A 57,671-nucleotide genomic window follows, 5' to 3' on the forward strand; every position below is an offset into this window, starting at 1 on the left:
CCGCTCCGATGACGGAGACTAGAACGAGGCCGGTGATGATCTTTGCTGTTTTGGGAAGTGCCATTGTCTTATCCTTTGTTATTTGTTGACGATGCGACTGGCCTGGCGGGGGCCGGTATGTAATCCATGCGTAATACGAAGGGAATCAGCACGAGCGCCAGGGCGGCCAGCATCAGGTAGCTATCCGCATTGGCCAGCACAAAAGCCTGCTGGCGGGTACTGTCGTTTAGCGCGGCAAGATTGCCAGGAAATAGCTGCATGCTGGCGAACCTGCGGCCCATGTGGTCCACGATCACCTCGGAATGGAAATGCTGTCGCAGGCGGAAAAAGTGACCGATGACCGCGCCGCCGAAGATTACGCCGAAGGCGCGCAGGGTATTGATGGTTCCTGCTACAAAAGGGCCTTCCATCGGTTGCACGACGCTCGTTGTAAGGAACAAGAGGCCGACAACCGCCATCGCCTGCCCGGTAGCCTGCAGCAACTGGGTCATGACGAGCTGTTCGACAATCCAGCTGGAGGTGATCTGCGTGCAGAGCAGGCAAGCCACCGCGATGAGCGCAATTCCGGATGCCATGACCAGGCGGGCATCCACCCACTTCCGGTAAAATAGCCACGCCACCGCCAGGGAAAGGACCGGCTGCGGTAATGCGATGAGCAGCCCAACGGGCCCACTTTGCAAGCTGCGGTAACCCCAAAGAGCTTCAAGATGCATGGCCGGCAGTTTTGAGCTCGACATCATGACCATGAGCAGGAGCACGAAGACCGAAAAACCCACCCCCAGATTGCGCTTTTGTAATAGCAGTTGCGGCCTGATAAAGGGGACCGGGTAAAACCACTGGCTCACCAGGAATACCAGAGTCATGGACAGGCCGCCGCCTATCAGCCAGCAGATAAGGTAGGAATTCCACCAATCGAGCCGCTCTCCCTGATCGAGGCCGACAGCAATCATGCCCAGGCCGGCCACGCCGCAGGCCATGCCGAACCAGTCGGTCTGCCTGAGCCGTTCGGGGCGTGTCGGGTCCTGGGGCACTCCCCAGTACACCATCGCTATCGAGAGCAGGCCTATCGGCAGGTTTTGCCAGAACACCAGCCGCCAATCGTGCACTACATCGAGCCAGTTGCCTGCCAGCCAGAACCCCAGGTTGGGTGAGAACGTCGCGGTCAGGGCGTACAGCGACATGCCGTACAGACGAATCGGCAAGGGGAAAAAACGCAGCGCGGACAGCATCAGGATCGGTATCAGCATTCCCCCTGCGAGCCCTTGCAGGCTGCGCAGCACTAGGAGGGTCGACCAGTCGTGCACCAGGGGGATGAGGTACGACAGCAAAACGAAGATCCCGGTCATCGCCATATGGAAGCGACGCAGAGAAATGATTGCGGCCAACCAGATCGAGAAAGGCATGGCGATCAATTCTGCGGCCACATACACGGTGTTGAGCCAGCTCCCCTCGTCGGCCCCAAGGCCAAGTACGCCGCGGATGTCGGCCAAGGCCAGCGAACCGATGCGGTTACTGAGACCGGCGATCATTGCGGAAATCAGGATGCCGAGAAAACCGGTGAAGATGCGCCCTGTGAACGGGGCCGCAACTGCCGCCGGCGCGGGAACGGGCGGGGTGCTGGCAGAATTTGCTGTTGCCGGAAGCGCGCTCATCGCTGCATGCCCCCCATCTCTTCGGTCTGGGCCGCCCACCCGCCCCCGAGCGCCTTGTACAGATTGACCATGGCCAGAGCGACACGGCTCGTAGTGTCAGCAAACTCCATCTGGCTTGCCAGTAGCGAGCGTTGCGCCGTTAGTACCGTCAGATAATCGGCCGCACCCTCCTCGTAGCGGCGCATGGCTACCTGGTAAGCCGTTCGGTGTTCGTCGACCGCCCGGGCCAGATGTTTGCCGCTTCTCTGTACTTCGGAATAGGCATTCAACGCGTCGTCGACTTCGTGCCAGGCATGCAACACCGTCTTCTGGTAGAAAATCGCGGCTTCCTGTGCCCGAGCCTCGGTTAAGGCAAGTGTCCCTTGCAATCTCCCCCCCTCGAAAAGCGGCAGATACAGGGTCGGCCCGACCGAGAAGTTGCGCGATCCCCAGTTCCCGAACGTGCTGCCGTCAAGGGATTGCAATCCAAAGCTGCCCACAAGATTGATGCGCGGATAAAAGTCTGCCTTGGCCGCACCGATGGCGGCAGTCGCCGCGTGCAGGCGAGCTTCGGCCTCCAGGATATCGGGACGGCGGCGTGCAAGCTCAGACGACAGCCCGATAGGCACCAGCGTTGGCACCGGAGGAATCTGGTGCTGCGGCATCAACAGAGCAGACAAGGCCCGCGGCTGCTCGCCAAGCAGCAGGGCCAGGGCATTCATCAGAGCGTCGCGCTGCTCCTCGAGACGCGGGATGAGTGCCCTGGTTGACTCGAGCTGCGCGCCGGATGCGGCCGTTTCGAAGCGGGTGGCTACGCCATTTTTCACACGACTGTCCGCAAGCTTTAACGCATGCTCGGCACTGGAGAGGTTTTGCCGGGCTATGGAGAGTTGGGTCTGGACGCGGCGCAGCTGAATATAGATACGCGCCACCTCGGCCGTGACTGATACCCGCACCCCTTCCCTTTGAAATGCGCTTGCCTCAAGCGATGCCGCAGCGGACTCGCCAACCCTGCGGGCGCGGCCCCAGAGGTCGATTTCCCACGAGGCATTAAATCCAGCCTGCATGATGTCGTAGGGAGTGTGGGGAGCGCCCAGGAGGGCAAACGTCCCGTTGGCACTCAGCGCTTCCCGTGCGTATGCCGCACTGAATCCTGCATGCGGGAGCCCTGCGGCGTTGGCGACAGTCAGTTGCGCACCGCTTTGAGCCAGCCGTGCCGCGGCCAACTGCAAGTCCATGTTGCCCCGCTGGGCCCGTTCCTGTAATTCGCTCAAGATTTCGTCATTGAACAACGTCCACCAGGAACTCTCAACTTCTGAGGTGATAACCTGGCTTGGCTGGCTGCTGTTGCCGGCAGCGGTTTCCATGAGACCGGCGGGAGCCAAGGGCACTGGGCGCTTGAAGTCCGGACCTACCGTGCAGGCGTTCAATAGGACACAACTCAAAAGTACGGGGAGTATGCGGATCAGGATGCTTTGCGATGCCGCTTCCCCCGTTACTGGCATATTTCCGGACCCGGTCCGGAGCGTTGCGAAATTGCGGGTGCTTCTTGAATGCATGATCTACCTCTGAATCAGTATTAAAGGTGTCACCCGTTTTAGTGACTGAAAAGCCATTAGGTCCACCACTTCGGCGATCCGACTCAACAGTCGCGGGTTGTGCCGAACTCGATGCGCGATTTGATGTAAAAAACATCAATTCCTTCCTGCTTCAAGTGGTGGAGAAAGAGTACTGCCGTGTCCTCGCTGACGGCCATGGAGATTTCTACCGGCTGATCTGACATGTCGAAAAAACCGGCGAAATGTAGCTTGTGCTCCCGGCCGAAACCTTCGGCAGCCGTAAGCAGCGTCGCCCCTTTGATGCCCATGCTCAGTGCTTCCTCGATGAGCCAGTCGCACAGGCACCGGTTCTTGTGCGTGCGGTCCTGCTGGGTAAAAAAGGTCAACTGATACCCATACATGGTCTTATCCTCCCTGAGGTGCTCGCTTTAACACAATTCTCGAGCGCGTTATGGTCACTATCCCGGCCCCAGAACCGATTGTGGTTAAGGCGGCATTCTGAGTTCACCTGCTGATGGCTATAGCCACATCCATGCCAAGGCAAAGAGGCCTAAAAACAGATAGATAACCTTCCGTGTCAAAGAGAGTTACCAAATGCGGGAAAACCTCTTGCCTCGCTTGGCTGAATCCCGTAATTTGCCAAATGCGGCAAGTGCGGGTTCCCGGCCGTTGTGGACGCGGGGGGCGCGCCGTAGGAGGCGCGGGCCTTGTGCGCTCGATCGGCTCGAACGGCAGGGGGACGGAAGCACGAATCGGCTGCTGCCCGGGGCCAAAGCCCGGCAGCTTGCGTTTTTTCGGAGGGTGATAACCATGGCTATTCAGAGGGATGAATTATTCAGAGAGGTGACGCTCAGGGCGTGCAGTAGCCTGGACATAGCAGTAGCCGTGAAGCGCATTTTTGAATATCTACGGGAGCACATACCCCTGGACGCGATACATCTGGACATCTTCGATACCCAGCTCAGCGCGCTCAGGCGCATAGCCTATGTAGCTCATGGTGAGGACACCACCACGGAACAGATCATTCCGTTAACAGAAACGGTGTGGGAGTGGGGTCGAGCTCTAACCAAACCGATGATCGTGGATGCTCGGAAGGCAAGTGGCCCGGGCAAGACCATTGCCGATCTTGTTAAGCTGGCAGGTAATTCAGACCTGGTCATTCCATTGCGGGTAGAGAACGAACTTATCGGTGTGGTGGCTTTGCGCGCCTACGGTGAAGAAAAATACGGGCCGGAGCATGTAGAACTGCTGTCGGGTGTGGCGGACCCGTTTGCTCTGGCACTGGCGAACGCCCTTTCCTACAGGGAAGTGCTGCGCTACCGGGACATCCTCCTCGATGACAACCGCTTTCTTAATAGGGAGCTTCTTTCCAGGGCGGGAGATGACATCATCGGTGGGAACACCGGCTTGCGAAACGTCATGGAGATGGTGCGTCAGGTGGCGCCGCTGAACAACACGGTGCTCCTGATCGGGGAAACGGGAACAGGGAAGGAAGTAATCGCCAGTGCCATTCATTTCGCCTCGCATCGCAAGGATGCTCCCTTTATCAAGGTGAATTGCGGTGCCATCCCAGAGTCCCTTATCGACAGCGAACTGTTCGGCCACGAAAAGGGTGCCTTCACCGGTGCGTTGACGGCAAAGCGCGGGCGCTTCGAGCGGGCGGCAGGTGGTACCATCTTCCTTGACGAGATCGGAGAATTGCCGCTGCAGGCCCAGGTGCGACTGCTCAGGGTGCTGCAGAACCGTGAAATTGAGCGAGTAGGAGGGGAGCGGACGCTTCCTCTGGACATCAGGGTGATCGCGGCCACGCACCGTAACTTGGAGAGTATGATCGCCGAAAACAGGTTCCGGGAGGACCTCTGGTTTCGGCTCAACGTCTTTCCCATTGTCGTTCCGCCCCTAAGGCAGCGAAAGGAAGACGTCCCGGCTCTCACGCGCCACTTCGTGGCACAAAAGAGCCTGGAGTTGGGGATCGCCACTCCGCCTGCCATCGCGCCTGGAGCGTTGGAGCGCTTGTCGAACTACCATTGGCCGGGAAACGTGCGCGAATTGGAGAACCTGGTTGAGAGAGAGCTGATCCGGCATGGGGGCGGGCCGTTAAAGTTCGAAGCCACCCTGCCGCACAAGGAGAACACACAGTCCTTTCCTCCTGTGGAAGAGGTCAGAGCAGGATCGCTTAATCTCGACGAGGTGGTGTACCGGCACATCGTGAGGGTGTTAAAGATTGCCAAAGGTAAAATTCACGGCCCGGGAGGTGCCGGGGAGCTGCTGGGGGTCAACCCAAATACTTTGAGGGGGAGAATGGACAAACTTGGTGTGAAATATGGACGAGTCAAAAGGGAGTTTTAAGTCACTGAGGGGTGTGGCAACGACGGGTATCCTAGCTGATACCGCGGTGTTGCCCCGCAGGACGGTGCCTGCGGGGTGAAAAACGCGCGTACCCGTGAATACCCGGTCAAGCGGGCGATTTGCCAAGGTGCACCAGCACCTCCTCGAACAAAATCTGGATCAGTTTGGCACCTCCCTCGGTAGTCCACGATCCCGCCAGCTCGGCAATAAGCTGATTGGTCGAGGTGAGAGTCACTCCAGCCCGTTCCATGCGCCTCAAGGCGGTTTCGTCGGCAATCTGGGTGGGGGAACCACCGGCGTCGACGACCACCTGCACGTTGAAGCCCTCTTCTACAGCGCTCATAGCCGGGTAAACGATGCACACATCGTTGGTAAGCCCCGCAATAATGAGGTTCCGTCTTCCGGTAGCCAGTACGGCTGCCTTGTAGTTGGGGTCATCCCAGGCGTTAACCACGCCGAAACGCTTCACCCGGCGGGCATGATCCTCCGGCGCGATTTCTTCCAGGTCCTGGAGCAGCGGCCCCTGCGTGTACTCCTCCATGCTGCTGGTGAGGATCAAGGGCATATCCAGCGCCTTAGCCGCACGTGCCAACGCCCTGGTGTTGTTCTTGATCACTTCCTTAGGGATGTTGCAGCACCAGCTCAGGGTTCCCACCTGATGATCGATAAGCAGCATGGCCGCGTTTGTCGCAGTGAACCTTTCCGTTTTCATTGTTGCCTCCTTTTGTGTCTGGTTTTAGTTCGTCAGATGTTGCAGCGCCTCCCCTTTCCGAGGGGCCTTCATGCGTTGAGTCTTTATCTAATCAGTTGTGCACATGCCGGTTGCTGAATCGCATGCGGCCGAGTCGACTTTTGGTGAGACAAAGAAGCCATTTCCCGCCTCACGACGCACAATCAAACGCTTGGCCAGGAGGGCGTCCAGCGTCGACTCCAATTCACGTTCAGTCAGATCAAAGGTCGTCTTTATTTCAATCGGTGCCACAGAAAGGTACCTTTTAATAAAGCTCATGATTGCTTCTTCTGTGGCCGGAAGCGGTCGTTCGACAATTTTGCCTCCCGACAGAAGAATGATCACCGCCTTGAACTCCTCATAGCTCTTGTACCCTCGCAGCAGCGTCTCCTTGCCGGCACATCGAACCAGAAATGTAGGAAATCCCCGGGCGTTATAGCGCGCCGTGATAGCCTGATCTTGCTCAAAAGCCAATTGAGCGGCTCCGTAAGATAAGTCCTCCACAAAACGGGCCAGGTCCAGGCCGACTTCGGCTGCCAACTCTACCAGTACCTCCGTCGTGTTGGTCAGTCTCGCCTCGGCAGCCGAGGCTTCGCGCAGGCGCCTGAGAAATCGGGTCGCGAGCGCTTCGTCCTGCATTTGTGCGGCTTTATACGCGACATTCAGTGGATACGAAGAAACGCGGACCTGAGAAAACAGGTTGAAACCGGTGATCTTGACCGGCATGCCGTGACGTTGTGAGGCTTCAAGCCAATGTTTGGCAATTTGGGCGTTGGAGCGTGCCGGATCGCCTCCGATGTCGTTGTAGTTGTCGTAAAATGCCGTGATGTCCTTGACCAAGCCGGACATGATGAAACTCACGTCAACTTGCTCGCCAAATCTGGATTCCAGTTTTCGCAGCACGGGTTCGCTACCCCAACACCATGTACACACCGGATCGGTGAACTCTACTATTTCTACGACACTGTCCGTTGTTGCCGTCATGAATCCTCTGCCTCCAGTTCATTCCTTAATAGCGTTGCCTTTGGTTGTCCAACCACGCGCTGCGGCCCTTCTCGTAGCATTGATCCTAAACCCAACCGGTCTACAGCAAAATCGAGTCCAATAAGCGATTCGGCAGAAAACTGTGGGTTACGCCGCTATTCGTTGACCACTTTCCTGAATACAGTAAAAGGCACAGTCGCGAGTTACCATATTTGGTTAATTGCTGAATATGGTTAGGGAACTCATAACCCAAGGGGGGCGTGCTTGAGTTTGCTCCGGGTGGCGAGAGGGTTCGCGAAGGGAGCCCGCCTCAGCCCATTCGGTCATCATCAAGGTCTTGACTGAAGTGGAGGCCTGCGTGTCGACCCGGCAGGCAGGCGAGTGGAAAGACTACGTCACGACGCTGACTGGAAAAAAGATTTGTTGGATGGACATCACGTATATGTTTTTAGGGTTGAAAATCCTCGTGTCGGCGGTTAGATTCCGTCTCTGGGCACCACTAGAAAATAAAAAAGGACCAGTCAGCGATGACCGGTCCTTTTTTATTTGTGTAAAATCCCCCTCTTTTTTTTGCTCGCCAGGCTGACCCCGTCAAAGTTTTCCGAGCCTTGAGCCGTTCAAGACAACTTTCTGAAAAACAATTACTTTTTGGTCAACTAGGGCGAGGCCTTATGCTTGGGTGAAAATTTTTCTAAAGTTATCCTCTTACGTGACGACAAGGGAATTGCTGACGCGCTGGACAAACCAAATGCTTATTGATTGACGTATACTAATTTGACAAAAGCTAACAATGCCTATAATAGTGTAAACGCTTGAATAGTGCAGGTGCCCTTTGAACGTATGACACAATTTTTCGAACCGTGATTTTTCCAGCCACGGCTCGGTGAGGTTCGTGTGTTTCATTGGTTGCAAATTAAAATGCGCACGTTCAGATTCCTGCTGCCCCTGCCTTTTCTGGTGCTGCTCGTGCTGTATGGTTACTCTTTCAACCATCAGCACAAAGCTGGCGCTGTCTATGACGAAAAGGACCCCCGCCACGTCTTCTCCAGCTGTGAACTCCTCAAGATCAAGAAATGTGACAGCGCGTCGTGCATCGTCTCTGCTGAGGCACCCGTGCCGGCTGTGCTCACTCCGCTTCTGGCTGTCCCGGAGCGCAATGACCTCGCAATCGTGTGGCATTGCGAGGGATGGGTTCCCCGTGTATCGCTTCCCTGCTTTGCCGCCCTCTCGTGCCCAAACCGGGCTTCACCTGCCTTTCCCGCTTAATCACACCCATACCAAGATCAACTGACCCGTCTGCAGCACCCGCACGCAGGTGCGTTCCCGCGCCCAGCGCTCGTCACCTCGCGTGCGCTTAACGCCGGACCCGACACTGCGCGAGGCCGGGGTTCGCCTGTTCATTACCGGGTTGCTGCTCAAAATCGTGTGCGATAACGGCTTCATAGCCATTCCGGCTGATGTAGCACCCTGACAGAAAGGAGGGGAGGACCGCAAAAGCACTTCCGAAGGCCCGACAAAGCTAGAGAACCAAACGCCATCTAAAGGAGAAAGAGATGAGAAGTAATCAAACAGCAGGTCTGATTAAGTATCTAGCTCTTTGTTCCATCTTGCTGCTCGCAGCGCTCATGTTCGGCTGCTCCGGCGACAACGGCAAGGATGCCAGTGCCGCCGGCACGGTAAGCGGTAAGGTCGTCGACACCTACGGCAACAACGTCGCGGGTGCGACGGTTGCCACGTCGATAAACAGCGACCCCTTCAACGCGACCACCGACGCCAGCGGCTCCTACGCGCTGACCCTGGCCCCCGGCCCCCGCACCTTCACGGTCTCCGCCCCCGGCTACATAAGCTACAGCCAGAGCCTCGAGGCGGTAGCCGGCAAGACCACCACGCTCAACGTCACCCTCAATCCAAGCGGCCCGGCCGCGGTCACCGCCGCGCGCGCCGATGCGGTGAACCCGGTCCTCCCGGGGAGCCAGCTCGCCCTGACCGCCAAGCTGTTCAAGTTCGACCCGGCGCTGGCCAACCAGACCCCGACCTATGCCTGGAGCGTGGTCTCCGGGCCGGCGGTCACCTTCAGCGACCCGAACGCGGCCAACCCCACGGTTACCCTCGCCTCGGCAGCCGCCTTCAAGAAGTACCTGGTCGAGATGGCCGCACCGCTTTACAAGGTGAGCCCGGACGAGCCGCCGGTCCCCATCAACCGTTACCAGGTGGTCCCCTTCTCCTACGAGCAGGCGATGTCCCAGGGTAACACCACCAAGCTGAAGGTGACGGCGACCATCGGTGGGAAGTCGTACACCTCCACTATTTCGGTGGCTGCCCGGATTCCGGCAGTCCCCTCGACCGGCCTGCAGAACGTGCCGGTCAAGCAGCCGGTGGTGCTCGAGGGGCAGGTCCCCTTCAAGGATGCCAACGGCAACCTGGTCTTCACCCCCAGGACCACCTGGAACTGGTCCGTCGTGGGACCGGGCGGTCCCGTGACCGTGAACGACCCGACGACCGCCTATCCGGACTTCACCCCGGCCACCGCGGGGACCTATGTGGTCTCCGAAGGGGGGGCCGTGGTGCTGCAGGTCTTCGCCGGCACCTACGCCGGCATGATGGCTGCCGCAGCGACCCCCGACGCGGGGTGCAACGGCTGCCACAACGACAAGGTGACCAGCTGGCTGCAGACCGGCCACAAGGACGTCCTCTACGCCGGGATCCGCGAGCCGCTTCCGGACGGCCACTACGCCATGACCTGCACCCCGTGCCACACGGTCGGCAACGGCGCCACCGGTTCCAACGGCTTCGCCGACGCGGCGGCAGCCGAAGGGCTCACCAACTTCACCAAGCTGCAGGGGGACCTCAACGCCGAGGCGGATTTCTGGAAGAGCAACCCGAACTCCGCGAAGCTCGCCGGTATCCAGTGCGAAAACTGCCACGGCCCGCAGGCCAACTCGGGTCAGCACCAGGTAAGCCCCAACGACGGCAGCCCCATCGCGGTCAACTCCCGGGTGAGCTACTCGGCGAACGTCTGCGCCACCTGCCACGCCCGCGCCCCCAAGCACGGACGCTTCTCGCAGTGGAAGAACAGCGGTCACGCCTCGTACGCCACGGTCACCTTCAACTCGAACCCCGACGGGACCCTGAGCGCCTCCTGCGCCTGCTGCCACACCGCGCAGGGCTTCAAGGCCTACACGAAGATCCTGCCGACCGCAAACGGCAACCGTGCCCTCACCGCGCTGCCGGCGAGCCTCACCGTCAACAACGCCGAACCGATCACCTGCTCGGCCTGCCACCTCGTGCACAGCGAAGGTAAATCGGTGGCCGCCGAGGTCGGGAACGCCTACCAGGACGTGAACGCAGCGAACCTCACCCCGGTCGGTTCCATCGCCGGCAGCACCTACATGCTCCCCAGCGGTTTCGCGGCTAACGGCGTCGGCAAGGGTGCCCTGTGCATCGCCTGCCACAACAGCCGCCAGGGGATCAGCGGTGGCGCCCCGTTCCTGCACGAGGACGGCGACACCAAGTTCGGGACGCTCGCCAGCTACGGTGCTCCCCACGAAGCCTGCCAGGGCGACGTGCTCATGGGGCGCAACGCCTACTGGATGGGGACCAGCCGCTACAACAGCCCGCAGACCCGCTCCAAGCACTCCTACATCGCGGATACCTGCGTCACCTGCCACATGGAGCTGACCACCCTGGATCTCACCCTCGCGGAGCCGGGCCAGACCCGTCACGACTTCAAGGCAACCACCGACGTCTGCAACAAGTGCCACACCTCCTACTCGGCCGAGTCGGTGCAGAGCACCTTCGACGCCAAGCTCCAGGCGATCAAGGCTGCCGTGGGGTACGCCATCCTGCAGATCAAGTTCGACAACGTGATCCCGGCGAATACCAGCGCCGTTTTGGTCGCCAACCGCTCCGGCATGGTCGACGTGACCACGGCAAGCGGCACCAAAAGGTGGTTCATCAACGACAAGACCGGTCAGGACGCCTTCCTGGCCGACCCCAACAACGGTGGTGCCCTGGTGCAGGGTTGCACCGACAACGGCAACGGTACCGCTAACTGCACCGGCTACCTCGCCAACGCCACGGTGACCTTCAACGCGAACGCTACCGTTACCGCCGCCGGCGTGAACGGCATCATCGCCAAGGCGCTCTGGAACACGGTGCTGGTGCAGGACGACGCCAGCCGCGGGGTGCACAACCCGGCGTTCACCTTCGAGGTGCTGGACAACACCTATGCCCACGTCGGCACCTGGACTCCGTAACTAAGCAAGAACCGGCGGGACTTCGGTCCCGCCGGACCCATCGACATCTCGACTGAGAGGAAGGAAGTAACCATGCCCATGTACCGCCGCGCCGCCCTCCTTACGTTGACGTTTTTGCTGGCCGGTCTCCTGGGGTGCCAGAAACAGCAGGGATCCCAGACGGCCCAGGCGAGCCAGGAGAAACAGCCCAAGCTGCTCGCCAAGGTAAACGGCGTACCGATTACCGAACTCGATGTCGCCTTCAAGATGAGCAAGAGCCACGGCACCCCCAACTCCCAGCAACCCGAGCGCACCCTGGATGACGTGATCAAGGAAGAACTGCTCTACCAGCAGGGGCTCAAGCTCGGGCTGGACAAGGACCCCGGCTACCGGGCGCAGATCGAGAAGCTGGAGCGCCAGGTGGCGAATCTGAAGCGGATCGAAATGACCCGGCGCGTCTTCAACCAGGAGGTCGCCGCCAAGATCGACATCACAACCGACGAGGTGAAACGCTACTACGACAACAACAAGGCCCGCATCGCGACGGAGCTGCGCCTGGGAATGCTGAGCTTCGGCACCAAGGAGGCGGCCGAGGAGGCCTTGCAGAAGATCCGCGGCGGCACAAGCTTCGAAGCACTGGCCGGTGCCGCCGTTTCCGCTGCCCCGGGGGGGGCTCCCGGCGGACAGCGTGCCTGGGACCTGGGATTCACGGCGTGGGACCAGATACCGGCGGATTTCCTCGATGCGGTGTACCGGCTCAAGCCGGGCGAGGTGAGCCCGGTGGTCTCCATGAAGGGGACCGGTTTCTACCTGTTCAAGCTTCTGGAACAGCGCCCCAACCCCAAGGCCGATTACACCAGCATGGCCGGCGTCATCTCGAACCGCCTCCGGGAACAGCGGGTCAGCGAAGGATACCGCACCCTGGAGGAGCAACTGAAACGCTCCGCAAAAATCGAACGGTTTTAAAAGGAGGGGATCTTGAAAAGCCATGACTCGTGGAGTCCGCCTCCCGCGGGCTTCCCCGCGGTGCTCCGGCTGGCAGGCGGGGTGGCCGCAGCCTGTGCCTTACTGGCAGCGGCACCTGCGCTGGCCGAAACCACCCTGGTATCCGCCGCGTCCACCACCTTGTTCCGGATCGGACACGGCGATTTCCAGGACAGCAAAAACATCGACACCGCCTACGAATATCTGCGCCTGTCGGTCTCCCGCACCTTTAACGGCGGCGACAGCCTCTCCTTTTTGGCGGGGGGGTGGCTGCGCGGCGACCTGGGCGACAAGTCCGCCAACGACCGCTACACCGACGCCGACCTGCAGTACGGCTATCTGAGCTACCAAAGGGGGCGCAACAACCAGGTGGTCAACGCGGGGCGCCAACTGGTGACCGAAGGGGTGGCGACCGAGCGGCTGGACGGCCTCTACCTGCGCAGCGACCTCCCCGCCGGGTTCGCCGCGGCGATCTTCGTCGGCTCGCCCGTGGTGACCGAGCCGAACTTCAAGGCGGACAACCTGGTGTTCGGCGGGCGCTTCACCCACTCGCTTTCGAACTACTACACCCTCGGGGTGAGCGCGCTTAAGTCCTACCAGGACAGCACCCGCTACCGGGAGGAGGAGGGGGTCGACCTCTGGCTGCACCCGGTACGCGGCGTGGATATCACCGGGCGCTCCTCGTACAACTCGCTCACCGACGGCTGGATGGAGCACAGCTACCGGGCAAGCTACGCGCCGCTCTCCCCGCTGCGGCTCTTCGCCAACCTGGAGAGCATCAACTACCGGGACTACTTCTACCGCGTCACCACCAGCGCGCTCAGCTTCACCAACCGGCTCATCGATCCCAACGAGAAGATGCTCGCCCTGGGGGGAGGTGCCTCCTTCACCCCGCTCGACTCCTTGACGCTCAGTGCCGAGTACCGGCACTACGACTACGACATCGCCGGCGCGGCCAACTACTACGGCGGCAGGATCGGTTACGCCAACCCGAAGTACCTCTCCTGCGGCGTCGCGGTGTACCGGATGGACGGCGCGGCCGACCGCCTGAAGTACCTGGAGTACCGCGCCTATGCCGCGAAGAGCATCGGCAAGGCGGACCTGGCGCTCGACCTCATCGACGTGCGCTACGATTCCACCCTTGCCACCAACCAGGTGAAGGACGCCTTCACCGCCTCGGCGGCGCTCACCTACCGGTGGGACGACCGGTTAAGCTTCGGGGGGGACATCGACTACTCCCACAACCCCGATTTCGACAACGAGGTGCGGGGGCTCCTGAAGCTGAGCTACGCATTCGAGGCCAAGCGTGCCGCGGAAGGAGGGGCCAAGTGAAAGCGAGCAACTTGATACTGATGGTGGTCCTGGGGCTTACGGTGCAGCTCCTCTATGCCTGCGCCGGCACCACCAGCATAGCGAGGGTCCACCCCGAGCCGGTGGTCGGGCTGGTGGACTGCGCCCAGTGCCACACCGACCGCTGGGCAAACCTGAACCACCGGGCGTACGACTTCATGGCCAAGCACGGCGTCCTGGCGGGTTCCCGGGCGGCCTGCGCCTCCTGCCACCAGGAGTCCTTCTGCGCCGACTGCCACGCCCACAAGGAGGACCTGAAACCGAGTGACAAGTACAAGGATGCCGTGGAGCGCGCACTGCCGCACCGCGGCGACTACTTGAGCCGGCACAAGATCGACGGCAGGATCGATCCCGCCTCGTGTCTTAAGTGCCACGGCCGGCAAAACAACGAGGGGTGCAAAAGATGCCACAGATAACGACCAGATACCTCATGCTGGTGCTGGTGTCGCTGCTGGTCCTTCCGCTCTTTGGCTGCGGCGACCGCAACCCGCAGGCCGACCTCAACCCGGCGACCGGGAAACATTCCGATCCCGCCTGGCTGCCGGCCGGCCACACCGCGGCGGTCCAGGACCACGGCTACAGCTGCACCGAGTGTCACGGTGCCGACCTTTCTGGCGGCATCTCGCAGGTCGCCTGCACCAGCTGTCACCTGGGGAACGCGCGCCAGGTGCACCCGGCAGGGTGGGGGCAGTTCGCCTACGCCCTGCACAGCCAGTTCGTGAAGCAAAACGGGACGGCGAGTTGTGCGGTCGCCTCCTGCCACGGCGGCGACCTGGGCGGGGTGAGCGGCAGCGGGCCTTCCTGCTCGAGCTGTCACCTCGGGGGGCCGCTTTCGGCGCATCCCCAGAGCTGGAATGCCGACATCATCTCCTTCCATGCCGGCTACGGCAGCAGCTACCCCACCAGCGCCTGCGCCACCGCGGTGTGCCACGGCAGCGACCTCAAGGGGGTTTTTTTAAGCGGCCCCGGCTGCAACGCCTGCCATACCAACCTGTAAGAGACGGCTGCACCGAAAGGTGGGCACGCGAAAAAAAAAGGGACCAGCCGGCAAGGCTGCTCCCTTTTTCTCTGTGCGCTCCGCACTCAGCCGTTTAAGACCAAAAGGCTGCGCTCGGACTCCACCAGGATGCGCCAGAGCACTCCCCCCTCGCCCAGCTTGAGCTTCACGAGGTACGCGGCGATGCTCAGGTTGGCGCGGGCGCGGAAGAGCTCCAGCTGGGCTGGAAACTCCTCATCCACCAGGTCCCCCACCTCGCGTCGGTAGGTCGCCAGGAACTCCGCCTCGGGGTAGCGCAGGCGCACCTCGGGATGCTCGTTGAACTGGCTGCGGAACTGCGCCAGGAACCAGCCGACGTCGAAGGCCGGCGGCATGAGCTGGGAGCGCTCGAAGTCGATCGCCGCCAGGTAGCAGGTGGCGGGGTCCTCGGGGTCGTCCCGGCCGATGATGATGTTCTGCGGCTGGTAGTCGCCGTGCCCCTGCACGAGCTCTCCCGGGTAGTGCTGCACCAGTTCCTTTTCGGCGCCCCGCACCGCAGCCGCGATCTCGGCGACCTTGTTCCTGTAGGGGTGTTCGATCTCCTCGAAGCGGCGCACCTCGCCTGCCAGGCGCCGCTCTTCCTCGTGCAGGAACTCCTCGGCGCCCGTCACCTTGAGGTGCAGGGTGTGCAGGCGGGCGAGCCAGCGCGCGGCCAGCTCGAGGTAGCGCCTCCCTTCTTCGGCCCCGCAGCCAACAAGCATCTCGAAGAGCGACCTTCCCGCCACCCCCTGCTCGATGAGGGTCTTTTGCACCGCATCCTTTGCTATCGCCTGCGGCACCCGGAAGCTCCCCGTCTCAAAGCCGCGTTCCCCGATGCTTAACATGATGTGGTAGGCGCGCTGCGCCTTGGTCCAGCTGGCTTGATCCGCCGGGGTGCGGATGATGATGCTGTCGCGGGACTCGGCGCTACGCTCGCTGCCGATCTTCACCTGGATCACCTTGTGCGCCTCGCGGTGCGCGATCGCCTGCAGGTAGGGGCGGCAGGACCCGCTGCGCAGGGCGTGCACCAGGTCGGCGAGGGTCGCGACCGGGACGTCGAAGCGGGTCGGGTAGATCCCCGCGTAGCCTGCGGCGTGGGTGTCGGTGCCGGCGGTCGCCGTGTAGCCGAAGCGGCGCCAGTCCTGGAAGCTGCGGCTGTTGCCGTGCACCGTGTGGTTCGAGTTGAAGATCTCGATGCCGGTCAAAAGCGGCGAGCGGAGCATCTCCTCCGTCGGGACCCGTCCGTCGCGGTAGGGGTGGGCCCAGACGATGGCGCAGTCCGGGAACCGGCGCCGGATCTCCTCGAGGGGGGTGCCGCGCGGCACGACCTCGGACGCGCCGTAGATGAGCAGGTCGCCGTAGCGCGGGACGTTGGTTTCCTGCCCGCTCAGCACGAGGAAACCGCCGGGGACCCCGGCCTGTCGGAGAAGTTCAGCCAGGTCGGCGTCGTTCCAGAGGAAATGGTGATCGGTTATGACGAGCCCCTGCAAACCTTGGGCGTGCACCTGCCGGACCAGTTCGACCGCCGGCACGGTGCTGCACGAGGAGTGCTCCGAGGTGTGGCAGTGCATCTCCAGGAGCATGGGAACCCTCCGCTTTACCGCGGGAGAAGCTGCTGATCTTGCGACGAACCCGGTTGACCCGAAGCGCCTACACCTAGCTTAGTTCCCCGGCAAACCGGTTGTCCAGCGCTCAAATCAGGCAGAGTATGGGGGTAGGGGGATCCGCCGCCGACAGAGGGGCGCAAGGGGCGGGGCCCCGGGAGGTGCGCCATGAAAGAACCGGTCGCCCTGGTGCTGGGGCACTCGTCGTCTGATGGCTGGTCAGGCTGCGGGTCGGCTGACCGCGGCGCGGGAGGTGCAAATGGCTCAGGGTGGAATTGGGCTGAAGTAATGAATACAACCGCCATGCGGCGCTAGGGAAAAGAGTAGTGTTAATTCTTACACGGGGGTGCCGATAGAATGAGAGAGGCGAGGCCCCCTTCCCGGCGTTCACTCCGGGCCGCGCGCAGCCGTTTCATTTCAACCGGTTCAAGGAGAGTTCATGTCAGCAAAGAGGCTCGGTCTCAAAGGCAAGATTACCCTTTACGTGGCGCTGGGGCTGATCGTCTCGTTCGCCGTCAACATCGGCTACCTGAGCAAGGAAATCCGCAAGGACGCCTACGAATCGGTGAAGGTGAAGTCGCGCGCCATCGTGCTGCAGGCCGAGAGCACCCGGGACTACCTGGCCGGGCTGCGCGGTGCGGGGGTCTTCCAGGAAGAGCAGATGAAGGCGGAGCTGGACCGCAAGCTCGCCGGCAGCAGCGACAAGCACAGCGCAGCCGTCGATACCCCCTTCTTCAAGACGATCCCCATCATCGCCGCCATGAAGATCGCCGGCGAGCACGCCCAGGAGGCCGGATTCAAGCTGCGGGTCCCCAAGGTGCAGGCGCGCAACAAGGCGAACGAGCCCGACGCCGTCGAGCTTGCGCTGTTGCAGAAGCTGGAACAGGAAAAGCTCCCGGAAACCTTCCTGGTCGACCGGGAGCACGGCGTGATCCGTTACCTGCGCCCCATCAAGCTGAGCGCCGAGTGCCTGGTCTGTCACGGCGTGGCGCAGGACACGGTCAACAAGGACGGCGTCGACCTTCTGGGGTTCAAGGCCGAGGGGGGGAAGGCGGGCGAACAGCACGGCGCCTTCGAGATCCTGGAAGACCTCTCCCGCATCGAACAGGGGATCAGGCACAAGGTGGCGATCTCCTTCGTCCTGAGCCTCGTCGCCTCCATCGTCACCCTGGTGTTCCTGGTCTACGTGATCCGGGGGATCGTGATCGAGCCGCTGCGCAAGATGGCCGGCTTCATGAAAGAGGTGGCCGATGGCGACATCAGCAAGACGCTCCCCGTCGAGCGCCACGACGAGATCGGTGAACTGGCGCAATCGGTGAACGGCGCCCTCGCCAACATGCGGGGGACCCTCTCCAAGGTCCTGGACTGTTGCTGCCAGGTCGGCTCGTCGGTCGGTTCGATGTACCGCAGCGCCGACCAGATGAACACGGAGGCCGCCGAGGTCGCGGCACAGTCGGCCACGGTCGCCACCGCGGGGGAGGAGATGGCGGCTACCTCGGGCGACATCGCGCTTAACTGCCAGATGGCGGCGCAGGGGGCCCGGGTGGCCAGCGAGCAGGCCCAGGCCGGGGTGACCACGGTCCAGCAGACCATCGAGGTGATGTCCCGCATCGCCCGGCAGGTCGATACCTCGGCGCGCACCGTGGCGACACTCGGGGCGCGCAGCGACCAGATCGGCCAGATCGTCGGTACCATCGAGGACATCGCCGACCAGACCAACCTGCTTGCGCTCAATGCGGCGATCGAGGCGGCGCGGGCCGGCGAGCAGGGGAGGGGATTTGCAGTGGTGGCCGACGAGGTGCGGGCCCTCGCCGAGCGGACCACCCGGGCGACCCGGGAAATCGGCGAGATGATCCGTTCGATCCAGGCCGAGACCCGCGGGGCGGTCCAGACCATGGAAGAGGGGGTCCAGGAGGTGGAGCGGGGGACCGAGCAGGCCACCACCTCGGGCCAGGCGATGCAGCGGATCCTCGACGAGATCCACAACCTCACCATGCAGATCAACCAGATAGCGACGGCCGCCGAGGAGCAGACCGCCACCACCAGCGAGATCAGCGGCAACATGCTGCGCATCACCGACATCGGCAACCAGGTGGCCTCCAATGCCCAGGCCTCCTCGGTGCAGGCGAGCCAGTTAAACGGGTTTGCCGAGGCGCTCTTGGGCTCGATGGCCAGGTTCACCGTCGGCGAGAGCGTGGGGCTCACCATCGACAAGGCGAAGGCCGCGCACCGCATCTTCATCGGCAAGATCAAGGCCCACCTGACCGGCTCGCTCACCCTCGACCCGGAGAAACTGCCGACCCACCTGGTCTGCGCCTTCGGCAAGTGGTACCAAAGCGAAGGGCGGGAGCGCTGCGGCAGCATCGGGGAGTTCCGCGAGATCGACGCGCCGCACGCCCGGGTGCACGAGCTGGGCAAGCTCGCCTTGCAGGCGCACCTTGCCGGAGACCGCGCCAAGGCCGAACAGCACTTCGAGGAGATGGTGGCCCAGTCGGAGCTCCTGATCGAGCTGCTGGACGAGGTGGCACAGCGCTGCCGGTGACGGCAGGTCCGCCGAACACAAAAAAGGCCGCATCGCTTTGGCGATGCGGCCTTTTCTCGTTATGGGCCCGGGCCTATTTCCCCTGGGTCGTCCCCCCCGGCTGGTTCGGGTTCCCCATGCCGTCACCGCTCGGACCACCCTGGGGTGCCGTGCCGTAGTTCGGGCCGGTGCCGGCCGGCGTGGTGCCGGAGCCGGTCCCCTTGCCGCCGGCGTGCTTTTTCGACTTCTTGGACTTCTTCGCTTTCTTCTTCTTGGTGTGCTTCATCCCGGTGTCGGTACCGGAGCCGGTCCCGCCGGTGCCGGTAGTAGTCTGGTCGGAGCCCCCGGTACCCATGCCGGAGCCGGTGCTCGTCTGGTCGGCGGCAGCCACGATCCCCGCAAAGGAAAGCGCGACCAGGCTGGAAACGATGCAGGCAAGTACTCTTTTCATGACGAATCCTCCTCGTTTGCTGGTGGTGTGGACCTTCTCCCGCAACTGGGTAGCATGCTTCGTGCCATAACATTATAAATATCTAACCATCTGGATTCATACCGCTCTCCGTGGCACGTGCCGACAATCTTTGTTTATGAGCTACCGCAAATGAGGCGGCGGGTTCCCCTTTTCGGGTGCGCTGCCTGGGCGGCCGGCCCGACCACCTTGCCGGGACGCGAAACGCTAAAAACTCGGGCTGTACGGGGACTGCCTGTTACTGTTTCCAAAAATCCCGAGATGACAGTGGGGGAATATCCGGGTACTATCTACTACATCCTGAACCCGTCTCTGCTCTCAGCAGTGAAACGGAGCCAGAAATGGGATAGTCATAGCTGGTCGTTTCTCCCTGAGCCGTGTCGCAAGATACACATGGAGTCTTTTCCGTTGAGAGAAGTCTTAAGAGAATGTTCGCTCTTTACGTCGTGTGGTGCGAGAGTTCTAACTGCACTCGTCACGCTGGTTCTGACGGCGGCGCCGGTTTGGGCCGATCCCCCGAAGCGCCCGAAGCCGGCGCCGGCGGCCCCCCCGGTGTCGCTGGTCCCGGCGCTGCCTCTACCGGTCGTGCCGGTCTGCCTCGCCGCACAGCCGGTCCCTGCCTTTGTCCCGCTCGACTTTACCGCGGCCCCCGCCCCCGGCCCCACCCTCACGGAGCGTGTGGCGGAACAGGTGGCGGCGCTGGGGAGGCGCGCCGAGGAGACCCACGACCGCCTGGAGCGCGGCATCATGCAGCAGGTGCTGCGCCTGGACGACTTCTTCGGCAAGGCGAACAACCTAAAGGAGCAGCACACCGCCTACCAGCTGCGCTGGCGCAACTCGCTTAGGTGGCAGCAGGGTTCCGGGCTCGACGTGGGCTCCACCCTGCGCGCGAACCTGGAACTCTCGCGCATCAACGACCGCCTGCAGCTCGCCATTTCCGGCGCCGGCAAGCCCGACCAGACCACCCCCACCCTCCCCGAGGACCCCGGCAACCCCGGCTTCGACCGCACCCTGCGCAACACGAGGATCGTGAACACCGAACTGCGCTACCAGCTCATGCGCACAGCGCAGGCGAACCTCTTCCTGGGGACCGGTTTCGACCTCGCCATCCCGCCGGAGTTTTTCGCCAGGGCGCGCTACCAGCGCCTGGACCGGGTCGGCCAGTACTACCTTTTGCACTTCGGCGAGACCATCTTCGTGAAGAACCCCGACGGCTTCGGCGAGACCACCGAACTCTCCGCAGAGCGCTCCCTCGACCCGAAGACCCTGGCCCGGGTCGCCCTGAGCGGCACCGTCTCCCAGGAGATCAAGGCCCTGGAATGGGGGACCGAGCTGTCGCTTTTGCGCGAGCTCTCCCCGAAGAGCGCCGTGACCGTCACCGGCGGCGTCTACGGCAACACGAGCATCGACGACTGGGTGACCAACTACCGTGTGCTGGCCACCTACCGGCGCAACTTCCTGCGCTCCTGGCTCTTTTACGAACTGGAGCCCCAGGTCGCCTGGCCGCGCCGCGAGGATGGCCGCTTCTCGACCACCTTTTCGGTGACCGTACGGCTCGAGATCGTATTCCAGGGGAACGAGCGCAAGCTGGTGCCGCCGCCGTGACGGCGCGCACCAGGGGACGGGGCGGGGCTTTCAGGGCTGGCGGGACCTCTGACCGGCCGAGGTCTTGTAGCAGGCGATGGCGTTGGCGAGGGCGTGCTGGGCGGTCCCGCCGCACCGGGTGATGACGCTGCCGTCCTCAAGCTCGATGGTGCAGCGAAAACGGGGAGCCTTGCTGTAGTGGCACGGTACGGGGTCTTTAACCGGCTCGGTCTTTATGTAGGCGATGTTCCAGTCTGGCATGGTCCCCTCCGCGCTGCTTCCCGGTTTGATGTGTGGGTATCAATGTGTGAAATAGTACCATGACGGCTCTGGGGGGAAAGGAGTCCGGCCATCCCTCGGCATGGCGCCGAAATCATTCAAGAGGAGGGACAGCCGGGCCGATAAGACGTGGGAGGAACAGTGAAACGAAAAGGCCTCCCGCATGCCCAAACCCTGGAATAAGATTCAGGCCAGTCAGCTCACCATCGCCTTCGGTGTGCTCTCGGTCCTCGCCATCGTCGCCTTGTCGGTGGTTGCCGCAGCGGTGCTGCGCAGCCAGGAGGTCGAGGTCTGGCGCAAGCAGATGAGCAACAACTCGCTGGTCCTGGCTGAGCACACCTATCAGACCATGCTTTCGGCCAACATCGCCCTGGACGGCATCGTCGAACAGGTGCGCGCCCAGGGAGCCGACTCCCCCGAGGAGTTCCGCCGGCTTTTGGGCACCCCGGAGATCTTCCGCATGCTGCGCGAGAAGACCAGCTCCCTCCCCCAGGTAGACGTGGCGAGCATCGTCGACGAGAAGGGTGACATGGTCAACTTCACCCGCTCCTATCCCCACCCCCCCATCAACCTCGCGGATCGCGACTACTTCAGGGCACAGGCCAAAAGCACCGAGGCCGCCGGCTTCATCGGCGTCGCCGTCCGCAACAAGGGGAACGGCAAGTGGGTCTTCTACATCAGCCGGCGCATCAACGACCGCCGCGGCTCGATGATCGGGCTGGCGCTGATCGGGATCTCGGTGGACGCCTTCACCGACTTCTACGCCCGGCTCGGGGTGAACCTGGGGAAGGGGGCCTCGGTCACCCTGTACCGCAACGACTACGCCGTACTCACCTGCTGGCCGCGCCACGACGCCCTGATCGGCAAACAAAACCGCACCGGCGCCACCTACACCATCGTCGAGAAGCTGAAAAAGGAGCACGACGTCCTGTTCCTCGACGCCCCCCGTTTCTCCGAGGCCGGACGCAAGGTGGCCCGCCTGGGGGCGAGCCGGGTGGTGCACGGCTACCCGCTCATCGTGAACATCACCATCACCGACGACTTCTTCCTCGCCAACTGGCGGCACTCGGTGCGCGGCATCGCCTACGTCTCGGTGCTCTGCATCCTGGCCCTGCTCTCGGGGGTTGCGGTGATCGTCGCGGTGCTGCGCCAGCGCGAGCAGTACCTGCAGCAGACCATAGAGCTCAAGCGGCGCGCCGAGGACGCCAACCGCGCCAAGAGCGAGTTCTTGGCCAACATGAGCCACGAGATCCGCACGCCGATGAACGGGATCATCGGTATGACCGAGTTGATCCAGGACACCGAGCTCAACGCAGAACAGCGCGAGTACATCCGCTCCATCAAGATCTCCGCCGACAACCTCCTGGACATCATCAACGACGTCCTCGACTTCTCGAAGATCGAGGCGGGGCACATCGAGATCGAGGAGACCCCCTTCCTGCTGCGCAGCATGGTGGGGCTCGCCCTCAGGGCGGTCTCGGTCCGGGCGGTGCAAAAGGGACTCGAGGTGGTCTTCAACGCCGACCCGCGACTTCCCGACGCCCTGGTGGGAGACCCGGGGCGGCTGCGCCAGGTGCTGATCAACCTGGTGGGGAACGCGGTGAAGTTCACCGAGCGCGGGGTGATCGAGGTGCTGGTGAGCCTGGTGGACGAGGACGAGGATTCCGTGCTGGTGCATTTCCAGGTCACCGACCAGGGGATCGGGATCCCGCTCCAGGTGCAGGCCCACATCTTCGACGCCTTCGTCCAGGGGGACGCCTCGACGACCAAGCTCTTCGGCGGCACCGGGCTTGGCCTCGCCATCTCGAAGCGGCTGGCCCAGCTCATGGGGGGGAGCATCACCGTGCGCAGCGAGCCGGGGGTGGGGAGCACCTTCGGGTTCAGCGCGCGCCTGGGACGCCAGCAGGGGGCGCCCCCCGAGCGCGGCGCGGACCGGGTGCTCTCCGGGACCCGGGTGCTGGTGGTGGACGACCGGGAGATGAACCGCAGCATGCTGGAGCGCTTTTTGACCCGCTGGGGGATGCAGGTGGAGACGGTGCAGAGTGCCGCCCAGGCTGTAAGCCGGCTCGAGACGCTGGCGGAAGCGGGGGAGCTCCCCCGCCTGCTCCTCACCGACGTTCAGATGCCGGATCAGGACGGCTGGGAGCTGGTGCGCCTCATAAGAGAGCGGGAACTTTTCGACCAGGTGCAGGTGGTCGTCATGCCGAGCGCCGGGGTGCGCGGCGATGCCCAACGCTGCGCCGAGCTGCGCGTGGCGGGATACCTGACCAAGCCGGTGGTGCACGACGAGCTGCACGAAGCGCTGCTCACGGTGTTAAACGGTGCGGCGGCCGGGCCCGAGCCGGTGACCCGGCACACCCTGCGGGAGGAGCGTGCACGCTGTTCGGTGCTGGTGGCCGACGACGTGGAGATCAACCGGGACATGGTACGCATCATCCTGGAAAAGCAGGGGCACCGGGTGACCATGGCCATAAACGGTCGCGAGGCGGTGGACCTGGAGCGGGAGCAGCGGTTCGACATCATCTTCATGGACATGCAGATGCCGGATCTGGACGGCTACCAGGCCACCCGCCTGATCCGGGAACAGGAGGCGGGGACGGCGCGCCGGGTACCGATCGTCGCCATGACCGCGTACGCCATGCAGGGGGACCGGGACAAGTGTCTCGCCGCGGGGGCCGATGCCTACCAGGCGAAGCCGGCCCGTGCCGCCGAGATCCTTACGCTTTTGGACCAGTTGCTGCCGGCGGGAGCACAAAGGGTTCCGGTACGCCCCGACGGCGCCGCCCCGGAACCGGGTACCGCGCCCCCCGCTGCCGCGGCTCCGGCCTCCCCGGCGGGCGGCGAGGAGCTGGCGGTGTTCGACCTGGCCGACTTGGTGGAGCGGCTGGGGGGGAACCGGGAACTGGTGCCGCGCTTCGTGGAGATGTTCACCGGCGTCGCCGCGGGGTACCTCGAGGCCCTGCGCGAGGCGGTCGAAAAAGATGACCTGGAGCAGATGCGCATCCAGGCCCACACCATCAAGGGGGCCGCAGCCAACATCTCCGCTCGGCGCATGCAGCAGACCGCCCACGAGCTGGAACAGTTGGCGCGCGCCGGAGAGAGCGCCGGCGCGGACCGGCTCCTGGCCTCCCTGGAAGAGCGCTTCGCCGAGTTCTCCGCCGCCGCGGCCAGCCTCCCCGGGGCGCCCAGCTGACCCCGGAAAACTCATGAACGACTACGGCACTCCCCTCAAGCGGCAGACCCGCTGGCGGAGTGCCGCACCTCTTTTCCCTCCCGTCCCTCCGTCCCGACCCTCCCTGTCAAACCCTTCAAAGCCGCTCCAGGAGCTGGACTGCACCCCTCAAGCCCCTGCCCGGAACCTCGACCGGATGCGCCGGCCCGCTTGACAGCAAGCCCTCCCTCTATACACTGAAAGCTGGCAAAAATTAATAAATGCCAATTTAACCCCGGCAGGTGCGTGCCCTCGCCCCGAACTCTTAGCAGCACCGCGCCTTCCGGCAGTCGTGCGACGCACTTCAACCATGGGCTGGCCGCACACCAGGCGGTGCAGGCCGAAAAGGAGGACGCCATGTTGTGGACCATCGTCGTAATCCTGTTTATCCTCTGGCTTTTGGGGCTGGTAACGAGCTACACCGCGGGTGGGCTGATCCATATCCTCCTGGTGATAGCGGTCATCATCGTGGTCATCAACCTGGTCCAGGGGCGGCGCTCGCTGTAGCCTGCGGCCGTCACCGACAAAGGAGGAGCAGCTGTCATGTTCAAGATGACGCTAGCGTTTCTGGCAGGAGCCGCACTGCTGATGGCGACCCTGCCGGCTGCGGGGCAGGGTCCGGGCCCGGCGCAGGCACCCGCTCCGCAGGGTGCGGGGCGGCAACCGATGGCGCAGCATGCCGGCCTCATGCGGGCCATGATGCACAACCCGAAGCACCTGCTCGCCATGGGCTACCACAAGAACCTGGTCGGCTTCGCCCGGGCGCTCGAGAGGGTGGCGCGCCAAGGCGACACCGTGCCGCGTGACTTCGCCCGGACGGCCGTAACCGAGATGCGCCGCAGCGCGGACCAGATGGAGATCTACCACGAAGAGGCGGCGCGCGACCTGCCGGCCGAGTTGAAGGCGCAGCATGCGGCAATGGCCAAGATGATGGCGGATCACCTAACGCAGATGCGCGGCGAACTCGCCCAACTGGAGGCAGTCACGAAGGCCGACCGCATCGACTCCCGCCAGGTACTGGCCCACCTGGACCCCCTCTTCAAGTGGTGCGCCCAGATGTCGGACGGCGCCTGCCGGGAGGGGGGACGGTTCTGGGGGGGCAGCCGGCATGGCCGGCAGCAGAAAGGAGGCGCCCCGGGGTGCGGCTGTCCTGAGTCCTGCCGCGGGGAGTGCAACTGCCAGGGGTGCCGGGACTGCGGGGGAGCGGATGGACCGCGGATGTCGCAAAAGCATCGCCAGATGGTCGAAGCGTTCAAGAAACAGGATGTCGAGATTTCCCGGCTGGTGGACCAGTTGAACCGGGCCCCCAAGGAGGCGCAGCAGGCGATCATGGTTGATATTCTCACCCGGATCGTTCGGCAGCACGAGGCACTGGCCCCCCACCTCACGGGGACGGCGCAGGGCCAGAGACTGGGGGAGGCGGCCGGAAGCCCGACGCTCACCGTACCGGACCAGGAGGACCTCGACGGGGGGGATGACGACTACGGGATGGAGAACGAGGACTTGAACCCGGGCGACCCCGACCCAGACGACCTGCAGCAGGACGAAGGGATGGAGCAGCCCGATCTTCCTCCGCACTGACGGCCCACCTGCCGCGATGAAAAAAAGGCTGGTGCCGGGAAAACCTCCCGCACCAGCCTTTTTTTATCTGCCCTTAGGCGACCTAGTGCCAGTTCGTGCTCACCGTGTCGGCGAAGGGCTGGGAGCCACGCTGGAGCAGGGCGGTCATCCCCTGGGCCGGCAGCGGCCTGCTGAAGTAGAACCCCTGCGCCTCCTCGCCCCCCTCGGCCTGCAGCCAGGCGAGCTGCGAGGCGTTCTCCACCCCCTCGGCGATCACCTTGAGCTGCATGCTGCGCCCGATGTTCAAGACGGCGCGCACCACCGCCATGTTGTCGGTGTCCTTGGCGATGTTGCGGATGAAGGACTGGTCGATCTTCAGCTTGTCCACCGGGAGTTTCTTCAGGTAGCTGAGGCTCGAGTAGCCGATGCCGAAGTCGTCGATGGAAAGCTGAAGCCCGAGCGCCTTCATGGCCGCCATGCTCCCCAGGACCTGCTGGGGGTCGCTCATGATGGTCGCCTCGGTCAGCTCGAGCTCCAGGCTCTCCGGCGGGATGCCGGTCTGCACCAGGGCCTTCTCGATGGTCGCCTCGAAATCGGCGTGCTGGAAGAAGCTCGCCGAGAGGTTGATGGCGCTGGAGGCCTGGAGCCCCTGGTCGCGCCAGGACTTGAGCTGCCGGCAGACCGTGTCGATGATCCACTTGCTGATCGGGGTGAGCAGGCCGCTCTCCTCGGCGATCCCGATGAAGCTCTCCGGCGCCACCAGGCCGCGCACCGGGTGCTGCCAGCGGATCAGCGCCTCCATGCCGCTGAACTCCCCGGTGAGGATGTTCACCTTGGGCTGGTAGTAGAGCACGAACTCGTCGCGCTGCAGGGCCCGGCGCAGGTCGGTCTCGATGGTGAAGCGCTCGTGGGCCAGCTCGTTGAGCCTCTTGGTGTAGAAGTGGAACCCCTTCCCCCCCGCCTTCTTGGCCTGGTACATGGCGAGGTCCGCGTTCTTGAGGAGGGTGAGGTAATCCTTGCCGTCCTGCGGGTAGAGGCTTACGCCGATACTCGCGTTGATGACCGCGCTGCTCCCCTCAAGCGAGAACCCCGCGATGATCTGCTCCGCCACCAAGGTGGTCTCCTCCACGCCGCAGTCCCACAAGACGATGACGAACTCGTCGCCACCCAGGCGCGAGACGATGTCGCAGGGGCGGGTGCATTCGGTGAGTCGCTGCGCCACCGACTGCAGGAGCCGGTCCCCCACGTCGTGCCCCAGGGTGTCGTTGATCTGCTTGAACCCGTCGATGTCCAAAAAGAGCAGCGCCATGTTCCGGTTCGCCTTCTGCGCCACCGAGATCACCTGGTCGATCCGGGCGTAGAGGGTGCTGCGGTTGGGGAGGCGGGTCAGGGGGTCGTGGTGGGCCAGGAAGAAGATGTTGTCCTCGGCGAGCTTCAACTCGGTGATGTCCATGATGAAGCCGTCCAGCCGGGCGATCCCCGCCTCCTCGCCCTCGAGGCGCTGCACCGCGCAGTTGTTCAGGAGCCAGCGCTCCGAGCCGTCCTTGTGGCGGATCCGGTGCCGGATCGGGGGATGGCTCTTGCCGGAGAGGATGTGCCCCAGGAACTCGTTCACTAGCGCGCGGTCCTCGTCGTGGATCATGGCGAACCACAAAAGCGGGTCGCGGTAGTACTCCTCGGGGGTGTAGCCGGTGATCTCCAGGCACTTCGGGCTGTGGTAGATCGAGCTGATCACGCCGTTTTCGAAGCGCACGCTGTAGACGTACTCGTTGATGTTGTGCACGATGGTGCGCCACTGCTCCTCGCTCTTGGCCAGGGCCTCCTCGGCGCGCTTGCGCGAGGTGACGTCGCGCAGGTCGCACTGGATCACCCGGGTATCCTCCACCTTATAGCTGCAGCCGACGAAGTCGACATAGAGGTGGCGCCCGTCCCTGGTGCAAAGGGGGAGCGCCTGGTAGCGCAGCTCGCCGCGCCGGTTCAGTTCCGCCAGGACCTCCTGCTCGGAGCCGGGGCCGGAGAAAAAGCCGATCTCGTAAAGGCGCCGGCCCAGGAGTTCCTGGCGGCTCAGCCCCAAGAGGGCGAGCCCCGCCTGGTTCACCTCGGTGATGAGTCCGCGCTGTGCGTCGAGGATCAAAAGGCCGTCCTTGGCCGACTCGAAGAGCTGCCGGTAGCGGGATTCCGAGACATCGAGGGCCTGCTGCTCCTGGAAGGGGGAGAGGTCCTGGACGGCGATGCTGCACTCGGCCGCGCCGATCGAGGCGGCGTCGATGCGCGCCGGGAAGGCCGCCCTGCCGTTACCCCGGATCGAGACCTCGCAGCTGAAAGGGTGGCGCTCCTCGAGGTTTTGCCGCAGCAAGGCAGCGAGGATCGGGGCGGTGTCCTGGGTGAGGAACACCGAGAAGGGGAGCCCGATCAGACCCGGGCGCTCCACCCCGAGGAGCCGGGCCCCGGCCAGGTTCACCGAGCTGATCAGGCCGTTGCCCGTCAGGGTGAAAAGGGGGGCGGGGGCGCGGTCGAAGCGTTCCTGGCAGCGCTCGAGGGCCAGGTCGCGGTGCCGGGCCTCGGGTTCGCGCAGTGCTGCGGCCAGCAGTTCCAGTTCCGCCTGGCGCTCCTCCAGGGGGCCGCACCGGCCGGCGAGATCACACCGCCCCCGGGCCGGGCGCCTTGGTACCGCGGCCCCTTTCTCGCCGGTTGGCAGTCCCTTCACCTCGGTGGTCGATCCAACGTCCGGTACCTCAGCAGATCCCTTTGCCATGTGCTCTCCCGCCGCGCCGGTAGCACTCCCGGCAGTTATCGCCTCTGTCCACGCGCCGTGGCCTCAGCACGAATACGGAAATGATATCCCATTTCAATAGAAAACGGCCACGCTTTTCTCCGTCCGGCGTGCCCCCCCAGCCGAGCCCGGGGAGGCCCTGGCCGAGGGCGATCACACCTTTAGAGGGCTCCTGGCAAGGTGAGCGTGTGCCGTGGCGCCCTCACCTTTGGCTTTAGCGGACCAGGAGAGACCTTCTCGCTGCGGCTGGGGAGGATCTTGCTCTGCTTAACCGGTTCTGCGCTGGAAAGAGTCCCGACCCAAAAAACGAGCTGCCGTCTCCGTACCAGTAGTCTGGTGCCTAATGTAGGATTTTCGCGTACAATCCATTGCCTTTTTTCTCAAGTTTTGGGAGAATGCTGCGATAATAGGAGCAGCAGATTCATCAACCGGCACCGGCAGGATCACCTTGACCCCGAGCATCGCACAGATTAAATACCGCGTCAGGTGCGGTGTCGGTCTCATCCTCGCGGCCGTACTCGGCATCTCGGTCTGGAGTATCGTCTCCGAGCGCGCCAACACCCTGCGCGCCGCCGAGAAGCTCGCATCCGGCTACGTCCGCGCGCTCGCCGAGCACAGCCAGAGCGCCTTCTCGGAGGCCGACTCGATGCTGAGGGTGCTGCAAAGGGAGATCGAGCGTTCCGGCGGTCTCGAGCGGGTGGATCACGACGAACTGCTCCGGGAGATGCGTGACCAGGTGAGCCAGGTGCCCCAGATCGGCTCCCTGTTTCTGGTCGACAGCGCCGGCGTTTTGCGCCTGAACTCCGGAAGTGGCCCCCACCAGAGAATCAGCATCGCCGACCGCGACTACTTCAGGACCTACCTGGAAAACCCGCACCTTGGGCTCAGCATCAGCAAGCCGATCCTAAGCCGCTTGGTGCACCGCTGGCGCTTCAACCTGATGCGCCCGCTGAACCCTCCCGGGACCCCCTTCGCGGGGCTGGTGGCCCTCGGGTTCGAGACCAGGTTCTTCAGCAGCTTCTTCTCCCAGGGGACCCTGGGGCCCAGGGGGCGCGTGGTGCTGATCCGCGAGGACGGCGTGCCGCTGGTCTACGCCCCGTACCGGGAGGACGGCTTCAAGCTCGACTTCACCAAGTCCACCCTGTTTCGCGAAAAGCTCCCCAATTCCCCGACCGGCGTCTACCACGTGCGTAACGCCCTCACCTTCAAGCAGCCCTACATCGCCGCCTACCAGCGCCTGGAACGCTACCCGGTGGTGGCCCTGGTCACCCTGCACGAAGGAGACGTGCTGGCTCCCTGGGCCCGGAAGGCGGCCACCCAGATGAGCCTCATGCTGGGGCTGTGCCTGGTCTTATTGGTCCTTACCTGGTTCTTTTTCCGGCACCTGGACCGCCTGGAGCTGGCGCTGGTCACGGTGAGCGACCAGCAGCGCCAGCTGGAGATCAAGGCGGAACAGATCGACTCCGCCAGCGAGGCGATCCTGCTTTTGGACCTCGAGGGGCGGCTCACCCAGTTCAACCACGCCCTTTGCGGCATGACCGGCTATCCGGCCCACGAGCTGTTGGGGCGGCACCTGCACGAGATAGAGCCTCCCGAGTACGCCCGACGGGTCGCTGAGAACCTGGCGCAGCTCAAGCTGCACGGCCAGGCGAGCTTCGAATCCGCCTACCTCACCAAGGCCGGCCAGGTGGTGCCGATCGAGGTCAATTGCCGCCTCATGGAGAGCCAGGGGCGCACGCTGGTACTCAGCATCGCCCGCGACATCACCCAGAGGAAACGCGACCAGCTGAGGGAACAGGCCCGGCGCGACCTGCTGGAGCAGATCGCCAGCGGGGTCGCCCTGGATCAGCTCCTCGAGGGGATCGTGCGCTTCGTCGAGCAGGAACTCCCCGGGGCGCTCTGCTCGGTGCTTTTGGCCGACGAGCGCGGCGAGCGCCTGTGCCACGGCGCGGCCCCCAGCCTGCCGCCGGAGTACAACCGGGCCGTGGACGGCATCGCCATCGCACAGGGGATCGGTTCCTGCGGCACCGCGGCGTTCCTCAGGCGGCGCGTCGTGGTGACCGACATCGCGACCCACCCGTACTGGAAGGGGTTCCAGCCGGCCCGCAACGCCGAGCTGCGCTCCTGCTGGTCCGAGCCGGTCCTCTCGGCCGACGGCGAACTTTTCGGGACCTTCGCCATCTACCACCGCGAGGTGCGCTCCCCCAACGACGAGGAGATCTCGCTCATCGTGTCGGCCGCGCACCTGGCGAGCATCGCCATCGGCCGGGTACGCGGCGAGGAACGGCGCCGCGCGCTCGAGGAGCAGCTGCGCCAGGCGCACAAGATCGAGGCGGTGGGGCAATTGGCCGCCGGGGTCGCCCACGACTTCAACAACCTGCTCACCCCGATCTTCGTCTATGCCGACATGATCCGCAGCAGTTTGCCCGAGACGGCCCCCCAGGTGCGCCAGATCGAGGCCGTGCTCAAGGCGGCGCACAAGGCGGCGGACCTGACCCGCAAGCTCCTCTCCTTCGGTCGCAGGCAGGTGATGCACATGGGGCCCCTCGACCTGAACGAGGTGATCACCTCCTTCGGCGACATCATGCGCACCACCGTGAAGGAGAGCATCTCGCTCGAATTGAGGCTCACCGCCGAGGGGGCCTGGGTGCAGGCGGACCGGGGGCAGCTGGAGCAGGTACTGCTCAACTTCGCGGTCAACGCCCAGGACGCCATCGCCGGAAACGGGGCGATCACCGTGGAGACCGGTCACCTGGTGCTGGACGACGAGTACGCCCGCCTGCACGCAGGGGTGAAGCCGGGGCGCTACGTGCTCCTCGCCTTCTCGGACAACGGCTGCGGCATGGACGAGGAGACCCTGCGCCACATCTACGAGCCGTTCTTCACCACCAAGGAGGCCGGTCGGGGTACCGGGCTCGGCCTTGCCACGGTGTACGGCATCGTCAAACAGCACGACGGCTACATCGAGGTCTGGAGCCGGCCGGGGCAGGGGACCACCTTCAAGATCTTCCTCCCGCTCGCCGAGGCAGCGGCTGGGGGAGCGCCGCTCGAGGAGCGCGAGACGGCGGTGCGGCGCGCCCTGGGCTCGGGAAAATCGATCCTCCTGGTCGAGGACAACGCCCTGATCCGGGACATGGCGCGGGATCTCCTGGAGGGGTACGGCTACCGGACGCTGGTGGCCGGCACGCCGCTTGCGGCCCTGGAGCTCGCCACGGTCCCGGGAGAGCGGATCGACCTTCTGGTAAGCGACGTGGTGATGCCGGAGATGAACGGCCCCGAGCTCTACGAGCGGATCCTGAAGCACCACCCCCAGCTGCCGGTACTCTACATCTCCGGCTACACGGGGAACGTGGTGCTGCACAAGTCGCCCCTTGAGCTGGAAACCGGCTTCCTCACCAAGCCCTTCACCCTCGAGCAGTTCCTGGAGCGGATCCGCGGCCTCCTGGGGGACTGAGGAGGGGGACGCTCCCCAACGAGAAGCTGCCGTCAGGGACGGTCCGGAAGAGGACTGTCCCCGCAGCGATCGCGGCTCTCCCCATTGTCGAAGCCCCTTCCGCCTCACGTTTCCCCCCCGACTCTCTCGCGCTGGACAGCACCGCTTCAGCCGATCCCCGCTTCTGTCAAAGCCTCAACCGCACCTCCCTTAGATCTTCATAGCGACTCACTCTGGCAGGCCCGATCCTGAAGCGGCGAGCTCACCGAGAGCAAACTTCGCGCGCAGGTGTTATCATTTGCCATACCCTGGGAGCTTGAGTCGCTGCTCAGAGAGAGCCGGGGCAGGGGAGGAAGCTATGGACGCGCAGCTCATCGAACCGGACACTCCGGAAAACCGGATCCTCATAGAGAACGTGCACCCGGCGGACTGGGTCAACCCGGAGCCGCGCGGGCGCTACAACCTGGTGGTCATCGGCGCCGGCACGGCGGGACTGGTTTGCGCCGCCGGTGCGGCCGGGCTCGGCGCGCGGGTGGCGCTCGTCGAGCGGCAGCTTTTTGGGGGGGACTGCCTCAACGTGGGGTGCGTCCCCTCGAAGGCGCTGATCCGCACCGCGCGCGCCGCCTTCGACGCCCGCAGCTCTGCCGAGTATGCCGCGCCGGGCGGTGAGGGGGCCCGGGCCGATTTCGCCACCGCCATGCAGCGCCTGCACCGGTTGCGTGCCAAGCTGAGCGCACACGACTCGGCGCGCCGCTTCCGGGACGAGCTCGGGGTCGACGTCTACCTGGGCCAGGCATTTTTCACCGGCCCGAACACCGTGCAGGTGGCCGGCAAGACCCTCGAGTTCAGCCGCGCCGCCCTCTGCACCGGCGCCCGTGCGGCTGCCCCGGACATCCCGGGGCTCGAGGAGGTGGGCTACCTTACCAACGAGACGGTCTTCTCGCTGAGCGAACTCCCGCAGCGGCTTGCCGTGATCGGTGCCGGCCCCTTAGGGTGCGAGCTCGCCCAGGCCTTCGCCCGGCTGGGGAGCCGGGTCACCCTCCTGCAGCACGCCCCGCAGATCCTCCCCCGCGAGGACCCGGACGCCGCGGCCCTGGTGGCGGAGTCGCTCGGGCGCGACGGGATCGAGCTGGAGCTGGGGGTGCGCATCATCGAGGCGAAACGTGAGGGAAGCGAGAAGCTCTTGCGGCTCCAGGGGGGCTCGGGAATCCGGGAGCTGGCGGTGGACGCCATCCTGGCCGGGGTCGGGCGGGCACCCAACCTGGAGGGGCTCGCCCTGGAGGCCGCAAGGATCCGCTACGACAAAAACGGCGTCCTGGTGAGCGACACCCTGATGACCTCGAACCCCCGGGTCTACGCCGCCGGCGACATCTGCTCGGTGCACAAGTTCACCCACACCGCCGACGCCCAGGCCCGCATCGTCATCGCCAACGCGCTCTTCGGGGGCCGGCAGCGCAGCTCGCGGCTCACCATCCCCTGGTGCACCTACACCGACCCCGAGATCGCCCACGTGGGGCTCTACGAGAAGGAGGCGCGGGAAAAGGGGCTCGAGGTGGCGACCTTGACCGTACCGCTCTCCGAGGTGGACCGCGCGGTATTGGACGGCGAGAGCGCCGGGTTTGCCCGGGTACACCTGAAAAAGGGGACCGACACCATCCTGGGCGCGACCGTGGTGGCGCGGCACGCCGGCGAGATGATCGGCGAGCTTTCCCTGGCCATCACCTCCGGGCTGGGGCTCGCCGCCATCGGCAAGACCATCCACCCCTATCCCACCCAGGTCGAGGCGGTACGGAAGCTGGCCGACGCCTACCAGCGCACCCGGCTGACCCCGCTGGTGAAGCGGCTTCTCGCCGCCTGGCTCGCCTGGCAGCGCTAGCCCCGGGGAGCCGGGCCTGCCGCGGCGGTTTGGGGCAGAAAACCCTTGCAAAGCGGGGCGACAACGGCCAAAGTAGCGCGATCATCTCCCCTGGAGTCCCCATGAACCTGAAAAAGCTCCTCCTTGTCGCGGCGGCCCTCGTGGCGGTCGTCCTCTTCTTCTACCTGGACCTCGGCCGTTTCCTCACCTTAAGCTCCCTGAAGGCGAACCGGCAGTGGCTCATCGACTACTACGGCTCGCACGGCGCCATCACGGTGGCGGCGTTCATGGCGATCTACATCCTGCAGACCGCGCTGTCGCTCCCCGGGGCGGCCGTGCTCTCCCTGGCCGCGGGTGCCATCTTCGGCTCGCTGTGGGGGACCCTGTACGCGGTCCTGGCGGCGACCCTCGGCGCGACCCTCGCATTCCTGGTGACCCGCTACCTCTTGCGCGACCTGGTCGCCGCCCGTTTCGGCGGGCGCCTGGAGGGGCTCAACCGGGAACTGGAGAGCCGCGGCCTCAACTACCTCCTCTTCCTGCGGCTGGTGCCGCTCTTCCCGTTCTTCCTGATCAACCTGGCCGCAGGCCTCACCCGGCTCCCCTTGCGCAACTTCGTCCTGGGGACCTTCATCGGCATCATCCCGGGGGGCTTCGTCTTCGTGAACGCCGGCGCCAGCCTGGCCGGCATCTCCTCTCTGCGCGACGTCGCCTCCCCCCGCGTCCTGGGCTCCTTTGCGCTGCTCGGGCTCTTCGCCCTGATCCCGGTTTTCTACGGGAAACTGAAGAGCCGCGGGGGAAACCCGCCGGGCTCCCATTCACATTAAAGCGGCCACGGCCTCGCTTTTGACATCCCGGACCCGTCGTCTACACTCTATCTGGGATGTTAACTGCTAATGAAAGGGCCACCCGTCCATGCCAGAAGAGATCCTCGCCAGTTTTCAGGTCCGCCGCCTGAGCATCCTCGACGAACAGGGTCACGCCGACCCGGAGCTCCTCCCCGGGCTCTCCGACGACGAGCTGTTACGCCTGTACCGGGCCATGGTGCTGGCCCGCACCTTCGACGAGCGGGCCGTCGCCCTGCAGCGCGAGGGGCGGCTGGGGACCTACCCCCCCATCATGGGGCAGGAGGCGGCCCAGGTGGGGAGCGCCCTGGCACTCACCCCCGCCGACTGGGTCTTCCCCTCCTTCCGCGAGATGGGGGTGCACCTCACCCTGGGCTACCCCGCCGTGCAGCTGCTCCAGTACTGGACCGGGGACGAGCGCGGTCAGAAGACCCCCGAAAACCTCAACATCTTCCCCTTCTGCGTGGCCGTGGCAAGCCAGATCCCCCAGGCGGTGGGTGCTTCCTTCGCGCTCAAGTACCGGCGCGACCCCGGCGCGGTCGCGGTCTACTTCGGTGACGGGGCGACCTCGAAGGGGGACTTCCACGAGGGGCTCAACATGGCCGGCGTGTTCCGGCTCCCGGTGGTCTTCATCTGCCAGAACAACCAGTGGGCCATCTCGGTTCCCCTGAAGGGGCAGACCGCCGCGCAGACCCTGGCGCAGAAGGCGATCGGCTACGGCTTCGAGGGGATCCAGGTGGACGGCAACGACGTCTTCGCGGTGTACCGCGCCACCCGCGAGGCGCTGGAGAAGGCGCGGAGCGGGGCTGGTCCCACCTTCATCGAATGCCTCACCTACCGGATGGCCGATCACACCACTGCCGACGATGCGGCGCGCTACCGCTCCCCTGAGGAGGTGGCGCTTTGGCGCAGACGGGATCCGATTCTGAGGCTGGAGCGCTACCTGGCGGGGCGCGGACTGTGGGTGGAGGCCGATGCCGCGCAGGCCCGGGAGGCGGCCGGGGAACTGGTCGATGCTGCGGTGCGCGAGATGGAAGCGCTCCCGGCGCCGGCCAAGGAGGAGATGTTCGACACGATGCTCGCCTCGTTGGGCCCGCGCCAGGCAGGGCAAAGGAAGGGACGCTGACATGGCCCAGTTGAACATGGTACAGGCGATCAACCAGGCGCTCGCCGAGGAGATGGCGCGCGACCAGCGGGTGGTGCTTTTGGGCGAGGACATCGGCCGCGACGGCGGGGTCTTTCGTGTCACCGAGGGGCTCTTCGGGCGTTTCGGCGCCGAGCGGGTCATCGACACGCCGCTCTCCGAATCGGCCATCGTGGGTGCCGCCGTCGGCATGGCTGCCTGCGGGCTGCGGCCGGTGGCCGAGATCCAGTTCATGGGGTTCACCTACTCCGGGTTCGAGCAGCTGGTGGCGCACGCGGCGCGTCTTAGGACCCGCTCGCGGGGGCGCTTTGGCTGCCCCTTGGTGCTGCGCACCCCGTACGGCGGCGGCATCAAGGCCCCCGAACTGCACGAGGAGAGCACCGAGGCGCTTTTCTGCCAGAGCCCGGGGTTGAAGGTGGTAGTGCCCTCCGGCCCCTACACCGCGAAGGGGCTCCTCCTGTCGGCGCTGCGCGATCCGGACCCGGTGCTTTTCCTCGAGCCGACCCGGCTCTACCGCATGCTGCGCGAGGAGGTCCCCGAGGGGGAGTACACGGTGGAGCTCGGGCGGGCGCGGGTGGCGCGGGCGGGGACGCAGGTCACCGTGCTTGCCTGGGGGAGCATGCTGGAGCGGGTCCTGAAGGCGGTGGCGAATTACGATGCCGAGGTGATCGACCTGCTCACCCTGAACCCGTTCGATGCCGAGACCGTGCTCGCCTCGGTGGCCAAGACCGGCCGGGTGGTGATCGTGCACGAGGCGGCGAAGACCGCGGGTTTTGGCGCCGAACTCGCAGCCACCATCGCCGAGGAGGCGATTTTGCACCTGCGGGGGCCGGTTTTGCGGGTGGCGGCACCCGATGTGCCGGTCCCGCTGGCGCGGCTCATGGACCACTACCTGCCGAGCATCGAGCAGGTGAAGGCGGCGCTTGACGAGGTGCTGCGCTACTAGGGGCACCGGTGGAATCCAGTTGATCGGTCCGATCCGTCGGATCGTTCCGATGAAAAGCACCGCAACACAAAGGAGCGCTCATGCCGTTTGACTTCAAGCTGCCCGACCTGGGCGAGGGGATCGCCGAAGTGGAGGTGCGCCAGTGGCTGGTGGCCGAAGGGGACCAGGTCGCCGAGCACCAGCCGGTCCTCGAGGTGGAAACCGACAAGGCGGTGGTCCAGGTGCCGGCGCCGCGCTCGGGTGTTGTCGCGCGCATCCACCGCCGCCCCGGCGAGGTGGTCAAGGTCGGCGAAACGCTGGTGACCATCGCGGAGAGCGGCGCAGATGCGGCCCCGCGCCCCCGCTCGGTCGGCATCGTCGGGGAACTCCCCGATGCCGACGACCTGGCGCCCCCCGCATCCCCCCAGGAATTCGCCGGCCTCGCCACCCCCATGGTCCGCAAGCTGGCCCGCGAGCGCGGCATCGACCTGCGCTTTGTGACGGGAAACGGCCCGCGCGGCTGCATCACCCCTGAGGACCTGGACCGTTTCGAGGCCGTCCGCGAGGGACGGGAGGCGGCGCCGCAACCGATCACCGCCTCTTCCCCACAGGAGTTGGAGCGCCGCAGCGGCGACTGGGAGAGCTTCGGACCGGTGGAGCGGGTCGAATTGCGGGGCCTAAGGCGCGCCATCGCCCGCAACGTGCTCGCCGCCCAGTGCCGCAGCGCCTTCGTCACCAGCATGGAAGAGGTGGACATCACCGAGATCTGGGAGCTGCGCGCCCGCGAGCAGGGGGAGGTGGAGGCGCGCGGCAGCCACCTCACCTTCCTCCCCTTCTTCATCAAGGCGGCCCAGCACGCGCTGCGCGAGCACCCCATGCTGAACGCCTCCATCGACGACGCCACCCAGACCATCATCGTCAAGAAGCACTACCACTTCGGCATCGCGGTCGCCACCCCCGAGGGGCTCATGGTGCCGGTGATCCGTGACGTGGAGAAAAAAAGCATCATCGAACTGGCCCAGGCGATCCAGGAGCTGGGGCGCAAGGCCCAGGAACGCACCATCTCACGCGAAGACCTGCGCGGCTCGAGCTTCACCATCACCAACTACGGGCACTTCGGCGGTACCTTCGCCACCCCCATCATCAACTGGCCGGACGTGGCCATCCTCGGTTTCGGCCGCATCGTGGAACGCCCCTGGGTGCACCGCGGCCAGATCGCCATCCGCAGGATCGTCCCGGTCTCGCTCACCTTCGACCACCGGGTGACCGACGGCGCCGAGGCCGCGCAGTTCCTCGGCAAGGTGCTCCGCTCCCTGGAGGACCCGGGGCTCCTCTTCATCGAAGGGAGCTGAGCGCTGCCGGCTCAGTCGAGAAAAACTCTGTCATTTTATCCGTTTAAGATGTAGAGTGTGCCCCAATCCCACTGGCGAGGAACCACCGATGGCCCAGCGCTCCATACCCTGCCCGCACTGCGGCACCCAGATCGATCCCCGCGAGGACTCCTGCCCCTGGTGCGGCACCAAGCGCCCCAGTCTCTGGGCCCGCCTGACCGGCGGCGGCGCGCGCGGCGACGGCGACCGGTTCGTGAAGGCCATCATCGCTGCCAACGTCGCCTATTTCCTGCTCTCCCTGGTCGTCAGCGGGCGTGGCGAGTGGAGCGCCAACCCGCTCAGTTTCCTCTCCCCCGACCAGCGCAGCCTGATGCTCCTGGGGGCCACCGGTTCGGTTCCGGTCCTCTCCTTCGGCAGGTTCTGGACCCTCATCTCGGCAAGCTACCTGCACGGCGGCCTGTTGCACATCTTCTTCAACATGATGGCCCTGCGCCAGATCGGTCCCTGGGTGAGCGCGGAGTTCGGGGCGAACCGGATGTTCGCCATCTACACCCTAAGCGGCGTGATCGGCTACGTCGCCTCCTGCCTGGCCGGGGTCTCGGTGACCATCGGCGCCTCCGCCTCGGTCTGCGGCCTCATCGGCGCGCTCTTCTACTTCGGCAAGGCCCGCGGCGGCAGCTACGGCGCCGCCGTCTCGCGCGAGGTGAGCGGCTGGCTGATCAGCCTGGTGCTCTTTGGCCTGATCATGCCGGGGATCAACAACTGGGGGCACGGCGGCGGGGTGGTGGGGGGCGTGGTGCTCGCCCGGGTGCTCGGCTTCCGCGCCCAAAGCCGGGACAGCGCAGGCCAGCGCCTGCTCGCCCTGGCCTGCGCCGTGGCGACCGTTTTGGCCCTCCTCTGGGGGGGGCTCCTCGCCGTTACTGTCATCTTCCTCTAGCCGCCTGCCGCGCAGTTCGGGCCCGATTCCCCGAGCTGCGCCGCACCCCGCCGCAACGCCTGCGCTCCCTGCCCCATCATTGACAACGTTTAATCGCAAAACTGCTGAATTCTCTCCGGTTTTAATGTATGGTGTGGCAAAACAACCGTATTGGGGGAGTAGATGAGCGTTCATGAAATTAATCACCCGCTGGTGAAGCACAAGATCGGCCTCATGCGCGAGGCGGGAATCAGCACCAAGAAGTTCCGCGAGCTGACCGCCGAGGTGGCTTGCCTGTTGGCCTACGAGGCAAGCCGGGACTTCCCGCTCGAGGAGCGCACCATCGAGGGGTGGGACGGCAGCCCGGTCAAGATTCAGCAGATCAAGGGGAAGAAGGTCACCGTGGTCCCCATCCTGCGCGCCGGCATCGGGATGCTGGACGGGGTCATGGACATGATCCCGAATGCCAAGGTGAGCGTGGTGGGGCTGGCCCGCAACGAGCACACCCTGGAGGCGCACACCTACTTCGAGCGTTTCGTCGGTAAACTGGACGAGCGCCTGGCCCTCATCGTGGACCCGATGCTCGCCACCGGCGGCTCCATGGCGGCCACCATCGAGATGCTGAGAAAGGCCGGCTGCCGCCAGATCCGCGTCCTCTGCCTGGTGGCGGCTCCCGAGGGGCTCGCCAAGATCACTAAGGCCTACCCGGAGCTCGACATCTACGTCGCCGCCATCGACGAGCGTTTGAACGAAAACGGCTACATCATCCCGGGGCTGGGGGATGCGGGCGACAAGATTTTCGGCACCAAGTAATCTCCCGTCGCGCGGTTCACGCCGATTGCGGTCTGCAGGAAAAATCCCACTAAACGAGGTTCGTGTATGTCGGAAGTCAAAGAGCCGGTGTGGCGCCAAGCGCTCTCCGGCGCCCAGATTCTTTTTGTCGCATTTGGTGCATTGGTATTGGTACCGATCCTTACCGGGATGAACCCGAGCATGGCGCTTCTGGGCGCCGGCATCGGCACCCTCATCTTCCAGGCGGCCACCGGTCGCCAGGTACCTATCTTCCTGGGTTCCTCCTTCGCGTTCATCGCACCGATCATCTACAGCACCCAGACCTGGGGGCTCCCCGCCACCATGGGCGGCCTCTTCGTCGCCGGTTGGCTCTACCTGATCCTGGCAGCCGTGATCAAGCTGCGCGGCGTGGAGTTCATCCACCACATCATGCCGCCGGTGGTGGTCGGTCCGATCATCATGGTGATCGGCCTCGGGCTTGCGAACGTCGCGGTCAACATGGCCATGGGGAAGACCGGCGACGGCAAGGCCGTACTCGTCGAGTACAACACCGCCCTCTTGGTGGCCGCCGCCTCGCTTGCCACAACCGCCGCCGTGGCGACCAAGGCCCGGGGGATCTTCCGGCTTTTGCCGGTCCTCTCCGGCGTCGCCGTGGGCTACCTGCTCTCCATGACGCTGGGCCTTGTCGACTTCTCCAAGATCGCCGCGGCCCCCTGGATCGCCATCCCCAACTTAGTGGCGCCCCAGTGGAACATGTCCGCGATCCTCTTCATGTTCCCGGTCGCCCTGGCACCGGCCATCGAGCACGTGGGCGACGTCGTGGCCATCGGCGCGGTGACCAGCAAGGACTACACCGAGAAGCCCGGCCTGCACCGCACCATGCTTGGTGACGGCCTCGCGGTCTGCTCCGCGGCGCTGATCGGCGGGCCTCCGGTCACCACCTACGCCGAGGTCACCGGCGCCGTCATGATCACCCGCTGCTACAACCCGGTCATCATGACCTGGGCCGCCGGCTTCGCCATCGTGATGGCCTTCTTCGGGAAGTTCAACGCGATCCTGCAGTCCATCCCGGTGCCGGTCATGGGGGGGATCATGATGCTCCTCTTCGGCTCCATCGCCTCGGTCGGCCTCAACACCCTGATCCACGCCCGGGTCGACCTGAACAAGGCGCGCAACCTGGTGATCGTCTCCCTGGTGCTGGTCTTCGGCATCGGCGGCCTGAGCGTCAGCGTCGCCGGGCAGCACCTGCACGGCGTGAGCCTGTGCGGTATCGCCGCCATCCTCTTGAACCTGATCCTCCCCAAGGACCAGGATGCCGTCGAAGAGGACGAAGAACCGGATACCATCGCCTAACCCTCCGGAACCACCTGCCTGACCCAAAGGAGCCTGTCGCCTTGCCGCGGCAGGCTCTTTTTTTCTCCCGCCCCAGCCGCAGATTCAGTTCGAGCTTCAGCTTCCTGCACCCGATTTCTGCTCCCCGCTCCCCCGCTCTTTTTTGGGTTCCGGCGGCCCCGTCGTTGCCAAGGTGGGGGCGCTCTGTATAATGATTAACGTTCTAGAATCTTGTGGGGGCGCTCACCGGACTACCCGGAAGGCCGCGAGGGGCCGCAGGGACAACAACTACGACAATCACCGTGACAAGGAGGTACTCATGAAGGGGAACGAGAAGATGATCGAGCAGCTCAACGTACGCCTGGCCGAGGAGCTGACCGCCTCGAACCAGTACATGGTGCACGCGGAGATGTGTGAGAACTGGGGCTACCAGCGGCTCCACTCGGTTCTGCGCGGCCGGGCCATCACCGAGATGAAGCACGCCGAGAAGCTCATCGAGCGCATCCTCTTCCTGGAGGGGAGGCCGATCGTCAGCAAGCTGAACCCGATCAACATCGGCTCGGAGGTCCCCAAGATGCACCAGTTCGACCATGCCCTCGAGGAGAGCACCATCCGCGGCTACAACGAGAGCATCCGCATCGCCGTCGAGCTGGGAGACAACGGCACCCGCGAGCTGCTCAAGTCGATCCTCACCCAGGAGGAGGAGCACATCGACGAGATCGAGGCGCACCTGGACCAGATGGCCCAGATGGGGGTCCCGAATTACCTGGTGGATCAGGTCCGCTCCTGATCCACCAGCTGCAGCGAAACGAAAAAGAGCGCCAGGGATTTTCCCTCGCGCTCTTTTTTTGTCCCCGGTCCGGTCCGGCTAAGGCATGGCCTCCAACTCGGCCAGCCGCTGGCGCAGGGCCTTCTCCTTTTGCCATTTGGCGGTGACGTTCCTCATGATAGCGGCGGTTCCCGCGATCTCGCCGTTGGCATCCCGGATGATGGTCATCGAGAACTCGGTGGAGATCCGGCTGCCGTCCTTTTTCAGCGCCGGGGCCGCCAGGAGATCCTTTGCGTAACGGGTCACCCCGGTCTGCATCACCTTGGCGTACCCTTCCCAGTGCCGTGCCCGCTGGTTCTCGGGGATGAAGATGTCGAGCGACTGCCCCAGCGCCTCCTGGGCGCTAAAGCCGAGCATCTCTTCGGCTCCGCGGTTCCAAAGCCGGATCAAGCCGGCACGGTCCGAATAGATGATGGCATCGTTGCTGTTCTCTATCAGCTGCCGGTGGAGATCGTCCAGAGATAATGCTGCTTCCATGCTCGCCTCCTCACAAGTTTTCCCCAAGGATAACACAGTATACGCGCGGCGTCCCGATCACCTGGCTCTCGCCGCTGTCTCACCGGATACGCCTTGCCGGTTGAGAGAGTTGAACGATTAGCCTGCTCTCACGAGACAATTTCTAAAGCGCGCGAATATTTTGCCGATACTGTTTACAGCTCGCTAGGAGTAGCACGAAGGAGGTCCGATGCTGAAAAAGAAACTGATGCACAAAATACTTGCCATCATAGGGGTCACCCTCGGCATAGGTATAAGTATCGTTGGCATCCTGGCGATCTGGTTGCAGTACCAGGCCAGCATCGATCTTCAGGTAAAAAACAGCCACACCATGATCAAGGTGATCGTAAACGAGATCTCCGAGTTCATGATGAAGGACGATTCCAAGGCGGTGTTCAACCTCGCCAAGGTCGCCAAGGACCAGCGCTTCGGCTTCGACCTGAAGATCTACGGCGCGGAGGGGAAGGATCCCTCGGGGTCCGTGAACCAGGAGGCACTGAAGGCATTTTCCACCGGCAAGATCCAGGAAGCGCGCCTGGTGCAAGACGGCGAGCACGTGCTGCGCTCCGTGGTCCCGCTCGCCAACGAGCAGCGCTGCAAGCAGTGCCACGACGGCCAGGGGAGCTACCTCGGTGCGGTGGTGCTCAGCTCGTCGCTGGAACAGGGGTACCAGAGCGCAGTCCGCATGACCCTCATGCTGGTACTGGCGGGGTGCAGCTTCTTCGCGGTGATGATGGCCAGCATGTACCTCTTCTTCAAAAAGACCATCGTGCGCGACATCCTCAACTTCTCCGCCAAGCTTAAAGACATCGCCGAAGGGGATGGGGATCTCACCAAGGAGATCGCCATCAACTCCGAAGACGAGATAGGCGACCTGGCCGGACACATCAACCACCTGGTCCGCAAGCTGCGCGAGACCATTTCCGTACTCTACCTTTTGGCCGAGAACATCTCGGTATCGCTGTGCCAGGTCTCGGAACGGACCCAGCGCACCCTGGTCTCGGTGGCGGACCAGAAGGACCGCTCCCAGTCGGTGGCGGTGGCCGCCGAGGAGATGGCCGCCACCCTCAACGTGGTGGCGGGGAACACCCACCAGGCAGCCGGCTTCTCCGCCCAGGTCGACCAGGCGGCGAGCGAGGGGATGTCGGTGGTGGACGTGGCCTGCAGCAGCATCGAACTGGTGCGCGAGAACGTGACGCAGACCCTGGAGACGGTGGGGAAACTGGAATCGTCTTCGGCGCGCATCGGCGACATCATCAGCTTGATCGAGGACATCGCGGACCAGACCAAGCTCTTGGCGCTCAACGCCGCCATCGAGGCTGCCCGGGCCGGCGAGCACGGCCGCGGCTTCGCGGTGGTGGCCGACGAGGTGAAAACCCTCTCGGAGCGCACCGCCACCTCCACCAAGGAGATCGCCGAGATTATCGGCACCATCGAGGTGGAGAGTCGCGCGGCTGCCCGCTCCATCGCCGAGGAGCAGGTGCGCGTCGCGGAGGGGGTGGAGAAATCGAGCGCGGCCCGGCAGTGCCTGGAGCGGATCCACGCCCTGGCCGGCGAGACCGCCGGTCTCATCAACCAGATCGCCTCGGCCACCGAGGAGCAGAGCGCGACCACCAACGAGATCTCGGAGAAGATCCACGGTGTCTCGCAGGCCGCGGTCTCGGTGCATGCAGAGATGCAGTCGAGCGAAAAGGCCTGCATCATGCTAAGCGGCGTGGCCGAGCAGATCTTCTCGACCGTCGGGAAGTTCAGCGTCGGCAACCGGCACGACGCCATGAAGGATCTGGCCCGCGAGCTGCGCGACCGGGCGGTGGCCGCCCTGGGGAGGGCGCTCGCCGAGAACCGCATCTCCGCGGCAGACCTGAACGATCGCAATTACCGTCCCATCCCGGGGACCGCACCGCAGAAGTACAACACCGCCTTCGACAAGCTCTTCGACCAGGTGATCTCGCCGATCCAGGAGGAGGTGCTGGCGCGGCAGGGTTCGGTCCTCTTCGCCATCGTGGTTGACGACCACGGCTACGTGGCCAGCCACAACCTGCGCTACAGCAAGCCCTTGACCGGCGATCCGGAGAGCGACAAGGTCAACAATCGGACCAAGCGCATCTTCAACGACAAGACCGGGCTGAGGGCGGCCCAGAATACCGAGGCGTTCCTCTTGCAGACCTACCTGCGCGACACCGGCGAGGTCATCAACGACCTCTCCACGCCGATCTACTTCAACAACAGGCATTGGGGCGCGGTGCGCATAGGTTACAAGGCGGAATAAGTCACCACGCGCTGACAGACCTGCGGAGAATTGAAGCCTGCTTCCCGCGTCTGTCTCCCGCGAGCCTTGCCTGACTCTCAGAAGGACCATCAAAAAGGGCCGCTCCGTTATACCGGACGGCCTTTTCTCATTTCTCCACATCTGGATCCAATCAAAATATTTGTAATCACACGGCTTTGACAGGAAACGTTTCTGTCTTACAATAGCCAAACGGACTCTGCGACATCCTGAGTCAATAGTGGTGGACCTGATGAGAGTCGCTATGCCGGCTCCTCCTGCGAGGTTTCCTGCCAGTAAGGATATTTGCTCTTGACGGGGCGTGCGTTCAGGATTAGATTGCATACTGTATACAGTGTGGCGCGCGCTGTGCGGTCCGTCTGCCGGGGGAGTTGCCGGTGCGGCCCGCGGGGGCAGGCACCCAGCGCCGCAGCCGGTCAGGGACTTTTAACCTTGACTATGTAAACACTGTTGAGTAAAATCCGGTTCTACTTTGGCCCGAAGACCGCAAGCTCCTGAAGATTCCGGCAGCGGAGGTGGATCGTGGTGCCGTTGAATTTACAGTCGTTTCGTAAAGTTGACTGGAATTTTCTGTAAACATTAAAACAAAACAGGAGGAAGAAGATGTCCGAGTACGGCACCCTGCAAGACCGCGTACAGTGCAAATCCCTTTTGAACAAGGTCATGACCCCCGAGCAGACCATCCCGTTCTTCAAGGCGGGGATGAACCTCGGCTGGTCCGGCTTTACCCCGGCCGGTTACCCGAAAGTCGTGCCCATCGCGCTCGCCAACCACGTCGAGCAGAACAACCTGCAGGGCAAGCTCAAGTTCAACCTCTTCATCGGCGCCTCCGTCGGTGCCGAGACCGAGGACCGCTGGGCGAGCCTGGACATGATCGACCGCCGCTGGCCCTACCAGACCGGCAAGAACATCGCCGCCGGCATCAACGCGGGTCGTATCCGCATGGGCGACAAGCACCTCTCCCTGTTCGCCCAGGACCTGGGCTACGGCTTCTACACCAAGGACTCCGAAACCGGCAAGCTCGACCTCGCCATCATCGAAGTCTCCGCCATCAAGGAAGACGGCAGCCTGGTCCCGACCTCCTCCTGCGGCGTCATCCCGGAGATCCTGATGATCTGCGACAAGATCATCGTCGAGGTGAACACCGGCCAGCCCTCTTTCGAAGGGATCCACGACCTGATCACCCCGCTCACCCCGCCTAACCGCCAGGTGTTCAACATCACCCACGCCGGCTCCCGCATCGGCGGCACCTCGATCCCCTGCGATCCCTCCAAGGTCGTCGCGGTGGTCGAGTCCAAGCTGCGCGACCAGGGGCGTGCCTTCGCCGAGCAGGACGACACCTCCGAGGCGATCGCCGGCCACATCATCGACTTCTTCAGCCAGGAAGTGAAGGCCGGCCGCCTCCCCAAGAACCTGCTCCCGATCCAGTCGGGCGTCGGCTCCATCGCCAACGCCGTCATCGGCGGTCTGGCCAAGGGCCCCTTCTCCAACCTGACCGTCTTCACCGAGGTGCTCCAGGACACCATGCTCGACCTCTTCGACTCGGGCAAGCTGGACATGGCCTCCTCCTGCTCGCTCTCCCTGTCGGCAAGCCCCGGCTTCCCGCGCTTCTTCGAGAACATGGACAAGTACTTCGACAAGATCGTGCTCCGTCCGCTCTCCATCTCCAACGCGCCGGAGCCGATCCGCCGTCTGGGTTGCATCGCGATGAACACCCCGGTGGAGATCGACATCTACGCGCATGCCAACTCCACCCTGGTGGGCGGTACCCGCATGATCAACGGCCTGGGCGGTTCGGGCGACTTCCTCAGGAACGGCTTCCTGAAGATGATGCACACCCCGTCCTCGCGCCCCTCGAAGACCGACCCGAACGGCATCTCCTGCGTCGTGCCGCACTGCTCGCACATCGACCACACCGAGCACGACCTCGACTGCGTGATCACCGAGCAGGGTCTGGCCGACCTGCGCGGACTGGCTCCCAAGGAGCGCGCCCGTAAGATCATCGAGAAGTGCGCCCACCCGGACTACAAGGCTCAGCTTACCGAGTACCTCGAGATCGCCGAGAAGGACTGCCTGGCCCGTAAGGTCGGCCACGAGCCGCAGCTTTGGGACCGCGCCTTCAAGATGCACCTCAACCTGGAGCGCAACGGCACCATGAAGCTCAAAAACTGGGACGTGAAAGTCGACCTCTGCGAATAGACACTCGCGCAGCATGAAACGAAAAGAGGCCCCGCCGGTTCCGGTGGGGCCTCTTTTCGTTTCATGCTGCTAACCGTTGCTGCGGCCGTTATCAGTAGCCGTTGCCGGCCCGGCGCACCGGCCCCGGTGCAGGCTCGCTCCCACCCTCCGGCGGGGGAGGTTCCGTAGCACCCCCCGCAGAAGGCTCTTCCCCGGGTGCCGCTGCGCTGTCGCCCGGCGCGCCTGGCTCCACGGCTTCCAGGTCGGCCGGCTTCATGAGGTCGGCTACCATCCTAAGCAGCGCCTCGGGGGAGCAGGGCTTGGCGATGAAGTTGTCGTGGTCGAAGCGGACCCCCTTGCGGTTCACGTCGTCCGGGGTGTAACCGCTGGTGAAGAGCACCTTGATCCCCGGCTTCAACTGGGAGATCTCGGTGTAGGCCTCCTTGCCGTTCAGCTTGGGCATCACCACGTCCATGATCACCAGCTGGATGGTGTCGCGGTGGGCGCGGAACTTTTCCAGGGCATCCTCGCCGTCCACCGCCTCGATCACCTGGTACCCCTGTCCCTCCAGGACCTGGCAGGTCAAAAGCCGGACCTCGGGGGCGTCCTCCACCACGAGGACCGTGCCGCTGCCGCGCAAGGGGAGGGGCTGGGTGGAGAGCGGGTGGGCGGCCTCGGGGCGCTCGGCGGGGATGGGGAGGTAGATGGAGAAGCTGGTCCCCTGGCCGGGTGCGCTGGCGATGTCGATGAAGCCGCTGTGCTGTTGCACGATCCCGTACACGATGGCGAGCCCGAGCCCCGTTCCCTTACCGACCTCCTTGGTGGTGTAGAAGGGCTCGAAGATGCGTGCCGTGGTGGTCGCGTCCATCCCCTTGCCGGTGTCGCTTATGGTGAGCGTGGCGTAGCTCCCCTCGGGGGCGCCGCCGAAGCCGGGGCCTGGGTTGGGGCCGAGTTCGGTGAGGCCGGTCTTGATGGTGAGCACCCCGCAGTGCTCCATGGCGTCGCGCGCGTTGGTCGCCAGGTTCATGAGGATCTGGTCGATCTGCCCCGCGTCGGCGACGATGGGGAGCGGCTGGTCCGAGTAGCTCAATACCAGCTCGATCTCCTCCGAGATCAGCCGGCGCAAGAGCTTCTCCATGCGCTCCACGATGCTGTTGAGCTCCATGGGCTGCAGGTGGATGGGCTGCTTGCGGCTGAAGGAGAGGAGCCCCTTGGTGAGGTGGGTGGCGCGGTCCGAGGCGAGCAGCACCTCGTCCAGGAACTTGATGGCCGGGTTGCCGGTTTCCAGGTGCATGCGCGCGAGGGTCGCGAAGCCGATGATGGCGGTCAGGAGGTTGTTGAAGTCGTGGGCGACGCCGCCGGCCAGCTGTCCCACTGCCTCCATCTTCTGGGACTGGCGCATCTGTTCGGAACGCTGCTTCTCAAGGTCGATGTAGCGCGCGTTGCGGATGCTCATCCCGATCACCGGGGCGATCCCCATCATGAGGCTCAGGTCGCTTTGCACCAGGGCCTTCTTGGTCCTGATGTTGTCCACCGCCAGGACCCCCAGCGACTCCCCCTCGCAGACGATGGGGCAGCAGAGGAAGGACTGGGCGCCGATGTCGTCGGCAAAGGACTTGCTGCGGGAGGAATGGACCTCGGCCACCTCGGAGAAGTCGTTGATGAGTACGGGCTTGCGCTCCCTGAAGCAGGTGACGAAGACCCCGCGGGACTCGGGGTTGCCGAGGTTGAACGAGGCCTTGCGCAAGACGGCGAGCTCCTCCTCGGAATAGCCGAAGCCGATGCGGAAGCTGAGCCTTTTGCTGTCGGGGTCAGCGAGCAGGATGAGGGCCCGGTCGTAGCTCAGCCGGTTCTCCAGGGCGCGCACCACGTTTTCCAGTACCTGATCGATGCCGGCCTGGTGGCTGATCGCCTGGCCCACCTCGTTCACCATGACCGCGTTTTTGTAGTTGGTGCCGGTTTGGTCCAAGAGCTCGTCGGTCGACTCCTTGAGGCTTGCCAGGGCGGAGACCAGCGTGTCCTTTTCCAGCCGGTTGCCGATGCAGGAGCAGGTCATGAAGGCGAAGAGGGCGGTGGGGATAAGGGCGAGGGAGATGCTCGGGTAGAAGGGGCCGAGTGCCAGGGCCGCGGCAGAAAGCCCGGGAACCAGGTAGTTTCTGAGCCGGCGCACCCTGAGGTAGAGCGGCTCCTTCCAGGAGACCAGGTAACGGCAGCTGGTGCCGCCGTCGAAGAGGCATTCCGGGTGTTCGATCTCCGCGTGGTTGCAGTCGAATGTCCCCAGGATCGCCTCGAAGAACCCCAGGCGGTTATCACACTGGAACGGGCTTTCGCTGACGCCGGGGGCGGGGGTAACGATGATCTCGATCCTGTTCGAGCTAAGGCGCCTGCTTTCGTAGCTGGCGGAGCGGGTCAGGTTGGCGCAGGCCTTTTCCAGGGCGGAGAAGGCGTTGCCCGGGCCGATCAGGCCGAGCAGGTACTTCTTGAAAACCCCCAGTCCCTGCACCGAGGCGGCGAACTGCCCCGCTTCCCGCGCGATGCGCTGGTTGCCCGTCGCGTGCATCAGGCCGCTTACGAACCGGTTCACCTGGCTTTGGGTGAACCAGTGTCCGACGTCGCTCACCTCGTAGGGCTGGATTCCGGCGTCCCGGAACAGGCGCTTCAGGTCGACCCCGGGATAGCGGCGCTCCACCAGCTTCACGTAGGCGTTGGTGATGCGGCTGTTGTAGAGGGGGCGTTCGCTCATCGACGTGTGGCTCCGGGTGGCGGCGACGGGTGTGCGTCTGTGGTCTTACGCGGCCGCTGCCAAAACGGCCCGCAGCTTCGACAGAAAATTCCTACAGTCGCTGCGGGTCCCCGCCAGTTTACCTTATTCATCGACAAGGGCAAGAGAAAACCTGAGCAAAATCGGGAATGTGACCGGAAATTAATCAAAAAGCCGTGATGTGAGGGCCAAATGGGGGGGGCGGAGAACCTGCTGCGGCGTTGCGGCGCGGCGGCACCGCGGGGCGGGGACGGTTCAGCTGCGGGCCTTGGGGTGGGCCTTGTCGTAGACCTCCATGAGCCGGTCGATGCTTACGTGGGTGTACTTCTGGGTGGTGGAGAGCGAGGCGTGCCCCAAGAGCTCCTGGATGGCGCGCAGGTCCGCCCCACCCTCGAGCAGGTGCGTGGCGAAGGTGTGCCTGAGGGTGTGCGGGGAGACCTTGCGCATGGCGGAGATGAGGAGCATGTGAGCATCGACGATGCGCGCCACCGAGCGCCGGGTGAGCCGGCCGCCCCGGACGTTCACGAAGAGCGGGCGGTCGGGCGGCGGGTTGCCGCGCTCCTCGAGGTACTCCTTGAGCGCTTGGCGGGCGTAGCTGCCGACCGGGACCAGGCGTTCCTTCCCCCCCTTGCCGAGCACCCGGGCCAGTCCCCCCTCGAGATCGAGGTGTGCGACGTCCATCCCGGTCAGCTCGCTCACCCTGATGCCGCAGGAGTAGAGGGTCTCCAGGACGGCCCGGTCGCGCAGCGGCAGGAGCCCGGTCACCCCCGGCGCATCGACCAGCGCGGTCACCTGGTCGATGTTCAGGTGGAACGGCAGGCGCTTCTCTTTCTTGGGGGGCGCCACCAGTTCGGCCGGGTTCTTCTCCAGCCTCCCCTCGCGCATCAGGAAGCGGAACAGGGCCCGCAGGGCCGAGAGCTTGCGTCCCGCCGAGCTCTTGGCGAGCCCCTTGTGGCGCTGGGCCAGGTAGCGACGGACCACCAGGTGGTCCACCTGCTCCGGCGTACTGAGCCCCTCTCCCTCGAGAAAGCGGGCGAACTGCTCCAGGTCGCTGCGGTAGGCGGCGACGGTATGGGGCGAGCTGTTGCGCTCGTTTTCCAGGTACCGGGTGAATTGCTCGATGGCCGCTTTCATGGTATGTGAGTTAACCACAAGCGTCAGGCGCTGTACATTAAAATTATCAGGCGAGGAGAGTCATGCATAAGGTTTCGCTGCAGCGGGTGGCGAGCTATCGGCCCGAGGAAGTCCGGCAGGGGGTGGCGAGGCTGCTGGAATCGCTTGGGGGGATGGAGCGCTTCGTGAAACCCGGGGAACGGGTGCTCATCAAGCCGAACCTGTTGTCTGCCAAGCCGCCGGAGGCTGCGGTAACCACCCACCCGGAAATCCTGCGCGCCGTGATTCGGGAGGTGCAGCGCGTCGGAGGGGTGGCGCTGGTGGGGGACTCCCCCGGTATCGGCAGCGCCCGAAAGGTGGCCGAGCGCTCCGGGATGCTCGCGGTCATCGAGGAGACCGGGGCCGAGTTCGTCCCGTTCACCGAGGTGAAAACGGTGAAGGGGAGCGGCACCTTCCGGGAGTTCGAACTGGCGCGCCCCTACCTGGAGGCCGACCGGCTCATCAACCTCCCCAAGCTTAAGACCCACGAGATGATGACCATGACCTGCTGTGTGAAGAACCTCTTCGGCGCGGTGGTGGGGACCCAGAAGGCGGCCTGGCACCTGAAGGCGGGGGCCGACAAGGAACTCTTCGCCCGGATGCTCATCGAGGTCTACCAGCTGCGCGAGCCGGATCTCAACATCGTCGACGCGGTGGTGGCGATGGAAGGAAACGGCCCGGGGAGCGGGGACCCCTGCGAGGTGGGGCTCCTGCTCGCGGGGGAGAACGCGGTCGCCGTAGACCTTGTCGCAGCCGAGCTCGCCGGCATCCCGAGGAAGCTTCTCTACGTGGAGAACGCGGCACGGGCGGGAAATCTCCCCGGGGCGCTCCGCGAAGCGATCGAGACCGTAGGGTTTCCCCTCGAATCTCTCGAGGTGCGCCCCTTGCGGCTGCCGCACCTCTCCGATGTCCAGTTCGGCCTCCCGGGCTTCTTGAAAAACCGGCTGCGCCACCAGTTCACCTCGCGCCCCGAGGTGGACCCTGCCAAGTGCGAGCTCTGCGGGGTCTGCCTGAAGAGCTGTCCGCCCGACGCCATCCGCATCGAAGGGGGGCGGCTGCGCTTCAACTACCAGCGCTGCATCCGTTGCTTCTGCTGCCGCGAGCTCTGCCCGCATGCGGCGCTCACCTTGCAGGACGGCACCCTGCTTGTCCTGGCGAAGAAGCTCCGCCATCGTCACTGACGCCCCTTGACTTCGTGGGGACCTGCTCCGCAGGTGTCTGGCCCCCTGGGATCGCTCGCACCTCGAAGAACGCCGACCGGAAAGCGCCACCCCTCGCAGTTAACGGTCACCCGCGCTACAGGTCGAGCTATTGGAGAGCCCTGAAATGTCATGGGGGGATTTGACAAGGGGAGGGGGGGTGATTATCATTATGGGCATCCTCCGGGAAGTCTTAGCGAGGGAAACAAATCCAACAGCGAGAAGGAGGCCAATCGAACATGTGGACACAACATTATATGGTTCGCCCGGTGACCCGCTGCAAAGAGGGTTGCCCTAGTTAGCCCGCCGGAAAAAGCGGCGGGCGTGCCCCAGAGGCCCCCTGGTCACACGAACAGGGGGCTTTTTCCGTCTCTACGCCCCCCGCGTCCCCGTGTCCGCCGGCCCCCCGCAGCATGCAGTGCACCCCGCGCCACCTGTTCCCAAGCGCGGCACGCGGCAGGTTCTTTTCCCACTCAGGCCGCGTCAGGAAAGGGCTCAGACACCGGCGCGGCGAGCGGCACCCGGCCCGCCGTGTATCCCTTTGAATTGACAAGAACTCGGCTTTCGGCTATTCTGCAGCTCCCGCACTCCGTGCGGAGAATCACCGGAAGGGCATTCATGACCAAAGCACTTGTACTCTTCCTGGCGCTTGTCTGCGCCGGGACCGCCTCCGCCGGCCAGTCCCCCTTAAGCCTGGGGAGCCTGGCAGGATACCCCGAGGCCTCCCGGCAGGAGAGCCGGGGACATCTGCAGCTCGCCTCCGCGCTCACCGAGGCGGACCGGGGTCGCTCGAGCGATGCCGACATCAGCGAGCTGCCGGACGCTGACGAGCTGGCAAGCGCCGACCTCGACCTGAAACTGCCGGAAGAGGAACTGCCGGAATCCGACATCCCGCTTACCTTCAACTCCAAGGTCTCCTTCTTTGTCAGGTACTTCCAGAACTCGGGGCGCGACTCCTTCGCACGCTGGCTCTCCCGCAGCGAGCGCTACATCCCGATGATGCGCGAGGTGCTCAAGAAGGAAGGGCTCCCCGAGGACCTAGTCTACCTGGCGATGATCGAGAGCGGCTTCTCGCCGCACGCCTACTCGGTGGCAAGCGCCGTGGGCCCCTGGCAGTTCATGTCGGGGACCGGCAAGCGTTACGCCCTGCGTATCGACAACTGGATCGACGAGCGGCGCGACCCGCTCAAGTCCTCGGTTGCGGCGGCGCTCTACCTGAAGGAGCTCTACGCGCTCTTCAACAACGACTGGTACCTGGCCGCAGCCGGGTACAACGCGGGCGAGAACAAGATCCTGCGCGCCATCAGCATGTACAATACCCGCGACTTCTGGGAGATCTCCAAGGGGGAGTACCTGAAGCGCGAGACCAAGGATTACGTCCCGAAACTCCTCGCCGCGGCGATCATCGCCAAGGAGCCGGCCAGGTACGGCTTCGCCGACGTGGCCTACCTCCCCCCCATCGAGTTCGACACGGTGCAGATCCCAAGCCGCACCGACCTCGAGGTGGTGGCGAAGGCGATCGACGTGCCGGTCCAGGTGCTGCGCGAATTGAACCCGGAGTTGCGCCGCTCCACGACCCCCCCCAACTACCCGGACTACCAGCTGAAGATCCCCCGCAACAAGGCGGCGCTCTTTGCTGCCGAGTACGCGAAGATCCCCGAGTCGGAGCGCTTCCAGGAAAGGGTGCGTCACGTAGCCTACCGCGCCAAGCACCACGACACCCTGCACTCGATCGCCCGGCGCTTCAAGACCACCCCGCAGGCCATCGCCGAGCTGAACAACCTGGGGAAGCGGACCCGTAGCCTGAAAGGGAAAGTCCTGACCGTCCCGGTCCAGGTAGCGCAAGCCCCGGCGGGCGAGGCGCCGGCCGCGAGCCAGCCTCGCGCCGAAGCGAAGGCCGAGGTGGTGAACAAGTACTACACCGTGAAAAGGGGGGACACCCTGCACTCGCTGGCCAAGCGCTTCAACGTGACCGCCAAGCTCCTCTCCGCCTGGAACAACCTGAAGATGCGGGTGGCGCTCAAGCCGGGCAAGCGGATCATCGTCGCAAAGCACCAGGAGAAAAACGCGGGCTGACCGCACGACTTAACCACAACCCTGCAAAGACCTGAGCCATTCAGGAAAGGATAACCGCCGATGTACAATCTCCTCATTTCCGCAGCCGCAGCTATCGTCGCCCTCCTCGTGGTCACCCTGGCAGCCCATCTCCCCTGGTGGGCCGGCGTCCTGGTCGCCACCGTGGTGTTCCTCGCCTGCTTCCTCCTCATCGCCCGCATCATCACGAAGAAGCTCGAGGCGATCATGGAGCCGGCCATGAAGGACATCCAGGCCCAGCGCTTCGAGAAGGGGATCCGCGACCTGAAGAGCGCCCTGGTCTACGGCAAGTGGCAGATCTACGTGGAGGGCCAGATCAACTCGGCGATCGGCATGGTCTACTTCGTGCGCCGCGAGTTCCAGACCGCCTTCCCCTACCTGGAGAAGGGGTTCTTCAAGAACTGGGTCACCATGGGGATGCTCGCCGTCACCTACATGAAGCGCAACAAGCCTGACCTGATGAAGCAGACCTTCGAGAAGGCGGTGATGGCCTCCCCGAAGGAGTCGCTCTTGTGGGCGCTCTACGGCTACTGCCTGAACGAGATCGGCGAGACGGTGAAGGCCTGCGAGGTGCTCGCCAAGGGGGTCGCGAAGCTTCCCGGCGACGAGAACCTGAAGCAGAACCTGGAGCTTTTGCGCGAAGGGAAGAAGATGAAGATGAAGGGCTACGGCGAGATGTGGCTGCAGTTCCACCTGGAGAGCCTCGCCACCATCCAGAAACAGCAGATGGCCGCCATGGGCGGCGGTCGGCGCCGCTTTGTACGAAAATAGCTTGTCAAAAGCCGCTAAATGTGGCAAATTGAGCTGTTTTTCCGGACGGGCATCTTGCCCGTCTTTTATTTTAGCGGCAGCCATTTTTAAAGGAGTAATCTGAAATGCAGGAAAAGATTAGAAATATAGCGATCATAGCCCACGTCGACCACGGTAAGACCACCCTGGTCGATGCCCTGCTGAAGCAGTCCGGCGTCTTCCGCGAGAACGAGGCGATCACCGAAAGGGTGATGGACTCCAACGACCTCGAGAAGGAGCGCGGCATCACCATCCTCGCCAAGAACCTCTCCATCCACCACGGCGGTTACAAGATCAACATCGTCGATACCCCGGGCCACGCCGACTTCGGCGGCGAGGTGGAGCGCGTGCTTAAGATGGTCGACTCGGTGCTCCTTCTGGTGGACGCCCTGGACGGCCCGATGCCCCAGACCCGCTTCGTCTTGAAGAAGTCCCTCGACCTGGGTCTTAGGCCCATCGTGGTCATCAACAAGGTGGACCGCCCGGGTGCCCGCCCCTCGGAAGTCGTCGACATGGTGTTCGACCTCTTCTGCGAACTGCAGGCCTCCGACGCCCAGCTCGACTTCGCCATCTGCTACACCTCGGCGAAGATGGGGTACGCGATGCGCGAGATGGATCACCCCTCCGAGAACATGGAGCCGCTCTTCGAGCTCATCAAGGACAATGTGCATCCGCCCGAGGGTAACCCGGACGCGCCGTTCCAGCTCCTGGTCACCAACATCGACTACAACGACTACATCGGCCGCATCGCAACCGGCAAGATCTTCAACGGGAAAGTGACCTCCGGCGAGACCGTGGCGCTCATCAAACGCGACGGCACCATCTCCAAGGCCCGCGTCACCAAGCTTTTGGGCTACGAGGGGCTGAAGCAGGTGGAGATCTCCGAGGCCTTCACCGGCGACATCGTCACCATCGCGGGCTTCACCGAGGTAGGGATCGGCGAGACCCTCGCTTCGGCAGCCGATCCGCTTCCGCTCCCCTACGTGGCGATCGACGAGCCGACCCTGTCCATGAACTTCATCGTCAACTCCTCTCCTTTCGCCGGCCGCGAAGGGAAGCTGGTCACCTCGCGCAACATCCGCGAGCGTTTGGACCGTGAGCTGAGGACCAACGTCTCCTTGAGGGTCGCCGACACCTCCAACGCGGATACCTTCCAGGTCTCCGGCCGCGGGGAGCTGCACCTCTCCATCCTGATCGAGAACATGCGCCGCGAAGGGTTCGAGATGGCGGTCTCCAAGCCCGAGGTCATCATGCGCATGGTCGACGGCGTGCGCCACGAGCCGATGGAGTACCTGGTGGTCGACGTCCCCGCCGAATACCAGGGTGTCATCATCGAGCGCATGGGTCCCCGCAAGGGTGAGATGGCCGCCATGAATCCGATGGGCGAGACCGTGCGCCTGGAGTTCATCGTGCCTGCCCGCGGCCTGATCGGCCTCAGGGGCGAGTTCCTCACCGAGACCCGCGGCACTGCGGTCATCACCCACACCTTTCACGAGTACGCACCGTACAAGGGGGAGATCCCCGGCAGGAAGAACGGCGTCCTCATTGCCATGGAGCAGGGCGAGACCACGGCCTACTCGCTGGACGCCCTGCAGCCGCGCGGCGTGCTCTTCTTGGGGCCCGGCGTCGAGGTGTACGGCGGCATGATCATCGGCCAGCACGCCAAGGACAACGACCTCGAGGTGAACCCCTGCAAGGGTAAGAAGCTCACCAACGTGCGCGCCTCGGGGAGCGACGACGCCATCAAGCTCACCCCGCCGCGGCTGCTCACCCTGGAACAGGCCCTCGAGTTCATCGACGAGGACGAGCTGGTCGAGGTGACCCCGGTATCCATCCGTTTGAGGAAGAAGGTGCTGGATCCGACCATGCGCAAGCGCGCCAACAAGAGCTAGAGAAGACCCACCCGGGCGCGGCAGCGACGCGCCCGGGACCCTCGCGCCCGGGACCGTCCGGCGCCCGCACCACCACGAGCAGGTCCATCCACCACAAGGAGTCGCTCATGACCACGCGAGCCCATGCGTACCTTGCCGTTTGCTTAAGCCTCGTCCTGCTTGCCGCCTGCGCCACGACCACACCGCCGCCCAAGACCGCCCAGGCCTCTTTCAACGACGGCGAGGCGGCCCTGGCAGCGCACCGTTACGAGGCGGCGATCACCGAGTTCAAGAAGGTCCGCGAGAGCTACAGCTCCCCCGAGCTTTCCACTCAAGCCGAGCTGAAGATTGCCGATGCGCACTTCGACAACAAGGCGTACATCGAGGCGGCTGCGGCCTACGAGGATTTCAAAAAGCTGCACCCCGGCAACGACAAGCTCCCCTACGTCATGTACCGGCTCGCCCTGAGCCACTACAAGCAGATCACCGGGATCGACACCGATCAGACGCCGGTGGCTAACGCGGTGGCCAAGTTCGAGAGTTTCCTGAATCGCTACCCGGACTCACCGTACGCGCCGGACGCCCGGCAGAAGCTCGCCGACTGCAAG

41 protein-coding genes (2 of these 41 only partly in view) are annotated in these 57,671 nt (G+C 64.3%); 28 read left to right on the top strand and 13 right to left on the bottom strand.

Features of this window, described 5'->3' with window-relative positions:
* The 4 genes from GMST_RS10040 to GMST_RS10055 all read right to left on the bottom strand — a co-directional run.
* Positions 1 to 64, bottom strand: the beginning of a protein-coding gene (locus GMST_RS10040) for an HlyD family secretion protein (protein ID WP_183354519.1). Its footprint begins 1,016 nt before the window's first position; the window shows 64 of its 1,080 coding nt (coding positions 1-64); it begins with the start codon at positions 62 to 64; its stop codon lies beyond the left edge, outside the window.
* A 4-nt stretch (positions 65 to 68) separates the two neighbouring features.
* The gene (locus GMST_RS10045) at positions 69 to 1,652 is read right to left on the bottom strand and encodes an MFS transporter (protein ID WP_183354520.1); all 1,584 of its coding nucleotides are present in this window, start codon (positions 1,650 to 1,652) and stop codon (positions 69 to 71) included.
* A complete protein-coding gene (locus GMST_RS10050) occupies positions 1,649 to 3,190 on the bottom strand; it encodes an efflux transporter outer membrane subunit (RefSeq protein WP_183354521.1) in 1,542 nt (513 codons plus the stop codon). Before GMST_RS10050 ends, GMST_RS10045 begins: the two co-directional genes overlap by 4 nt.
* An 83-nt stretch (positions 3,191 to 3,273) precedes the next feature.
* On the bottom strand, positions 3,274 to 3,591 hold the full coding sequence (locus GMST_RS10055) for a DUF190 domain-containing protein (protein ID WP_183354522.1): 318 nt from the start codon (positions 3,589 to 3,591) through the stop codon (positions 3,274 to 3,276).
* A gap of 409 nt (positions 3,592 to 4,000) precedes the next feature.
* On the opposite strand from GMST_RS10055, the gene GMST_RS10060 reads away from it, so the two are divergent.
* The gene (locus GMST_RS10060) at positions 4,001 to 5,539 is read left to right on the top strand and encodes a sigma 54-interacting transcriptional regulator (RefSeq protein WP_183354523.1); all 1,539 of its coding nucleotides are present in this window, start codon (positions 4,001 to 4,003) and stop codon (positions 5,537 to 5,539) included.
* 106 nt (positions 5,540 to 5,645) lie between these two features.
* Here the strand turns inward: GMST_RS10060 and GMST_RS10065 are convergent, their stop codons facing one another.
* Both GMST_RS10065 and GMST_RS10070 read right to left on the bottom strand, forming a co-directional pair.
* On the bottom strand, positions 5,646 to 6,251 hold the full coding sequence (locus GMST_RS10065) for an isochorismatase family protein (RefSeq protein ID WP_183354524.1): 606 nt from the start codon (positions 6,249 to 6,251) through the stop codon (positions 5,646 to 5,648).
* 87 nt (positions 6,252 to 6,338) lie between these two features.
* Entirely contained in the window at positions 6,339 to 7,253 is a 915-nt protein-coding gene (locus GMST_RS10070) for a DsbA family oxidoreductase (RefSeq protein ID WP_183354525.1), read from the bottom strand.
* 1,553 nt (positions 7,254 to 8,806) lie between these two features.
* Here GMST_RS10070 and GMST_RS10075 point away from each other — a divergent pair.
* The 5 genes from GMST_RS10075 to GMST_RS10095 all read left to right on the top strand — a co-directional run bounded on the left by GMST_RS10075 (position 8,807) and on the right by GMST_RS10095 (position 14,819).
* Complete coding sequence (locus GMST_RS10075; protein WP_183354526.1) at positions 8,807 to 11,509, top strand: carboxypeptidase-like regulatory domain-containing protein; 2,703 nt, start codon at positions 8,807 to 8,809, stop codon at positions 11,507 to 11,509.
* Between the two features lie 72 nt (positions 11,510 to 11,581).
* A complete protein-coding gene (locus GMST_RS10080) occupies positions 11,582 to 12,454 on the top strand; it encodes a peptidylprolyl isomerase (protein WP_183354527.1) in 873 nt (290 codons plus the stop codon).
* A gap of 12 nt (positions 12,455 to 12,466) precedes the next feature.
* Positions 12,467 to 13,804, top strand: coding sequence for a hypothetical protein (locus GMST_RS10085; protein WP_246399389.1), 1,338 nt, complete (start codon positions 12,467 to 12,469; stop codon positions 13,802 to 13,804).
* The gene (locus GMST_RS10090; RefSeq protein WP_246399391.1) at positions 13,801 to 14,238 is read left to right on the top strand and encodes a cytochrome C; all 438 of its coding nucleotides are present in this window, start codon (positions 13,801 to 13,803) and stop codon (positions 14,236 to 14,238) included. The genes GMST_RS10085 and GMST_RS10090 overlap by 4 nt, the downstream gene beginning before the upstream one ends.
* Positions 14,226 to 14,819: a hypothetical protein gene (locus GMST_RS10095; RefSeq protein ID WP_183354528.1), complete on the top strand. Its 594-nt coding sequence runs from the start codon at positions 14,226 to 14,228 to the stop codon at positions 14,817 to 14,819. Before GMST_RS10090 ends, GMST_RS10095 begins: the two co-directional genes overlap by 13 nt.
* Before the next feature lie 86 nt (positions 14,820 to 14,905).
* On the opposite strand, the gene GMST_RS10100 is transcribed toward GMST_RS10095, so the two are convergent.
* Positions 14,906 to 16,420 (bottom strand): phosphotransferase, encoded by a 1,515-nt coding sequence (locus GMST_RS10100; RefSeq protein WP_183354529.1) that lies wholly within the window; start codon positions 16,418 to 16,420, stop codon positions 14,906 to 14,908.
* 460 nt (positions 16,421 to 16,880) lie between these two features.
* Here GMST_RS10100 and GMST_RS10105 point away from each other — a divergent pair, with 460 nt between their 5' ends.
* Positions 16,881 to 18,983 (top strand): methyl-accepting chemotaxis protein, encoded by a 2,103-nt coding sequence (locus tag GMST_RS10105; RefSeq protein WP_183354530.1) that lies wholly within the window; start codon positions 16,881 to 16,883, stop codon positions 18,981 to 18,983.
* A gap of 73 nt (positions 18,984 to 19,056) precedes the next feature.
* Here GMST_RS10105 and GMST_RS10110 read toward each other — a convergent pair whose 3' ends face one another.
* Positions 19,057 to 19,413, bottom strand: coding sequence for a hypothetical protein (locus GMST_RS10110; RefSeq protein WP_183354531.1), 357 nt, complete (start codon positions 19,411 to 19,413; stop codon positions 19,057 to 19,059).
* A 570-nt stretch (positions 19,414 to 19,983) separates the two neighbouring features.
* On the opposite strand from GMST_RS10110, the gene GMST_RS10115 reads away from it, so the two are divergent.
* Positions 19,984 to 21,036 (top strand): hypothetical protein, encoded by a 1,053-nt coding sequence (locus tag GMST_RS10115; protein WP_183354532.1) that lies wholly within the window; start codon positions 19,984 to 19,986, stop codon positions 21,034 to 21,036.
* A gap of 30 nt (positions 21,037 to 21,066) precedes the next feature.
* Here the strand turns inward: GMST_RS10115 and GMST_RS10120 are convergent, their stop codons facing one another.
* Complete coding sequence (locus GMST_RS10120; protein WP_183354533.1) at positions 21,067 to 21,276, bottom strand: hypothetical protein; 210 nt, start codon at positions 21,274 to 21,276, stop codon at positions 21,067 to 21,069.
* 181 nt (positions 21,277 to 21,457) lie between these two features.
* On the opposite strand from GMST_RS10120, the gene GMST_RS22430 reads away from it, so the two are divergent.
* The 3 genes from GMST_RS22430 to GMST_RS10135 all read left to right on the top strand — a co-directional run bounded on the left by GMST_RS22430 (position 21,458) and on the right by GMST_RS10135 (position 26,086).
* Positions 21,458 to 24,487 (top strand): hybrid sensor histidine kinase/response regulator, encoded by a 3,030-nt coding sequence (locus GMST_RS22430; protein WP_183354534.1) that lies wholly within the window; start codon positions 21,458 to 21,460, stop codon positions 24,485 to 24,487.
* Between the two features lie 375 nt (positions 24,488 to 24,862).
* Entirely contained in the window at positions 24,863 to 25,012 is a 150-nt protein-coding gene (locus GMST_RS10130) for a lmo0937 family membrane protein (RefSeq protein WP_183354535.1), read from the top strand.
* Positions 25,013 to 25,048: 36 nt separating this feature from the next.
* Complete coding sequence (locus GMST_RS10135; RefSeq protein WP_183354536.1) at positions 25,049 to 26,086, top strand: hypothetical protein; 1,038 nt, start codon at positions 25,049 to 25,051, stop codon at positions 26,084 to 26,086.
* An 82-nt stretch (positions 26,087 to 26,168) separates the two neighbouring features.
* Here GMST_RS10135 and GMST_RS10140 read toward each other — a convergent pair whose 3' ends face one another.
* Positions 26,169 to 28,820: a sensor domain-containing protein gene (locus GMST_RS10140; RefSeq protein WP_183354537.1), complete on the bottom strand. Its 2,652-nt coding sequence runs from the start codon at positions 28,818 to 28,820 to the stop codon at positions 26,169 to 26,171.
* A gap of 466 nt (positions 28,821 to 29,286) precedes the next feature.
* Here GMST_RS10140 and GMST_RS10145 point away from each other — a divergent pair, with 466 nt between their 5' ends.
* From GMST_RS10145 to bfr, 10 genes are all read left to right on the top strand, one after another.
* Positions 29,287 to 32,292, top strand: coding sequence for an ATP-binding protein (locus GMST_RS10145; protein ID WP_246399393.1), 3,006 nt, complete (start codon positions 29,287 to 29,289; stop codon positions 32,290 to 32,292).
* 337 nt (positions 32,293 to 32,629) lie between these two features.
* The gene (locus tag GMST_RS10150) at positions 32,630 to 34,147 is read left to right on the top strand and encodes a mercuric reductase (protein ID WP_183354538.1); all 1,518 of its coding nucleotides are present in this window, start codon (positions 32,630 to 32,632) and stop codon (positions 34,145 to 34,147) included.
* Between the two features lie 101 nt (positions 34,148 to 34,248).
* Entirely contained in the window at positions 34,249 to 34,950 is a 702-nt protein-coding gene (locus GMST_RS10155) for a TVP38/TMEM64 family protein (protein WP_183354539.1), read from the top strand.
* A gap of 88 nt (positions 34,951 to 35,038) precedes the next feature.
* On the top strand, positions 35,039 to 36,094 hold the full coding sequence (gene pdhA / locus GMST_RS10160) for a pyruvate dehydrogenase (acetyl-transferring) E1 component subunit alpha (protein ID WP_183354540.1): 1,056 nt from the start codon (positions 35,039 to 35,041) through the stop codon (positions 36,092 to 36,094).
* 1 nt (position 36,095) lies between these two features.
* On the top strand, positions 36,096 to 37,058 hold the full coding sequence (locus tag GMST_RS10165) for an alpha-ketoacid dehydrogenase subunit beta (protein WP_183354541.1): 963 nt from the start codon (positions 36,096 to 36,098) through the stop codon (positions 37,056 to 37,058).
* Positions 37,059 to 37,138: 80 nt separating this feature from the next.
* Positions 37,139 to 38,389, top strand: coding sequence for a dihydrolipoamide acetyltransferase family protein (locus GMST_RS10170; RefSeq protein ID WP_183354542.1), 1,251 nt, complete (start codon positions 37,139 to 37,141; stop codon positions 38,387 to 38,389).
* 88 nt (positions 38,390 to 38,477) lie between these two features.
* Entirely contained in the window at positions 38,478 to 39,305 is an 828-nt protein-coding gene (locus GMST_RS10175; RefSeq protein WP_183354543.1) for a rhomboid family intramembrane serine protease, read from the top strand.
* 162 nt (positions 39,306 to 39,467) lie between these two features.
* Positions 39,468 to 40,097, top strand: coding sequence for a uracil phosphoribosyltransferase (upp, locus tag GMST_RS10180; protein ID WP_183354544.1), 630 nt, complete (start codon positions 39,468 to 39,470; stop codon positions 40,095 to 40,097).
* A 66-nt stretch (positions 40,098 to 40,163) separates the two neighbouring features.
* Complete coding sequence (locus GMST_RS10185) at positions 40,164 to 41,429, top strand: uracil-xanthine permease family protein (protein ID WP_183354545.1); 1,266 nt, start codon at positions 40,164 to 40,166, stop codon at positions 41,427 to 41,429.
* Positions 41,430 to 41,727: 298 nt separating this feature from the next.
* Positions 41,728 to 42,198 (top strand): bacterioferritin, encoded by a 471-nt coding sequence (bfr, locus tag GMST_RS10190; RefSeq protein ID WP_183354546.1) that lies wholly within the window; start codon positions 41,728 to 41,730, stop codon positions 42,196 to 42,198.
* A gap of 78 nt (positions 42,199 to 42,276) precedes the next feature.
* On the opposite strand, the gene GMST_RS10195 is transcribed toward bfr, so the two are convergent.
* A complete protein-coding gene (locus GMST_RS10195; protein WP_183354547.1) occupies positions 42,277 to 42,714 on the bottom strand; it encodes a PAS domain-containing protein in 438 nt (145 codons plus the stop codon).
* Between the two features lie 208 nt (positions 42,715 to 42,922).
* Between GMST_RS10195 and GMST_RS10200 the strand changes: the two genes are divergently transcribed.
* Together GMST_RS10200 and scpC are read left to right on the top strand one after the other, a co-directional pair.
* Positions 42,923 to 45,001 (top strand): methyl-accepting chemotaxis protein, encoded by a 2,079-nt coding sequence (locus GMST_RS10200; protein WP_183354548.1) that lies wholly within the window; start codon positions 42,923 to 42,925, stop codon positions 44,999 to 45,001.
* Between the two features lie 621 nt (positions 45,002 to 45,622).
* Entirely contained in the window at positions 45,623 to 47,218 is a 1,596-nt protein-coding gene (scpC, locus tag GMST_RS10205; protein WP_183354549.1) for a succinyl-CoA:acetate CoA-transferase ScpC, read from the top strand.
* A 91-nt stretch (positions 47,219 to 47,309) separates the two neighbouring features.
* On the opposite strand, the gene GMST_RS10210 is transcribed toward scpC, so the two are convergent.
* Positions 47,310 to 49,940, bottom strand: a complete 2,631-nt coding sequence (locus tag GMST_RS10210) for a GAF domain-containing hybrid sensor histidine kinase/response regulator (RefSeq protein ID WP_183354550.1) — start codon at positions 49,938 to 49,940, stop codon at positions 47,310 to 47,312.
* A gap of 273 nt (positions 49,941 to 50,213) precedes the next feature.
* Positions 50,214 to 51,092, bottom strand: a complete 879-nt coding sequence (gene xerC / locus GMST_RS10215) for a tyrosine recombinase XerC (RefSeq protein ID WP_183354551.1) — start codon at positions 51,090 to 51,092, stop codon at positions 50,214 to 50,216.
* Between the two features lie 62 nt (positions 51,093 to 51,154).
* Between xerC and GMST_RS10220 the strand changes: the two genes are divergently transcribed.
* The 5 genes from GMST_RS10220 to GMST_RS10240 form a co-directional block, all read left to right on the top strand.
* On the top strand, positions 51,155 to 52,291 hold the full coding sequence (locus GMST_RS10220) for a DUF362 domain-containing protein (protein WP_183354552.1): 1,137 nt from the start codon (positions 51,155 to 51,157) through the stop codon (positions 52,289 to 52,291).
* A 636-nt stretch (positions 52,292 to 52,927) separates the two neighbouring features.
* Entirely contained in the window at positions 52,928 to 54,385 is a 1,458-nt protein-coding gene (locus GMST_RS10225; RefSeq protein WP_183354553.1) for a lytic transglycosylase domain-containing protein, read from the top strand.
* 60 nt (positions 54,386 to 54,445) lie between these two features.
* Positions 54,446 to 55,174: a tetratricopeptide repeat protein gene (locus tag GMST_RS10230; protein ID WP_183354554.1), complete on the top strand. Its 729-nt coding sequence runs from the start codon at positions 54,446 to 54,448 to the stop codon at positions 55,172 to 55,174.
* Between the two features lie 104 nt (positions 55,175 to 55,278).
* Positions 55,279 to 57,084, top strand: a complete 1,806-nt coding sequence (typA, locus tag GMST_RS10235; RefSeq protein ID WP_183354555.1) for a translational GTPase TypA — start codon at positions 55,279 to 55,281, stop codon at positions 57,082 to 57,084.
* Between the two features lie 107 nt (positions 57,085 to 57,191).
* Positions 57,192 to 57,671: the 5' portion of an outer membrane protein assembly factor BamD gene (locus GMST_RS10240; protein WP_183354556.1), read on the top strand. The gene runs 288 nt beyond the window's last position; only the first 480 of its 768 coding nucleotides appear in the window; the start codon lies at positions 57,192 to 57,194; the stop codon falls past the right edge of the window.

This window comes from Geomonas silvestris, from assembly GCF_014193515.1.
Classification (GTDB): domain Bacteria; phylum Desulfobacterota; class Desulfuromonadia; order Geobacterales; family Geobacteraceae; genus Geomonas; species Geomonas silvestris.

What these genes read in the sequence shown, in the direction of transcription:
- GMST_RS10195 (WP_183354547.1), bottom strand. Translation starts at nt 42,714, where the DNA reads ATGGAAGCAGCATTATCTCTGGACGATCTCCACCGGCAGCTGATAGAG.
- GMST_RS10140 (WP_183354537.1), bottom strand. Translation starts at nt 28,820, where the DNA reads ATGGCAAAGGGATCTGCTGAGGTACCGGACGTTGGATCGACCACCGAG.
- GMST_RS10070 (WP_183354525.1), bottom strand. Translation starts at nt 7,253, where the DNA reads ATGACGGCAACAACGGACAGTGTCGTAGAAATAGTAGAGTTCACCGAT.
- GMST_RS10135 (WP_183354536.1), top strand. Translation starts at nt 25,049, where the DNA reads ATGTTCAAGATGACGCTAGCGTTTCTGGCAGGAGCCGCACTGCTGATG.
- GMST_RS10075 (WP_183354526.1), top strand. Translation starts at nt 8,807, where the DNA reads ATGAGAAGTAATCAAACAGCAGGTCTGATTAAGTATCTAGCTCTTTGT.
- GMST_RS10095 (WP_183354528.1), top strand. Translation starts at nt 14,226, where the DNA reads ATGCCACAGATAACGACCAGATACCTCATGCTGGTGCTGGTGTCGCTG.
- GMST_RS10165 (WP_183354541.1), top strand. Translation starts at nt 36,096, where the DNA reads ATGGCCCAGTTGAACATGGTACAGGCGATCAACCAGGCGCTCGCCGAG.
- GMST_RS10130 (WP_183354535.1), top strand. Translation starts at nt 24,863, where the DNA reads ATGTTGTGGACCATCGTCGTAATCCTGTTTATCCTCTGGCTTTTGGGG.
- GMST_RS10045 (WP_183354520.1), bottom strand. Translation starts at nt 1,652, where the DNA reads ATGAGCGCGCTTCCGGCAACAGCAAATTCTGCCAGCACCCCGCCCGTT.
- GMST_RS10175 (WP_183354543.1), top strand. Translation starts at nt 38,478, where the DNA reads ATGGCCCAGCGCTCCATACCCTGCCCGCACTGCGGCACCCAGATCGAT.
- GMST_RS10150 (WP_183354538.1), top strand. Translation starts at nt 32,630, where the DNA reads ATGGACGCGCAGCTCATCGAACCGGACACTCCGGAAAACCGGATCCTC.
- GMST_RS10080 (WP_183354527.1), top strand. Translation starts at nt 11,582, where the DNA reads ATGCCCATGTACCGCCGCGCCGCCCTCCTTACGTTGACGTTTTTGCTG.
- GMST_RS10230 (WP_183354554.1), top strand. Translation starts at nt 54,446, where the DNA reads ATGTACAATCTCCTCATTTCCGCAGCCGCAGCTATCGTCGCCCTCCTC.
- GMST_RS10220 (WP_183354552.1), top strand. Translation starts at nt 51,155, where the DNA reads ATGCATAAGGTTTCGCTGCAGCGGGTGGCGAGCTATCGGCCCGAGGAA.
- GMST_RS10225 (WP_183354553.1), top strand. Translation starts at nt 52,928, where the DNA reads ATGACCAAAGCACTTGTACTCTTCCTGGCGCTTGTCTGCGCCGGGACC.
- GMST_RS10200 (WP_183354548.1), top strand. Translation starts at nt 42,923, where the DNA reads ATGCTGAAAAAGAAACTGATGCACAAAATACTTGCCATCATAGGGGTC.
- GMST_RS10055 (WP_183354522.1), bottom strand. Translation starts at nt 3,591, where the DNA reads ATGTATGGGTATCAGTTGACCTTTTTTACCCAGCAGGACCGCACGCAC.
- GMST_RS22430 (WP_183354534.1), top strand. Translation starts at nt 21,458, where the DNA reads ATGCCCAAACCCTGGAATAAGATTCAGGCCAGTCAGCTCACCATCGCC.
- bfr (WP_183354546.1), top strand. Translation starts at nt 41,728, where the DNA reads ATGAAGGGGAACGAGAAGATGATCGAGCAGCTCAACGTACGCCTGGCC.
- pdhA (WP_183354540.1), top strand. Translation starts at nt 35,039, where the DNA reads ATGCCAGAAGAGATCCTCGCCAGTTTTCAGGTCCGCCGCCTGAGCATC.
- xerC (WP_183354551.1), bottom strand. Translation starts at nt 51,092, where the DNA reads ATGAAAGCGGCCATCGAGCAATTCACCCGGTACCTGGAAAACGAGCGC.
- GMST_RS10155 (WP_183354539.1), top strand. Translation starts at nt 34,249, where the DNA reads ATGAACCTGAAAAAGCTCCTCCTTGTCGCGGCGGCCCTCGTGGCGGTC.
- GMST_RS10120 (WP_183354533.1), bottom strand. Translation starts at nt 21,276, where the DNA reads ATGCCAGACTGGAACATCGCCTACATAAAGACCGAGCCGGTTAAAGAC.
- GMST_RS10105 (WP_183354530.1), top strand. Translation starts at nt 16,881, where the DNA reads ATGTCAGCAAAGAGGCTCGGTCTCAAAGGCAAGATTACCCTTTACGTG.
- GMST_RS10110 (WP_183354531.1), bottom strand. Translation starts at nt 19,413, where the DNA reads ATGAAAAGAGTACTTGCCTGCATCGTTTCCAGCCTGGTCGCGCTTTCC.
- GMST_RS10210 (WP_183354550.1), bottom strand. Translation starts at nt 49,940, where the DNA reads ATGAGCGAACGCCCCCTCTACAACAGCCGCATCACCAACGCCTACGTG.
- GMST_RS10170 (WP_183354542.1), top strand. Translation starts at nt 37,139, where the DNA reads ATGCCGTTTGACTTCAAGCTGCCCGACCTGGGCGAGGGGATCGCCGAA.
- GMST_RS10050 (WP_183354521.1), bottom strand. Translation starts at nt 3,190, where the DNA reads ATGCATTCAAGAAGCACCCGCAATTTCGCAACGCTCCGGACCGGGTCC.
- GMST_RS10065 (WP_183354524.1), bottom strand. Translation starts at nt 6,251, where the DNA reads ATGAAAACGGAAAGGTTCACTGCGACAAACGCGGCCATGCTGCTTATC.
- scpC (WP_183354549.1), top strand. Translation starts at nt 45,623, where the DNA reads ATGTCCGAGTACGGCACCCTGCAAGACCGCGTACAGTGCAAATCCCTT.
- GMST_RS10185 (WP_183354545.1), top strand. Translation starts at nt 40,164, where the DNA reads ATGTCGGAAGTCAAAGAGCCGGTGTGGCGCCAAGCGCTCTCCGGCGCC.
- typA (WP_183354555.1), top strand. Translation starts at nt 55,279, where the DNA reads ATGCAGGAAAAGATTAGAAATATAGCGATCATAGCCCACGTCGACCAC.
- GMST_RS10100 (WP_183354529.1), bottom strand. Translation starts at nt 16,420, where the DNA reads ATGCTCCTGGAGATGCACTGCCACACCTCGGAGCACTCCTCGTGCAGC.
- GMST_RS10060 (WP_183354523.1), top strand. Translation starts at nt 4,001, where the DNA reads ATGGCTATTCAGAGGGATGAATTATTCAGAGAGGTGACGCTCAGGGCG.
- upp (WP_183354544.1), top strand. Translation starts at nt 39,468, where the DNA reads ATGAGCGTTCATGAAATTAATCACCCGCTGGTGAAGCACAAGATCGGC.